Annotated in this window: 44 protein-coding genes; 17 read left to right on the plus strand and 27 right to left on the minus strand. The window is 67.1% G+C overall.

Annotation, left to right across the window (positions count from 1 at the left end; all coding sequences use genetic code 11):
- Positions 1-898: metallophosphoesterase (locus ABB28_RS11880; RefSeq protein ID WP_057508833.1), on the plus strand; the 898-nt coding region annotated here is incomplete at its 5' end.
- Here ABB28_RS11880 and ABB28_RS11885 read toward each other — a convergent pair.
- From ABB28_RS11885 to ABB28_RS11895, 3 genes are all read right to left on the minus strand, one after another.
- The gene (locus ABB28_RS11885; RefSeq protein ID WP_057508834.1) at positions 864-1,829 is read right to left on the minus strand and encodes a TIGR03571 family LLM class oxidoreductase; all 966 of its coding nucleotides are present in this window, start codon (positions 1,827-1,829) and stop codon (positions 864-866) included. The genes ABB28_RS11880 and ABB28_RS11885 overlap by 35 nt on opposite strands.
- Positions 1,830-1,884: 55 nt before the next feature.
- A complete protein-coding gene (locus ABB28_RS11890; protein ID WP_211260391.1) occupies positions 1,885-3,039 on the minus strand; it encodes a hypothetical protein in 1,155 nt (384 codons plus the stop codon).
- 134 nt (positions 3,040-3,173) lie between these two features.
- On the minus strand, positions 3,174-4,970 hold the full coding sequence (locus ABB28_RS11895) for an amino acid adenylation domain-containing protein (protein WP_211260392.1): 1,797 nt from the start codon (positions 4,968-4,970) through the stop codon (positions 3,174-3,176).
- A 191-nt stretch (positions 4,971-5,161) separates the two neighbouring features.
- Here ABB28_RS11895 and ABB28_RS11900 point away from each other — a divergent pair, with 191 nt between their 5' ends.
- Positions 5,162-6,388, plus strand: coding sequence for an MFS transporter (locus tag ABB28_RS11900; protein WP_057508837.1), 1,227 nt, complete (start codon positions 5,162-5,164; stop codon positions 6,386-6,388).
- A gap of 207 nt (positions 6,389-6,595) precedes the next feature.
- On the opposite strand, the gene ABB28_RS11905 is transcribed toward ABB28_RS11900, so the two are convergent.
- From ABB28_RS11905 to ABB28_RS11920, 4 genes are all read right to left on the minus strand, one after another.
- Complete coding sequence (locus ABB28_RS11905; protein WP_057508872.1) at positions 6,596-7,543, minus strand: nucleoside hydrolase; 948 nt, start codon at positions 7,541-7,543, stop codon at positions 6,596-6,598.
- Between the two features lie 258 nt (positions 7,544-7,801).
- Entirely contained in the window at positions 7,802-9,958 is a 2,157-nt protein-coding gene (locus ABB28_RS11910) for a TonB-dependent siderophore receptor (RefSeq protein WP_057508838.1), read from the minus strand.
- Between the two features lie 196 nt (positions 9,959-10,154).
- Positions 10,155-11,861, minus strand: coding sequence for a malate dehydrogenase (quinone) (gene mqo / locus ABB28_RS11915; protein WP_057508839.1), 1,707 nt, complete (start codon positions 11,859-11,861; stop codon positions 10,155-10,157).
- 183 nt (positions 11,862-12,044) lie between these two features.
- Positions 12,045-12,950, minus strand: a complete 906-nt coding sequence (locus ABB28_RS11920) for a LysR family transcriptional regulator ArgP (protein WP_057508840.1) — start codon at positions 12,948-12,950, stop codon at positions 12,045-12,047.
- Positions 12,951-13,086: 136 nt separating this feature from the next.
- On the opposite strand from ABB28_RS11920, the gene ABB28_RS11925 reads away from it, so the two are divergent.
- A complete protein-coding gene (locus ABB28_RS11925) occupies positions 13,087-13,722 on the plus strand; it encodes a LysE/ArgO family amino acid transporter (protein ID WP_057508841.1) in 636 nt (211 codons plus the stop codon).
- Positions 13,723-13,870: 148 nt separating this feature from the next.
- A complete protein-coding gene (locus ABB28_RS11930) occupies positions 13,871-15,850 on the plus strand; it encodes an alpha/beta hydrolase family protein (protein ID WP_057508842.1) in 1,980 nt (659 codons plus the stop codon).
- 53 nt (positions 15,851-15,903) lie between these two features.
- Here the strand turns inward: ABB28_RS11930 and ABB28_RS11935 are convergent, their stop codons facing one another.
- Together ABB28_RS11935 and ABB28_RS11940 are read right to left on the minus strand one after the other, a co-directional pair.
- Positions 15,904-17,655, minus strand: coding sequence for a peptide MFS transporter (locus tag ABB28_RS11935; protein ID WP_057508843.1), 1,752 nt, complete (start codon positions 17,653-17,655; stop codon positions 15,904-15,906).
- Between the two features lie 75 nt (positions 17,656-17,730).
- On the minus strand, positions 17,731-18,882 hold the full coding sequence (locus ABB28_RS11940) for an acetyltransferase domain-containing protein (protein ID WP_057508844.1): 1,152 nt from the start codon (positions 18,880-18,882) through the stop codon (positions 17,731-17,733).
- 142 nt (positions 18,883-19,024) lie between these two features.
- On the opposite strand from ABB28_RS11940, the gene ABB28_RS11945 reads away from it, so the two are divergent.
- The 3 genes from ABB28_RS11945 to ABB28_RS11955 all read left to right on the plus strand — a co-directional run bounded on the left by ABB28_RS11945 (position 19,025) and on the right by ABB28_RS11955 (position 24,558).
- Complete coding sequence (locus ABB28_RS11945) at positions 19,025-20,992, plus strand: OPT family oligopeptide transporter (RefSeq protein ID WP_057508845.1); 1,968 nt, start codon at positions 19,025-19,027, stop codon at positions 20,990-20,992.
- 125 nt (positions 20,993-21,117) lie between these two features.
- Positions 21,118-23,196 carry an alpha/beta hydrolase family protein gene (locus ABB28_RS11950; RefSeq protein ID WP_057508846.1) on the plus strand — a complete coding sequence of 693 codons (2,079 nt, stop codon included), beginning with the start codon at positions 21,118-21,120 and terminating at the stop codon, positions 23,194-23,196.
- A gap of 120 nt (positions 23,197-23,316) precedes the next feature.
- Complete coding sequence (locus ABB28_RS11955; protein WP_057508847.1) at positions 23,317-24,558, plus strand: DUF819 family protein; 1,242 nt, start codon at positions 23,317-23,319, stop codon at positions 24,556-24,558.
- A gap of 527 nt (positions 24,559-25,085) precedes the next feature.
- Here ABB28_RS11955 and ABB28_RS11960 read toward each other — a convergent pair.
- The 5 genes from ABB28_RS11960 to ABB28_RS11980 are packed head-to-tail and all read right to left on the minus strand — an operon-like array spanning position 25,086 to position 28,119.
- Entirely contained in the window at positions 25,086-25,565 is a 480-nt protein-coding gene (locus ABB28_RS11960) for a hypothetical protein (protein WP_057508848.1), read from the minus strand.
- Between the two features lie 49 nt (positions 25,566-25,614).
- Positions 25,615-25,875: a cell division topological specificity factor MinE gene (gene minE, locus ABB28_RS11965; RefSeq protein ID WP_042615170.1), complete on the minus strand. Its 261-nt coding sequence runs from the start codon at positions 25,873-25,875 to the stop codon at positions 25,615-25,617.
- Positions 25,876-25,877: 2 nt separating this feature from the next.
- Entirely contained in the window at positions 25,878-26,687 is an 810-nt protein-coding gene (gene minD / locus ABB28_RS11970) for a septum site-determining protein MinD (protein ID WP_042615169.1), read from the minus strand.
- A 42-nt stretch (positions 26,688-26,729) separates the two neighbouring features.
- Entirely contained in the window at positions 26,730-27,509 is a 780-nt protein-coding gene (minC, locus tag ABB28_RS11975; protein ID WP_057508849.1) for a septum site-determining protein MinC, read from the minus strand.
- Between the two features lie 13 nt (positions 27,510-27,522).
- Positions 27,523-28,119, minus strand: coding sequence for a GNAT family N-acetyltransferase (locus ABB28_RS11980; RefSeq protein ID WP_057508850.1), 597 nt, complete (start codon positions 28,117-28,119; stop codon positions 27,523-27,525).
- A gap of 140 nt (positions 28,120-28,259) precedes the next feature.
- Between ABB28_RS11980 and ABB28_RS11985 the strand changes: the two genes are divergently transcribed.
- The 4 genes from ABB28_RS11985 (at position 28,260) to ABB28_RS12000 (ending at position 31,855) form a co-directional block, all read left to right on the plus strand.
- Complete coding sequence (locus ABB28_RS11985; protein ID WP_057508851.1) at positions 28,260-29,450, plus strand: sensor histidine kinase; 1,191 nt, start codon at positions 28,260-28,262, stop codon at positions 29,448-29,450.
- Complete coding sequence (locus ABB28_RS11990) at positions 29,450-30,091, plus strand: response regulator (RefSeq protein ID WP_057508852.1); 642 nt, start codon at positions 29,450-29,452, stop codon at positions 30,089-30,091. The genes ABB28_RS11985 and ABB28_RS11990 overlap by 1 nt, the downstream gene beginning before the upstream one ends.
- Before the next feature lie 228 nt (positions 30,092-30,319).
- On the plus strand, positions 30,320-31,393 hold the full coding sequence (locus ABB28_RS11995) for a polyketide cyclase (protein ID WP_057508853.1): 1,074 nt from the start codon (positions 30,320-30,322) through the stop codon (positions 31,391-31,393).
- Positions 31,394-31,483: 90 nt separating this feature from the next.
- Positions 31,484-31,855 carry a DUF423 domain-containing protein gene (locus ABB28_RS12000; RefSeq protein ID WP_057508854.1) on the plus strand — a complete coding sequence of 124 codons (372 nt, stop codon included), beginning with the start codon at positions 31,484-31,486 and terminating at the stop codon, positions 31,853-31,855.
- Between the two features lie 198 nt (positions 31,856-32,053).
- On the opposite strand, the gene ABB28_RS12005 is transcribed toward ABB28_RS12000, so the two are convergent.
- The 5 genes from ABB28_RS12005 to ABB28_RS12025 all read right to left on the minus strand — a co-directional run bounded on the left by ABB28_RS12005 (position 32,054) and on the right by ABB28_RS12025 (position 35,883).
- Entirely contained in the window at positions 32,054-32,857 is an 804-nt protein-coding gene (locus ABB28_RS12005; protein ID WP_057508855.1) for a M15 family metallopeptidase, read from the minus strand.
- A gap of 9 nt (positions 32,858-32,866) precedes the next feature.
- Positions 32,867-33,466 carry a hypothetical protein gene (locus tag ABB28_RS12010; RefSeq protein WP_057508856.1) on the minus strand — a complete coding sequence of 200 codons (600 nt, stop codon included), beginning with the start codon at positions 33,464-33,466 and terminating at the stop codon, positions 32,867-32,869.
- Positions 33,463-34,767, minus strand: a complete 1,305-nt coding sequence (locus tag ABB28_RS12015) for an alpha/beta hydrolase family protein (protein ID WP_245625336.1) — start codon at positions 34,765-34,767, stop codon at positions 33,463-33,465. The genes ABB28_RS12010 and ABB28_RS12015 overlap by 4 nt, the downstream gene beginning before the upstream one ends.
- Positions 34,764-34,943 (minus strand): type II toxin-antitoxin system antitoxin, encoded by a 180-nt coding sequence (locus tag ABB28_RS12020; RefSeq protein ID WP_057508857.1) that lies wholly within the window; start codon positions 34,941-34,943, stop codon positions 34,764-34,766. The genes ABB28_RS12015 and ABB28_RS12020 overlap by 4 nt, the downstream gene beginning before the upstream one ends.
- Before the next feature lie 61 nt (positions 34,944-35,004).
- Positions 35,005-35,883 carry an SPFH domain-containing protein gene (locus tag ABB28_RS12025; protein ID WP_057508858.1) on the minus strand — a complete coding sequence of 293 codons (879 nt, stop codon included), beginning with the start codon at positions 35,881-35,883 and terminating at the stop codon, positions 35,005-35,007.
- A 132-nt stretch (positions 35,884-36,015) separates the two neighbouring features.
- Here ABB28_RS12025 and purT point away from each other — a divergent pair, with 132 nt between their 5' ends.
- Complete coding sequence (gene purT / locus ABB28_RS12030) at positions 36,016-37,203, plus strand: formate-dependent phosphoribosylglycinamide formyltransferase (RefSeq protein ID WP_057508859.1); 1,188 nt, start codon at positions 36,016-36,018, stop codon at positions 37,201-37,203.
- 1 nt (position 37,204) lies between these two features.
- On the opposite strand, the gene ABB28_RS12035 is transcribed toward purT, so the two are convergent.
- A complete protein-coding gene (locus ABB28_RS12035; protein WP_057508860.1) occupies positions 37,205-38,422 on the minus strand; it encodes an endonuclease/exonuclease/phosphatase family protein in 1,218 nt (405 codons plus the stop codon).
- A gap of 38 nt (positions 38,423-38,460) precedes the next feature.
- Positions 38,461-39,216, minus strand: coding sequence for an arginyltransferase (locus ABB28_RS12040; protein ID WP_057508861.1), 756 nt, complete (start codon positions 39,214-39,216; stop codon positions 38,461-38,463).
- A 152-nt stretch (positions 39,217-39,368) separates the two neighbouring features.
- Between ABB28_RS12040 and ABB28_RS12045 the strand changes: the two genes are divergently transcribed.
- Positions 39,369-39,938: an EF-hand domain-containing protein gene (locus ABB28_RS12045; RefSeq protein WP_057508862.1), complete on the plus strand. Its 570-nt coding sequence runs from the start codon at positions 39,369-39,371 to the stop codon at positions 39,936-39,938.
- 125 nt (positions 39,939-40,063) lie between these two features.
- On the opposite strand, the gene ABB28_RS12050 is transcribed toward ABB28_RS12045, so the two are convergent.
- From ABB28_RS12050 to ABB28_RS12065, 4 genes are all read right to left on the minus strand, one after another.
- Positions 40,064-41,290, minus strand: coding sequence for an RNA polymerase sigma factor (locus ABB28_RS12050; RefSeq protein ID WP_057508863.1), 1,227 nt, complete (start codon positions 41,288-41,290; stop codon positions 40,064-40,066).
- A 328-nt stretch (positions 41,291-41,618) separates the two neighbouring features.
- Positions 41,619-42,128 (minus strand): hypothetical protein, encoded by a 510-nt coding sequence (locus ABB28_RS12055; protein ID WP_057508864.1) that lies wholly within the window; start codon positions 42,126-42,128, stop codon positions 41,619-41,621.
- A gap of 10 nt (positions 42,129-42,138) precedes the next feature.
- The gene (gene tesB / locus ABB28_RS12060; RefSeq protein WP_057508865.1) at positions 42,139-43,047 is read right to left on the minus strand and encodes an acyl-CoA thioesterase II; all 909 of its coding nucleotides are present in this window, start codon (positions 43,045-43,047) and stop codon (positions 42,139-42,141) included.
- Between the two features lie 90 nt (positions 43,048-43,137).
- Complete coding sequence (locus tag ABB28_RS12065) at positions 43,138-43,917, minus strand: enoyl-CoA hydratase/isomerase family protein (RefSeq protein WP_057508866.1); 780 nt, start codon at positions 43,915-43,917, stop codon at positions 43,138-43,140.
- A gap of 34 nt (positions 43,918-43,951) precedes the next feature.
- Here ABB28_RS12065 and ABB28_RS12070 point away from each other — a divergent pair, with 34 nt between their 5' ends.
- Positions 43,952-44,404 (plus strand): copper chaperone PCu(A)C, encoded by a 453-nt coding sequence (locus ABB28_RS12070; RefSeq protein WP_057508867.1) that lies wholly within the window; start codon positions 43,952-43,954, stop codon positions 44,402-44,404.
- Between the two features lie 303 nt (positions 44,405-44,707).
- On the opposite strand, the gene ABB28_RS18490 is transcribed toward ABB28_RS12070, so the two are convergent.
- Together ABB28_RS18490 and uvrA are read right to left on the minus strand one after the other, a co-directional pair.
- A complete protein-coding gene (locus ABB28_RS18490) occupies positions 44,708-45,115 on the minus strand; it encodes an acyl-CoA thioesterase (RefSeq protein WP_057508868.1) in 408 nt (135 codons plus the stop codon).
- Positions 45,115-48,117: an excinuclease ABC subunit UvrA gene (gene uvrA / locus ABB28_RS12080; protein ID WP_057508869.1), complete on the minus strand. Its 3,003-nt coding sequence runs from the start codon at positions 48,115-48,117 to the stop codon at positions 45,115-45,117. Before uvrA ends, ABB28_RS18490 begins: the two co-directional genes overlap by 1 nt.
- A 292-nt stretch (positions 48,118-48,409) precedes the next feature.
- Between uvrA and rplU the strand changes: the two genes are divergently transcribed.
- The 3 genes from rplU to cgtA all read left to right on the plus strand — a co-directional run bounded on the left by rplU (position 48,410) and on the right by cgtA (position 50,256).
- Complete coding sequence (gene rplU / locus ABB28_RS12090) at positions 48,410-48,727, plus strand: 50S ribosomal protein L21 (RefSeq protein ID WP_042615146.1); 318 nt, start codon at positions 48,410-48,412, stop codon at positions 48,725-48,727.
- Positions 48,728-48,738: 11 nt separating this feature from the next.
- Entirely contained in the window at positions 48,739-49,002 is a 264-nt protein-coding gene (gene rpmA / locus ABB28_RS12095; RefSeq protein WP_042615145.1) for a 50S ribosomal protein L27, read from the plus strand.
- Positions 49,003-49,200: 198 nt separating this feature from the next.
- Positions 49,201-50,256 carry an Obg family GTPase CgtA gene (gene cgtA, locus ABB28_RS12100; RefSeq protein ID WP_057508871.1) on the plus strand — a complete coding sequence of 352 codons (1,056 nt, stop codon included), beginning with the start codon at positions 49,201-49,203 and terminating at the stop codon, positions 50,254-50,256.
- Positions 50,257-50,340 lie beyond the last annotated feature (84 nt).

Consider the following 50,340-nt stretch of genomic DNA (forward strand, 5'->3'; position numbering starts at 1 on the left):
GCTGGATGCCGCCCTGCTGCTTGCACGCCTGCTGCGTTCGGCCAGCGCAACCGCGGCGTTGCGCGCGCGCTGGCTGCGGCCCACGGCTGGAATCACTGCGCTGGCGCTGGGCATCTTCGGGGTCAGCCAGGGCATGGCCGTACCCAAGCCGCGCGGCATCGACGTGGAGATCGCCGGCCTGCCGCCCGCGTTCGATGGCTACCGCATGCTGCAGCTGACCGATATCCATGCCAGCCGCCTGCTGACCGGCGACTGGGTGCGCAAGGTCGTGGCCGAAAGCAACGGGCTGAAGCCGGACGTGGTGGTGATCACCGGTGACCTGATCGATGGCACGGTCACTGCCCGTGCCGATGATTTCCAGCCGCTGGGTGGCCTGCAGGCACCGGACGGGGTGATCGCCATCACCGGCAACCACGAGTATTACGCCCAGTACACGCAATGGATGCAGGCCTTCCGCGGCCTGGGCATGCAGGTGCTGGAAAACACCCATACCGAAGTGCGTCGTGGCGATGCGGCGTTGACCATCGCCGGGGTCACCGATCCGGTGGCGGCGCGCTATGACCTGCCGCAGCCGGACCTGGCCGCCGCGCTGCAGGGGGCCGATCCGCATGCGCCGGTGATCCTGCTCGACCATCGCCCGCGCGAAGCACAGGCCAATGCGGCGCGTGGGGTGAAGCTGCAGTTGTCCGGCCACACCCACGGCGGCCACATCGTCGGCATGGACCAGCTGGTGAAGCGGGCCAACGGCGGTTATGTATCCGGCCGCTACCAGGTGGGCGACATGACCCTGTACGTGAGCAACGGCGCGGGCCTGTGGCCGGGCTTTGCCGCGCGCATCGGCGTGCCTTCGGAGATCACCCTGATCACCCTGAAGGCGGCGCCGATAGCGCGGGAATGATCTCCGCGCCGATCTGTTCGATGACCTCTTCGGCGGGCCGTCCGCCACTGAGGTTGAACATCACGTGGTCCACGCCGAGAGCATGCATGCGCTGCAGGTAGTCCCGAACGGCAGCGCTGCCGCCACGCAGGCCCAGTTCCAGCGGCGTGGCCGGCGCTGCAGGATCTTCCAGCAACTGCAGCTGCGCGGACTGCACGAAGGGCTTGCGTGCACTGCCGAGCTTCTGCCGCAGGGCGTGCTGCCACAGCCCGATCCGGCCTTCCTGCGTGGCTTCTTCGCGATGGTAGGTGGCCCAGCCGTCGGCATGTTCGGCGATCCACTGCAGCGACTGCCGGGCCGAACCCACGACCAGCATCGGGATCCGTGCGGCAGGCGCGGGCAGTACCGGATAGCCGACCTGCCGCAGCATCAGCGCACGCTCCTGCGCATCCGGCGACAGCGCCGCGCGCAGCAACGGCCAGCGTTCGCGGAACACCTGCGCGCGCTGCTCAAGCACGGCCCCGAAGGCGGCGAACTCTTCAGGCCGGTCGCCCGATCCCAGCCCCAGCACGAAGCGCCCGTTCGAGACGCGCTCCAGGCTCAGGGCGGCCTTGGCGATGTGCAGCGGGTGGCGCAGTGGCAGCACCGCCGCGGCCAGTCCGATGGCGATGCGCGAGGTGGCGGCGGCGAGCAGGGTGAGCCAGACAAAGGGATCATCAACGGCGCTGGCCTGCGGCGCGGCAGTGTCCGCAGGTGAGCGCTGCGGCACCATCAACGGGACATCGCGCGCCCACAGCGCGGCAAAACCCTGTGCTTCGGCCAGGCGTGCCAGCGCGGTCGCCCGGGGGGTGTCGGGCTGCTGGCCGGCAGCAACGCCTGCAGGCGTCATCAACCCCAGTGTGAGGCGGCCGGGAGAGAAGACCATCGAGTGGCCGGCGTTGAACGGTGTCACATGGTTGCTCCTGCACAGGGCCGTGCGGCAGGTTAACCCGGCCCGCATGCAGGCGTCAGGAATCCCAGATTGCACCGTATGCGGGCAGTCCACGTGCTTCGCAGCCGTTGACTACTGCATCGGTCAGTGCACGGTTGGCGATGCAGATCACGGCTTCGGCCTTCATGTCATGCGCCGTGTCCCACGACAACTGCAGCAGGTCGGGCTTGCCGTCGCGCTGTGTATCCCAGATCAGCGCATCCGGCTGCGCAGCAAGGATTTCATCAACCAGTGCATCGCCATAGGTTGCACGAGGTGAGCGCACCGACCAGATCAGGCGCATGCGCACCCTGCCGGCAAGCAGGTGCGGCAGTACCGGTCCAATACCGCTGCCGGTCGCAACGTAAAGAACGGAGCGGAACAGCACTTCGATGTAGGCAACGCCTGCCGTGGGAAAGCCTTTCATCCAGACGTGGCGCGGTGGGTCATCGATGAACTGACCTGTCCAGTCCCCTGCACGCGAGATGATGATGCGGAAATCGGTCTGTCCCGCCGCCGGAATGTTCGCGAACGAATGCCACTGGCCCAACGGTGAGCGGCTGATGGCCATAGCCGAGCCCGGGAAGGGCGCGCGGGTGCCTGCAAGGGTGAGGATCACTGCGTGCGGCGATGGCCGTTGGACATCCAGCGCGATCCGCCGCAGGCGCAGCCAGGGCAGCAGGATGCTGGCCGTGATCATGCCGAGAAACACCAGCAGGGCAGATTCCGGCACGCCGCCACGAGCATCGTCTTGACCCGCCGATGGGCCCAGTTGCACGGCCAGGCCCCATGTCAGCAGCAGGGTCGTCCAGCCAACATAGCGGTGCACCTTCTCGAAGGCATCATGGTGCCGCGCGCGCACTGCGGGAAGGGCGGAAAGCAGCATGCCAAGCAGGTATCCCAGCAGTGCCGATGCAGTCCAGCGCAGGGCCGGCGGGTGCTGATCGCCAGGTGCGGACAGCAGGCTGCCGACCAGCAATGCCAGCCACGCAGTTCCCGCACATGCGCCGCCGGCGTGGATGCCGCCGTAATGGTAGACCTTGGCCAGGTGCCGACGGATGCCCAAAGGCCAGGTCACCGGGGCCCGGGTGGCCAACCAGAACAGCGCGGTGATGACCAGGCTCTGCCGCATCAGGATGGCCATGCCGATGTTGGCCATCGCCAGCCCGGCCAGGGCGTTTGGTGAAGCCATGAGTTCCGCCCAGCCGTGGCGGTACAGCTGGCAGGCAATCACACCGAGGTTGACCAGCATGACCAGCCCGAAGAGCGCGTGGTAGTGACTGCGGGAGCGATGTTCCGCACCCGCCGGAGGCAAGGGATGAAGGCTCATCCGATGCGCTTCAGTCGCTGCAGGAGATCGCGCTTGTCCACCTTGCCGCGCGGGGTCAGCGGCAGGCTTTCCAGCGTCAGCAGATGGGCGGGCACCGCATAGTAGGGCAGCTGCCTCTGGGCGTGTGCGCGTGCCTGCCGTACGTCGGCGCCCACCGGTGTCAGTACGCTGGCCAAGGTGCGGGAATCGAGTTTCAGGGTCACTGCCTGTTCGACGCCGGCGGCTTGTTCGAGCACGCGCGACACCGCGTCGAGTTCCACACGGAACCCACGTACCTTCACCTGGTCGTCGGTGCGTCCCAGGTGCTCCAGTTCACCGCCGGAGGTCCAGCGGCCCAGGTCGCGCGTCCGGAACATCTTCCAGCCCGCTCCCAGGAACGGGTCATCGTGATAACGCTCCGCTGTCAGCGCGGGGTTGCCTGCGTAACCGGCGGTGACGCATAGCCCGCCCGCCCACATTTCGCCTGTTTCGCCCACGGCGCAGGGCTGGCACTGTGCATCGAGCACGTAAACGGTGTTGTTCGGCGTGGGCGTGCCGATGTTGAGGTGACCGCTGCCGCGCTGGTAGCGGTGCATCGTGTTGACGATGGTGGTCTCGGTCGGGCCGCAGCCATTGAAGAAGGTGCAGCGCTCGCCCCAATGCGCGGCGAGGCTTTCCGCGCAGGGTTCGCCGGCAACCGCGACCGTCCGCGCACGCCTGCACTGGTCGCGATCGAGCTGGGCGAGAATCGACGGGGTGGCGATGATGACGTCCGCGGTGGCGGCCGCGGCCTGCATGTCATCCTCCCGGATCACCAGCGTACCGCCCTGGCAGAGCGTGCCGAGGATCTCCCAGGCGGACATGTCGAAGGCGATGTTGAGCAGTTGGCTGACCCGCATGCCGGGGCGGATGCCGAGGTTGCCGGGTGCGGTCAGCAGGATGTTGCACAGGTTGCGGTGGGTCACCTTCACGCCATTGGGCAGTCCGGTGGTACCCGATGTGTAAAGAATGAAAGCCGTGGAGTCCGGCGGGACGCACCGCGGTATCCAGTCCACGCCATCGCCACGATGCATGCTGTCCTCGATGGTGAGGATGTTGGCGTCCGCCACGCTGCGCGCGAGCGTGCGGTGTTCGCGCAGGCACAGCAGCGTGGCGCAGCCAGCGTCCTGGAACACCTGGGACAACAGAGCTGGCGGCACGAGGCGGATATCCTGCGGCACATAGGCGGCGCCGAGCTTCAGGACAGCGATGATCGCCACCAGCATCGGGATGGAGCGGGTAACGAACAACCCCACGGCATCGCCGGATCGTATGCCTGCCGCTTCCAGGCGCGAGGCGAGCCGGTCCGCGTCATGTACGAGGGCGGCATAGGTGATCGACTCTGCGCCATGCTGTGCTGCCACGGTGTCGGGTTGACGGACTGCCCAGAAGGCAACGGCCTCGTGCACGAGCGCATGTTCCGGTGCAGCGGCCGGACCGCAGCTCAATGTCCGGATGGCGACGTGGGGATGCTGCTGGATCGACATGGGTGGCCATTGGCCTGCAGCGCGGAACGGGATGTCGGAGACCATGAGTGTCCTTTGCGTGCCGGCCGCGCAGGCTCGGAATCGATAGCGGTACGGTTTAACGGCGGGCAAGTCTAAGAGCGCTTCGGCGCTGGGAAATGTGAGCTGCCGCCGGATCCCGGACGATGTCCATTGAAAATCGAGATCGAACCAACGAGCATCAAAACGCTTGCCAATCCAGGTGTCCTGCCTGACGTCGGCCGCCGCAAACGCCGTCCGCCACCGCGCACGGATTCTGCCCATCTGCATGCGCGGGTTGTCGTAATCAGCCAGCGGATACGGGCGGGCGGTGTGAAGCCGGCACGGCCGCGCGGGCGGCCGGCAGCAACGGTGTCCTGCTCTTCACTTCGCGTCAGCTAACGTCTGCCCAGTTCCTCAGGAGCGTGGTCCATGCAATTGCTGGTTGTCGGCCTTTGAGCCCCGCCGTGCATCGCCGTTCAATGTGGGTCGCGGCGCTTTCCACCGTAGTGGAGTGGTACGACTTCACCCTCTACCTGTACTTCGCCACCGTGCTGTCACGGGTGTTTTTCGGCGGCGGCGAGACCGCCCTGCTGGCCACCCTCGCCGGGTTCGCGGTGTCCTACCTGATGCGTCCCTTGGGCGCGCTGTGTTTCGGCCATCTCGGCGACCGCCTGGGGCGGCGCTGGATGCTGCTGGCCTCGATGGCGCTGATGGCGGCGGCGATGCTGGCCACGGCCTTGTTGCCCACCTATGCGCAGATCGGTGCCAGTGCCGGAGTGCTGCTGCTGGCATTGCGCTGCGTGATGGCGTTTTCGGTCGGCGGCGAATACACCGGGGTGGTGGCCTACCTGCTGGAAAGCGCGCCGCCACGACGACGCGGACTGGTGACCTCGCTGGCCTCGGCAGCCAGTGAAGTGGGCGCGCTGCTGGCGGTGGCGCTGTCCGCGCTGACCGTGGCGCTGCTGCCGGCCCCTGCGCTGGATACATGGGGCTGGCGTATCCCGTTCTTCGTCGGCGCCGGACTGGCGCTGCTCATCCTGCTGGCACGTTCGGGCATGCACGAATCGCCCGAATTCGAGCGCCAGCAGCGCGAGGGCAGCGTGCCCAGTGCGCCCATACGGCAGATCCTGCGCAGCCATCCCGGCGCGGTGGCACGCACCTTCGCGATCTCCGCACTCGGTTCGATCACCTATTACGTAGGCATCACCTACGTGCCGGCCTTCCTGCACGCCAATGGCCGCGGGGAGGGCGAAGCGTTGTGGCTGTCGACCATCGCCGCGGTGGCGGTGATCCTGGCCACGCCGCTGTTCGGGCTGCTGTCGGACCGGTTTGGTCGGCGCCCCCTGTTGCTGGGGCTGACCCTGCTGTCAGCGCTGCTGCCGCTGTCGATGTTCGGGTGGATGGCGCAGGCATCGACGATGGGCGTTATCGGTGCTGCGGTAGTGCTGGCTTGCGTGGCTGGCGGCATCAGTGCGGTAGCGGCTTCGGCCACGGCCGAACAGTTCCCCGGCGAGGGCCGGCTGAGCGGGCTGGCGCTGGGGGTGACCATGGCCACGGCGATATTCGGCGGTGCCACGCCGTGGTTGGCCCAATGGTGGGTCGAGCGCAGCGGGTGGAATGCCGCGCCCGGGGCGATGATCGCCATCGTCGCGGTGCTGGTGCTGCCGGTGTTGTGGCGCCTGCCGGAAACCCGCCCGCTCCGGTAGCGCAGCGGCCCGCCGTGACGACCAACGGTCGTCACCCACCAGCAGAGGACGGCCAGCGGCCGTCCCTACCATGACAGCGACAGGCGTCGCTCCGGTAGCGCCGAGCCATGCTCGGCGAGCGAAGCGGCCGGCCGTGACGACCAACGGTCGTCACCCACCAGCAGAGGACGGCCGGCGGCCGTCCCTGCGGTTACAGCGTCGCTGCCGTTACAGCGACAGGGTCTTTTCGATGTCGGCCAGCACGGCGCTGGCATCCACGCCGATCGCGATCGACTGCATCGCCTGGCCGTCCCATACGCTGGGGCCGAAGGCCATGCCGGCCGGCTTGGGGATGGTCATCCCGCGTGCCACGCCATCGGTGGCCACGCGCACGCTGGCATGCTCGAACTCGAACAGTTCCGGACGGGTCAGCGCGATGCAGGCACAGCAGTCGTGCACCACCATGCCCTTGTGGCCGGCCTGCAGGTAGAAGTCCACGTAGTCCTGCGACAGCGCACGCACCAGGTCCGCATCGGCGCCGCCAGCGTGGGCCAGTGCATCCAGGCCGTGGCGATCCATCTCCACCTGGGTGGTGACATCCAGGCCGATGGCGATCACCGGCCAGCTGGCGGTGAACACGATGTCGGCGGCTTCGGCGTCGCCCCAGATGTTGGCCTCGGCGGCCGGTGTGATGTTGCCGTTGACATGGAACGCGCCGCCCATGATCACTACCCCACGTACCAGCGAGGCGATATCCGGTGCTTCGCGCAGGGCCAGTGCCAGGTTGGTCATGCGGCCCACCGCGACCAGGGTGACCTGGCCCGGCTGCGCACGGACCAGGTCGATGATCAGCTGGTGTGCGCTGCGCGGATCGGCGGCCACGTCCAGCTGTGCCGGCACCGGGTGGTTGCCCAGGCCGTTGTCACCGTGGATGTGCACCGGCCAGGCTTCGGGCTGTGCATCGGGCTGCAGCGGGCCGGCGGCGCCGCGCGCCACGGGTGCGTCCAGGCCCCAGGCCTGCTTCAGGAACAGCGCGTTGTGGGTGGTCGATTCGACGGCGGCATTGCCGAACACGGTGGTGACGGCCAGCAGGTTCACCTGCGGGTGCTTGTGCAGGTACAGCAGCGCCAGGGCGTCGTCGACGCCCGGGTCGGTATCGAAAATTACGTTGTGCATCATGTTGTTGTTCTTCTTCTGTCCGTGGTGGTGCGGGGCGCGCCCAGCGGGGCTGCCCGTAGCGTAGTGTCTCAAGTGTCCGGACATGATGACAGGCGCGCCCGGCGGGCGCAGCGCCAGGGCGCTGACGACCAGCGGTGGTCACTACCGGGGCAGGGTCGGCGGTCGGTAGCGCCGAGCCATGCTCGGCGAGCGCAGCGGTGAAGCGCGTGACGACCAACGGTCGTCACTACCGGGGCAGAAGGTCGTGCCTTGCCCTCAGTACTTCCAGCGCAGGCTGAAGGCGACGAAGCGCGGTTCGCCGTAGTTGTTGTAGTCCAGGTTGGCCCAGTAGGTCTTGTCCAGCGCGTTGCGCACGCTCAGCGTGGCCGTCCAGCTGTCGCTGATGCGGTAGCTGGCGTTGAACTGCACCAGCGAATACGCCGGCTGGTTGACCGTCACCGTGCCACCGGGCGGGTAGGGCACGTTGAAGCCCTGCACCTTGCTCTGCCACTGCACGCCACCGCCCAGGGTCAGCCGCTCCCAGGCACCGCGCAGGCGCACGCTGGTGTTCAGCTGCAGGAAGTCTTCGGGCAGGTTCGCGTACAGCAGGTCGGTGGCCGCGCGGGTCACCTTGACGTGGGTGAAGCCGGCATTGACCGTCCAGCCCGGCAGGATCTCGCCATTGAGGTCCATTTCCCAACCGCGCGCCTTGGTGCCGTTGATGCCGATATAGGCCGAAGTGCCGTCGCTCAGCGAACCGTCCGGCACGCTGGCATCGCGCACGGCGTAGTTGTCCTGCTTCGCTTCGAACACCGCCGCATTGGCAGTGAAGCGGCCGTCCAGCCACTGCGACTTGATGCCTGCCTCGACATTGGACCCTTCCACCGGCGCCAGCAGGTTTTCGTTGCGGTCCTTGAAGTTCTGCGGGTTGAAGATCTCGGTGTAGCTGGCATACCCGGAAACGTTCGGGGTGATGTCATACACAAGGCCCACGTACGGGGTGACCTCGTCGTCCACCTTGTAGGCGCCGCTGGTGGCGGTATAGGTGTTGGCGGTGTTGTAGGCGCGGGTGCGGGTTTCCCACGAACTCAGGCGCGCGCCGGCGATCAGCGAAAGCGGCTCGGCCAGGCGCAGGCGGGTGGAGGCATACACGCCGCGCTGGGTGGTGCGCGCATCGCGGTGGGCGCCGGTGCGGTTGACCACCAGTTCCGGCGCATCGCCATTCCAGGCGTGGATGTCCGGGATGTCGTAGCGCCAGCTGCCGGTGGGCGTCATCGTCCAGGCGGTGGACTGCAGGTCGGAGAAGCTGCCGCCGAACACCACGTCGTGCTCGCGGCCGAACAGGCCGAAGGTGCCCGACAGGTAGACGTCCACGCCCTTGCGGGTGTCATCGGTCTCGCCGGCCGCACCCAGCAGGTAGATGCCCGCGCCGGTGGTCGCATCCGGATAACCGCTGCCGTACACGCGCACGTTCTGCACGTTGCCGCGGGTGTAGGCGGTGTTGACCTTCAGCAGCCAGTTCTCGCCGAAGCGCTGTTCCAGGTTGGCGAACGCGGTGCTGGTCTGGCGCTGCCACTTGGCCCAGTCCGGGGCCAGGTTGGTGCTGCGCGGCAGGTGCGCGAAGCTGCCGTCGCTGTTGAAGAACGGCACCGTGCCCCAGGTGGTGGCGGTGGGGTTGTTGTCCTGGGTCTGGAAGCCGACGGTGACGGTGGTGGAGTCGGTCAGGTCACCTTCCAGTACCGCCATGCCGGACATCTTGTCCTCGCTGTAGCGGTCGTAGTAGTAGTCCTTGTCCTGCCAGGCAGCGACCACGCGGCTGCGGAAGCGGCCATCGGCGGTCAGCGGTGCGTTGACGTCGGCCTGCATGCGGCGGAAGTCCCAGCTGCCGGCACTGACCGCGAAGGAGGCATCGAAGTCCTTGCCCGGCCGCTTGCGCAGCAGGTTGACCGTGGCCGACGGCACGCCGGCACCGCTGAGCAGGCCGTTGGCACCGCGGATCACTTCGATGCGGTCATAGAAAGCGGTGTCGTATTCCTGGTTGGTCGAACCGCTGTAGGTCGGCAGGCCGTCCACCTGGAAATCGGTGATGGCAAAGCCGCGCGCGTAGTACAGCGGGCGCTGCGTATCGTAGAAGGAGACGTTGACGCCGGTGACGTTGCGCATCACGTCGTTGATGCTGAACAGCGATTCGTCCTGCAGGCGCTCCAGGCCGATCACGGTGCTGGACTGCGGCGTCTCCTGCAGGGTGATCGGCAGGCGCGTGGTGCTGGACGGGACGGCGCGGCTGCCGCGCACGTTGACCTCGTCGAGGGTCTTGGCGTCGGCGGCAGCGCTGGCATCGGCGAGGGTATCGGCCAGGGCGGGCGCGGTGGAGAGCGCGGCCAGCAGGGCAACGGCCAACGGGGCGTGGTGGAACGAAGCAATGGCGGTCATGAGGGATTCGCTGGAAGGGCCTGGAAGGCGGGCAGGGCAAGGCCGGCGGGGATGCCGCCAGCGGATGGATCAGGGTGCGCAAATGTAAATGATTATCGAAAACTTTACAATTCGCATCTGTTGACCCTGGCGGCCAGATACAGAAACGGCCACCCGAAGGTGGCCGTTGGTGTTGTGCCGGAAGCGCGGGGCAGGCTTACAGTGCCTGCAGTTCCTCGTTCTTGTTGCGCTTTTCCTGCGGCGGCAGCGGCGCTTCGGCCGGGCGCGCCACGGTCGCCGGAATGGCGGCCGGCTGGGCCACGTCGGCCGGCACGTCCAGGAACGGCAGCTTCAGCGTCTGGCTGGTCAGCGTGCGGATCTCGTTGGTCAGCGCCGGGCTCTCGTTGAGCTTGCGGCCGTAGGACGGCACGATCTCGCGCAGGCGTGCTTCCCAGCCGGCCTTCATCTCTTCCGGGAAGGCCTTGGCCATCAGGTCAAGCATGATCGGCGGGGAGGTCGAGGCACCCGGGGACGCACCCAGCAGGGCGGCCAGGGTGTGGTCCTTGTCGGTCACGATCTCGGTACCGAACTGCAGCAGCGGCCCCTTCTGCGGATCATTCTTGATGATCTGCACGCGCTGGCCGGCGGTGACCAGCGTCCAGTCTTCGCGCTTGGCGTTGGGGTAGTACTTGACCAGTTCCGCCTGGCGGTCGTCGTCGTTCAACTGGGCCTGGCTCATCAGGTACTTCACCAGGTCCAGGTTGTCCGCGCCCACGTTCAACATCGGCGCCACGTTGTTGTGGGTCACCGACGAATACAGGTCGAACCACGAACCGTGCTTGAGGAACTTGGTGCTGTACAACGCGAACGGTCCGAACAGCACCACCGGCTTGCCATCCAGCTTGCGCGAATCCAGGTGCGGCACCGACATCGGCGGCGAACCGGTTTCGGCCATGCCGTAGGCCTTCACGCTGTGGCGCGAGGCGACGTCGGCGCCCTTGAAGGCGAGGAACTGGCCGCCGACCGGGAAGCCGCCGTAGTTCTTCGATTCCGGGATGCCCGACAGCTGCAGCAGCTTCAGTGCGGCACCACCGGCACCGATGAAGACGAAGCGCGCGTGGGTGGTGCTCTCGTTGCCGGACTTGAGGTCCTTGACGGTCACGTTCCAGGTCTTGTCGTCGTTCTGGCGCAGCGCGCTCACTTCATGGCCCAGGTGCAGGCCGAAGTTCGGGCTGCGCTTGAGGCCATCGGTCAGCTGGCGGGTGATGACGCCGAAGTTCACGTCGGTGCCGAGCGGCATCCAGGTCGCGGCGACCTTCTGGGCCGGGTCGCGGCCTTCCATCAGCAGCGGTGCCCACGCCTTGATCTGCGCGGGATCTTCGGAGTACTGCATGCCGTAGAACAGCGGGTTCTTGACCAGCGCCTGCTGGCGCTTGCGCAGGAAGTTGATGTTCTCATCGCCCCACACGAAGCTCATGTGCGGGGTGGGGTTGATGAAGTCGCTCGGCTGGCTCAGGCGGCCTTCGCGCACCTGGTGCGACCAGAACTGGCGCGAGATCTCGAACTGCTCGGCGATGCCGACCGCGCGCTTGGTTTCGATGCTGCCATCGGGAAGCTCGGGGGTGTAGTTCAGTTCGGCGAACGCGGAGTGGCCGGTGCCGGCGTTGTTCCAGCCATCCGAGCTTTCTTCGGCCACGCCATCGCGGCGTTCGTAGATCTGGATGTTCCAGTCCGGCTGCAGTTCCTGCAGGTACGTCGCCAGGGTGACGCTCATGATGCCAGCGCCCACCAGGACCACATCAACGGGTTTTTCGTTGCTTGCCGCCGGCACCGAGCGCGTGGTGAGCGGCCAGTACAGGAACAGTACCGACGCCACCAACAGCAGCACGAGCAGGGCGACTAAAGCCTTGCCAAATTTCTTCATGGGAACGATTCGTTTGGGGAGGGAATCAGGATGCGTGCCGGACAGGTACGGCGCGTGAAAAACGCGTCAGGATAGAGCCGCCCACGGCAACCAGTGTCTGATTTTACCCCTTTCCGGTACGGATTTGGTGCGACGCAGCATCCTGCGGGACGTCGCGCGCGACCGGCCCGACCCGGCAAAGCCTCAGCGCTTGCGGCGGATCAGCGCGGTCGAAGCGCCCAGCACGGCGCGGGTCAGCAGGGCCATGGTCTGCACATCGCCCTTCCAGTGCTGCCAGTACAGCGGCACGTCCTCCCAGGCGCGCTGGCGCACGTAGACCAGCCGCCCAGCATCCAGGTGGCGCTTGACCAGCGGCAACGGGTTCATGGTCCAGCCCAGCCCGCCCAGATTGGCCTGCACGAAGGCGCGGGTGGACGGAATCCACCAGGTGGGGGCGGTGTTGGGGACCTCCACCCCGGCCATGCGGCGGGCAAAACGGGCCTGCATGTCGTCCTTGCGGTTGAACACCAGCACCGGGGCCTGGGCCAGCGCCTGCGCACTGACCCCCTTGCCGAAGTGGCGGTCGCGGAATTCCGGGGTGCAAGTGGCCGCGTAGCGGATGCTGCCCAGCGCGTGGATCTGGCAGCCCTGCACCGGCTCATCCAGCGTCGTCACCGCGCCCAGCACGGTACCCTGGCGCAGCAGTTCCACGGTGTGGTCCTGGTCTTCAACGCGCAGGTCCAGGGTGGTGCCGGTGACCTGGGCGAACTGCTGGGCGGCCTGCGGGAACCAGGTCTCCAGGCTGTCATGGTTGACCGCCACCGGGATGCTGGCCTGCGGCAGGTCTTCGTCGGCCAGGCCCATGCGGTGCAGCGCATCGTGTTCCAGCAGCGCGGTCTGCTCGGCCAGCTGTACCAGCACCTGGCCTTCGGCGGTGGCGGTGGCCGGTGCGCCGCGCTTGACCAGCAGCCGGCCGACCCGCCCTTCCAGCGCCTTGACCCGCTGCGACACGGCCGACGCGGTGACGTTGAGCGCCTGCGCGGCGCGGTCGAAGCTGCCTTCGCGGATGACCGCGGCGAGGGCGCGGAGCTGGGCATGGTCGACGCGCATGGCGATTAAGTTCTGCTAAAGAGGCTTAAGTAAGTTTAGCTTTTCTTGGGATTGGTGCAACGCGACAATACGCCCCGTACCCGGTGCTGTCCGCCTTCGCGAGGCACCGCCCCCCTGCACGACAAGGTTGTCTCCCATGTTCTCGATCATTTCCGCCAGCACCGGCCTTGCGGCCTGGTTCAGTGGTGCCGCCACCGGCATCGGCCTGTTCGCCGTGGTCGGCGCGCAGAGCGCCTTCATCCTGCGCCAGGGCATCCTGCGCAAGCACATCGTGCCGGTCGTGGCGACCTGCGCGGCGATCGATGCGGTGTTCATCTTCGCCAGCGTGGCCGGCCTGCGTACCCTCATCCAGGCCGCGCCGTGGCTGACCAGCGCGGTGCTGTGGACCGGCGTGGCGTTCCTCGCCTGGTATGCCCTGAAGTCGGCACGGCGTGCGATCGCCGGCGGCGGCGGCATGGGCGAAGCCGAAAGCGATGACGGCAGCCGCCGCGCGGTGCTGATGGCCGCGGTCGGCTTTTCGCTGATCAACCCGCACTTCTGGCTGGACATGATGGTGATCGGCTCGATCGCCGAAAACTTCGGCAACGACCGCATGGCCTACGCGGCCGGCGTGGTCACCGCCAGCTGCATGTGGCTGACCGCACAAGGCCTGGGCGCGCGCCTGCTGGCGCCGCTGTTCAACAAGCCCGGCACTTGGCGGGTGCTGGACGGCACCATCGCGGTGATCCTGAGCATCCTCGCCCTGACCCTGGCGGTCCGTGGCGTGCACTGATTCCACTCTCTCCAAGGTGTGGTGTGCAGGGCGGCATCGGAAACGGTGCCGCCCTTTTTGTTTCAGGTTTTCCTGATTCCCAATCCGTTCACGTCCTGTTTACAATCGCCCGGTCGCGGACATGGTGTCCGCAAGGGGCGGGATAAGGATGCGCAAGACGATACTGGCGGCGATGATGGCCGCGATGGCCCTGCCGCTGATGGCAACGGCCGCCGACGTGGACCTGGATACGTTCCTCAAGCGCGACAGCTTCACCGATCTCAAGCTGTCGCCGAATGGCGAGTACTACGCAGCGACCATTCCGCTGGAGAAGTCGACCGCCGTCGCGATCCTGCGCGTGGCCAACGGCCAGATCGTGGGTCGCTTCGTGCCGCCGGAAAACAACCACGCGCGGCGTTTCGACTGGGTCAGCGATGACCGCGTGCTGATCGAACTGGGACAGAAATTCGGTTCGCTCGACGAGCCACAGCCGACCGGCGAGCTGTACTCGCTGCGCGCCAACACCACCAGCGGCGAGCTGCTGGTCGGCTACCGGGTGACCGGCGGCAACACCGGCACGCGCATTTCCGGCAAGAAGGCCGAAGCCGTCGCCGCGTTCCTGAGCGATGACCTGCCCAGCGATGACAAGCACGTGCTGATCGCGGTGTCCTCGTTCAACGGCGACCCGTATACGCGGCTGGAGCGGATGGACGTGACCAGTGGGCGCCGCATCCCGGTGACCCGCTCGCCGGTGCAGCGCGCCTCCTTCACCACCGATGCGGAAGGCAACGCGCGTTTCGCGCTGGGCGCCGGTTCGGACAACGTCAACAAGCTGTTCTACCGCGATCGCAACAACGAGAACTGGAAGCTGGTCAACGACGAGGCGGTGTCCAAGCGGATCGAGCGTGCGATCGGTTTTTCCGCCGACGGCGCGCTGGCCTACCTCAACGTGGAACAGCCTTCGGGACCCAACAAGATCGTCAGCTGGAATCCGGCCAGCGGCGAGCGCAAGGACGTGCTGCGCGATCCGATGGTCGACCCGGCGCGGCTGATCCATCGCCCCGGCACGGCGGTGCCGGTGGGCGCGCTGTTCCTCGGCGATACGCCGCGTACCCGTTTCTTCGACGAGACCTCGGCCGACGCCAAGCTGTACCGCAGCCTGGAATCGGCATTCGGTGGGGACGCCGTTTTCATTACCTCCAGTACGCGCGACAGCAACAAGGTGCTGGTGGAGACGTTCTCCGGCCGCAATCCGGGTGATTTCTTCATCTATGACCAGAAAGCGAAGGCGGCCCAGCACGTGGTCAGCCGCAGCACCTGGATCGACCCGGCACAGACCGCGCCGGTGCGCGCGATCACCGTCAAGGCGCGTGACGGCCTGCCGCTGCATGGCTTCCTGACCACCCCGCACGGGCGTGAGGCGAAGAACCTGCCGATGGTGGTGCTGCCCCACGGTGGGCCGTTCGGCATCTTCGAAGATGGCACCTACGACACCCAGGCGCAGATGCTGGCCAGTGCCGGCTACGCCGTGCTGCAGATGAACTTCCGCGGCTCCGGCAACTACGGCCGTGCCTTCGAACAGGCCGGTGCCCAGCAGTGGGGCATGGCGATGCAGGACGACCTGACCGATGCCACCCGCTGGGCGATCAGCGAAGGCGTCGCCAACAAGACGAAAATCTGCGTGTACGGTGCCAGCTACGGCGCCTATGCGGCGCTGATGGGCGCGGCGAAGGAACCAGACCTGTACCGATGCGCCGCCGGCTACGTGGGCGTCTACGACCTGCCGATGATGCACAGCCGCGGCGACATCCAGCAGTGGATGTCCGGGGAAACCTACCTGCGCGAGTGGATCGGCCCGGCCGACAAGGTGCGCGACGTCTCGCCGGTCAACCTGGCCGCGCAGATCAAGGTGCCGGTGTTCCTGGCAGCCGGTCGCGAAGACCAGCGCGCGCCGGTGCAGCACACCGAACGCATGGAAGCGGCACTGAAGAAGGCCGGCGTGCCGGTGGAGAGCCTGTACTACCCGCGCGAAGGGCATGGCTTCTACGTCGATGCCAACCGCCGCGAGTACTACGGCAAGCTGCTGGCGTTCCTGTCGCAGAACCTGGGGGGCGACAAGGCCGCCGCGCCGAAGCCGGCGGCGCCGTGAAAAAGGGGACGGAGGGAATTAATCGAGATTAATTCCCTCCGTCCCCCTTTTTCCTACTTCACCCCGTGCATCATGCGCCGCAGCAGCGGGGCGGTGGCGAAGGCGAGCACGGCGCAGCCCAGGCCGATCCACATCAGCAGCCAGAACAGGTGGGCGTAGCTGGCCGAGGCGCTGACGATGTCCAGCGTTTCGCCTTCGGGTACTTCGATGGCGGCCAGCTTGCCGAACAACGCGGCCAGCGTTTCGGAGAACGCAGTGGCCAGGAACCAGGTGCCCATCATCAGGCTGACCACCCGCGGCACCGCGAGCTGGGTCACCGCCGACAGGCCCACCGGGGACAGGCACATTTCACCGCTGGCGAGCAGGAAATAGGCCAGCACCAGCCACCAGACACTGGCCATCTGCCCGGTCGCGCCGACCTGCTGCGCAGCCAGCGCCAGTGGCACGAAGGACAGCGCGCCCAGCACCAGGCCGATGGACGATTTCATCGCCTTGCCCGGTTCGGCACGGCGGCGATCCAGCCAGGCCCACAACAACGCGAACAACGGCGCCAGCACCACCAGGAACAACCCGCCGAGGTAGGTGAGCGAGCCGGCGGTCTGCGGGATGACGAGGCAATCGCGGACCAGCAGCACCAGCATCACCAGCACGATGGCGATGAACATGCGGCGCGGCCACGGCGAACCGGGCGAACGGTCGGACAGCCGCGCGCTGACCACGAAGCCCAGCGGCGCCAGCAGCAGCGACACGATCGACCACGGCAGCGGCGTGCCGTCGCGGATCACCAGCGCAGGCACGATGTCCTTGGTCAACAGGCGATCGGTGAAGGTGACCCACGACCCATAGCTCTGCTCGTACAGGGTGAAGAACACCAGCGCTATCAGGATCAGCGCCATCAGCGCGATCATCTGCTGGCGCTGCACCGGCGTGCAGCGGGTGCCGGTGAACCAGGCGAACCACAGCAGCACGCCACCGAGCACCACCAGCATCAGCATCAGCGCCAGGCTGATCTCACCGCCCAAGGCGAAGGCGCCGTTGCCGGCGGCCCACATCAGCCACGCCACCGGCAGCACCGCCAGCACCGCACCGGCGTAGATCAGCCACTCGCGCGGCAGCCCCAGCACGCGTTCGCGCAGCGAAGCGGGATCGCGCGGTTCGGCGTGGCCGTGCAGGTATTTCTGCCCCCACAGGAACATGCCGAGGCCGACCAGCATGCCGATGCCGGCCGCGCCGAAGCCGTACTTCCAGCCGTACGCTTCACCCAGGAAGCCGCACACCAGCGAAGCGAACAGGGCGCCCAGGTTGATGCCGGCGTAGAACAGCGAGAAGCCCGAATCGCGGCGCGGATCGTCTTCGGCGTACAGCTTGCCGACGATGGTGGAGATGTTCGGCTTCAGGAAGCCCACCCCCATGATGATCAGCGCCAGCGACAGGTAGGTGATGGTCAGCGCACCGGTATCGCGCACCACCTGGCCGTTTTCCAGATAGGCCGCGTGCCCTTCGAAGGCCATGCCCAGGTGGCCGAGCACCAGCAGCACGCCGCCGAACAGCACCGCCCGGCGCATGCCCAGCCAGCGGTCGGCCAGCATGCCGCCAAACACCGGGATGCAGTACACCAGCCCGCCGTAGGCGCCGAGCAGGTCCAGCCCGGCCTTGTCGCCGAACAGGTGGTACTTGGTGAGGTACAGCAGCAGCAGCGCCTTCATGCCGTAGAAGGAGAAGCGCTCCCACATCTCGGTGAAGAAGCAGACGTACACGCCCTTGGGATGGCCCAGGAAGTCGTCGTTGGCAGCGATGGCGGTCATCGGTCGGGGGCAGACAATGAGGCCCGGGATTATGCGGTCAGAACCCCTTCGATGCGCGGAACGTGCGAGCGGTCCTCACAGATAGCGCAGCCACGCCAGGTCCCTGCGGCGTGCCTTCAGCGCGGCGAAGGCCTTGGTCGGCAGGTAGAGCAGCAGCGCCAGCGCGGTGCTGATCAGCAGCAGCGCGGCCACCGATTCCACCGCGAACAGCGCGCCGTTGGTCGGCCCCCACAGCGCCAGCGCGGCCAGGTACATCAGCTTCAGCACATACAGGTGCAGCAGATAGAAGAACATCGGCGCGGCGCCGATCCGGGCCAACGGCTGCAGCGCGTCGGCCACCCCGGGCACTTCGTACAGGCGCAGCAGCAGCAGGCCCACGCCCAGGGTGGCCAGCAGGAACAGCAGCGAGGGCGGGTACTTGGTGACGTTGAAGATGCCCATCAGCGTCTGCAGCGGGGTGGGCTGCAACTGCCACGGCGCATCGCCGTAGACATTCAGCGCGCGCAGCAGCATGAAGGCCGCCAGCGCGCCCCAGCCGGCCCACAGCAGCCAGCGTTGGCGCTGTGCCGGCGGGCGGGTGGCCGCGAACCACGGTCCCATCAGGTAGCCCAGCACGATCACCCCGATCCACGGCAGCAGCGGGTAGGACGTGCGCAGGCGCAGCGCATCGCCGAGCACGATCCAGTCGCGCTGGTGCAGCACTTTCCACAGCGTGGCCAGCACGCCGTTGCCTTGCACGTGCACGCCATCGAGCAGGTTGTGCCCGGCCAACAGCAGCAGGGCCAGTGGCAGCAGCACGCTGCGCGGCAGCCAGACCAGTCCGGCCAGCGCGATCATGCTCAGGCCGATCACCCAGATCACCTGCAGGTAGATCGTGTCCGGCGGCCACTGGAAGGTCCACGCGAAGTTGACCAGGGTCAGTTCCAGCACCACCACGAACAGCCCGCGCTTGAACAGGAAGCCGGCGATGGCGCGGCGCGGATCGGCCTGGCGCTGGCCGTACAGCCAGGCCGAAAGGCCGGTGAGCAGCACGAATACCGGTGCACACAGGTGGGCCAGCAGGCGGCAGGCGAACAGCGCAGGGGACACGCTGGTCACGTCCATCGGATCGCTGACCTGATGCTGCAGGAAGAAGGTTTCGCGGACGTGGTCGAGCAGCATCAGCAGCATCACGGTGCCGCGCAGCTGATCGATGGAGGCCAGCCGGCTGGAGACGGAAGGGGGCATGCGGTTGCGCTGGAAGGGGGGTGGAAAGGATATAACATATCATTTGCGGGAGAGCCCCTGCCAGGCCGTGCGCTGTGGCGCGCTGGACTTGCAGGCACCCGGACGCTAGCGTTGCAGGGATTTTTTCGTATCAGGGGCTTCAATGAACAACGTCGCTGCGCCCAAGCAGCTCACGTTCCGCGCGGTGGTGCTTGCCATCGTGTTGGCCGTGGTGCTGTCGGCCGCCAACGCCTACCTGGGCCTGTTCGCAGGCCTGACCATCGCCACCGCGATTCCCGCCGCCGTCATCTCCATGGGCGTGCTGCGCCTGCTGGGCGGTGGCACCATCCTGGAAAACAACATCGTCCAGACCGGTGCCTCGGCCGGCTCGTCGATCGCCGCCGGTGTGATCTTCACCATCCCCGCGCTGGTGATCATGGGCTACTGGCCGGACTTCAAGTATTGGTGGGTGCTGGGTATCGCCGGCCTCGGTGGCCTGCTCGGCGTGCTGTTCTCGGTGCCGCTGCGGCGCTCGATGATCGTTGAAGATCCGCTCCCGTTCCCGGAAGGCAAGGCGGCGGCCGAAGTGCTCAAGGCCGGCGAGAACCCCGGTCCGGGCCTGAAGATCCTCGGCCTGTCCGCCGTTATCGGCGCGGTGGTCAAGGTTGCCGCGGCCAGCGGCATGCGCCTGATCCCCGATGCCTGGGCCACCTCGGCCTACGTGGGCAGCTCGAAGATCACCGCCTTCATCGGCACCAACCTGTCGCCGGCCCTGCTCGGCGTGGGCTACATCGTCGGCCTGAATGTCGGCATCGTGGTGGTGTCCGGCTCGATCCTCACCTGGCACATCGCCATCCCGGTCTACCAGGCGTTCTTCCTGCAGACCGACCCGGCGCTCGCCGCGTCCATCGCCACCGCCTCGTCCACCGATGCAGCGTTCGCCATCTGGGGCGCGAAGATGCGCTACCTGGGCGTGGGCGCGATGCTGATCGGCGGCATCTGGACCCTGTTCTCGCTGCGCAGATCGCTGCTGAGCGGGGTCAAGAGTGGCTTCGCCGCGGCGCGCAAGAGCACCGGTCCGGCGCTGGCCGAAACCGAGCGCGACCTGCCGATGAAGTGGATGCTGGTGGCGCTGGTCGCCTTCACCCTGCCGCTGCTGGCGCTGTACCAGGCCATCGTCGGCCAGTGGCACGTGTCGATCCCGATGACCCTCATCATGATCGTCGCCGGCTTCCTGTTCGTCTCGGTGTCGGCCTACCTGGCCGGCCTGATCGGTTCATCCAACAACCCGGTTTCGGGCATCACCATCTCCACCATCCTGTTTGCTTCGGCGGTGCTGGTGCTGCTGCTGGGCAAGGACGGCCTGACCCCGGTGGGTGCCTTCGGTGCGCCGCTGGGCGCGGTGGCGGCGATCATGATCGGTGCGGTGGTGTGCTGCGCGGCCGCGGTCGGCGGTGACAACCTGCAGGACCTGAAAGCCGGTTACATCGTCGGCGCGACGCCGTGGAAGCAGCAGCTGATGCTGGGCATCGGCGCGTTCTCCTGCGCGCTGATCATGGCCCCGGTGCTGAACCTGCTGGCGACCGCCTACGGCATTGGCGCGCCCACCCCGGAGCACCCGAACGCGCTGGCGGCCCCGCAGGCCAACCTGATGGCGTCGGTGGCGCGCGGGCTGTTCGGCGGCGAACTGCCGTGGAACTTCATCATGATGGGGGCCGTGGTCGGTGCCGCCATCATCGCCCTGGACGAGTGGCTGAAGAAGACCGGCAGGCGCTTCCGCGTGCCGGTGCTGGCCGCCGCCATCGGTATCTACCTGCCGCTGGAACTGATGGTGCCGATCTTCCTCGGTGGCCTGATTTCCTACCTGGTGGAGCGCTTCCACAAGGTGCGTGCCGATGACGAAGAAGGCCGCGACCGCGTGCACAAGCCGGGCGTGCTGTTCGCCGCCGGCCTGATCACCGGCGAAGCCCTGATGGGTATCGCCATCGCCGTGCCGATCGTGGTCAGTGGCCGTGCCGACGTGCTGGCGGTGCCGTTCGCGCTGCCGGCCGCGCAGTGGATCGGCCTGGCCGTGCTGTTCCTGGTCGGCTGGCTGATCTACCGCACCGGCAAGAAGGCCAACGCCGGCTGATCGGCGGGGTCGGGTAGCGCCGGGCCATGCCCGGCGTCGTCCGGCCCGCGGGCATGACCGATGGCCTTGGCACGCTGCCGTGCCGGGGCCTACCATCGACGTTTTGCCGTCCCGCGGAGAACCCGATGAAACTGCGTCATGCCTTGTTGCCGTTGAGCCTGCTCGCGGCGCTGCCGTCCGTGGCTGCTGCCCGCGGCCTCGATGTCCGCGACCTGATCGCATTGGACCGTGTTTCCTCGCCCGTGCTCACCGCCGATGGCGGCAGCGTGGTGTTCGCCAAGCGCAGCGTGGACAACGAACAGAAGGCCAGCAATGCGCTGTTCGTGCGCAACCTGCGCACCCGCGATGCCGCGCCGCCGAAGCAGCTGACCCCGAACGGCTGGAACGTCAACTCGGCCTCGTTGTCGGCCGATGGCCGCACCGTGTACTTCCTCAGCGCCAGGAACGGGAGCCAGCAGCTGTACGCGCAGGGGCTGGACGGCACCACGCCGCGCCAGCTGACCGATTTCCCGGTGGACGTGGACAGCTACCACGTGTCCCCACAGGATGACCGTGTGCTGTTCAGTGCCGGCGTCTTCCAGGACTGTGGTTCGGACCTGGCCTGCACCGAAAAGAAGCTGGCTGCGATCAAGGGCACCAAGGCCAGCGGCAAGGTGTTCGATTCGATGTTCGTGCGCCACTGGGACACCTGGAACGATGGCCGCCGCAACACCCTGTTCGTGGCGCCACTGCCGACCGGCAAGGCCGCCGGGGTGAAGGGCGCTTCTGCGCTCAGCGCGACCCTGGCTGGCGATGCGCCGTCCAAGCCGTTCGGTGGCAATGATGATTTCGCATGGTCGCCGGATGGCAGCAGCGTGGTCGCCAGCATCCGCGTGGCCGGCCGCGAAGAACCGTGGTCGACCAACTTCGACCTGTACCGCTTCGACGCCGCAGGCAAGCAGGCGCCTGTTAACCTGACCGCCGCCAACCCGGCCTGGGATGCCGGTCCGGTGTTCAGCGCCGACGGCAAGACCCTGTTCTACCGCGCGATGAAGCGCCCGGGCTTCGAAGCCGACCGCTTCGGCCTGATGGCGATGGACCTGGCCAGCGGCAGCACCCGCGAAATCGCCGCGGACTGGGATCGTTCGGCCGGTGGCATCGTGCTGTCCGCCGATGGCAGCACGATCTACACCACCGCCGATGAGCTGGGCGAGCACCCGCTGTTCGCCGTGGACGTGGCCAGTGGCAAGGTCGACAAGCTGATCGGCGATGGCAGCGTGACCGCCGTGGACGTGGCCGGCAACAGCGTGGCGATCACCCGCAACAGCCTGAAGAGCAACGACCAGGTGCTGGTCGGCCTGCTGCCGGCCGCCGGCCAGCCGATCGGCGAGCTGCGCGCGCTGACCCCCGCAGCCGGTGACGTGCTGAAGGACGTGTCCTTCGGTGACTTCGAACAGTTCGAGTTCAAGGGCTGGAACAACGACACCGTGCACGGTTACGTGGTCAAGCCGCACGACTACCAGGAAGGCAAGCAGTACCCGGTGGCGTTCCTGATCCACGGCGGCCCGCAGGGCAGCTTCGGCAATGGCTGGAGCTACCGCTGGAATCCGCAGACCTATACCGGCCAGGGCTACGCGGTGGTGATGATCGACTTCCACGGCTCCACCGGCTACGGCCAGGCCTTCACCGATGCGATCAGCCAGCACTGGGGCGACCGTCCGCTGGAAGACCTGCAGAAGGGCTGGGACGCGGCGTTGAAGCAGTATGCGTTCCTGGATGGCGACAAGGCCTGCGCGCTGGGCGCCAGCTACGGCGGCTTCATGGTCAACTGGATCGCCGGCAACTGGAACAGCCCGTTCAAGTGCCTGGTCAACCACGATGGTGTGTTCGACCAGCGCATGATGGGCTATGCCACCGAAGAACTGTGGTTCACCGAGTGGGAGCAGGGCGGTACCCCGTTCGCCAAGCCGGCCAACTACGAGAAGTTCAATCCGGTCAACCATGTCGCGGACTGGAAGAAGCCGATCCTGATCATCCACGGCCAGTTGGATTACCGCATCCCGGTCGAGCAGGGCCTGGCGGCCTTCACCGCTGCGCAGCGCCAGGGCGTCGAGTCGAAGTTCCTGTACTTCCCGGATGAGAACCACTGGGTGCTGAAGCCGGCCAACAGCGTGTTGTGGCATGACACGGTGAACGCCTGGTTGAAGCAGCACATCGGCCAGTAAGCCGCGTTGAAGCGTCGCCCCCGGGCGGCGCTTTTTGTTTCCGTAACGCCGAGCCATGCTCGGCGGCATTTTTCCCCGCTGCGCTCGCCGGGCATGGCTCGGCGCTACCCCTGGATTTGCATGCCGTCGACTCCCTTGATCCAGAACGACATCGTCGTCTTCGGCCTGATCGCCGCCACCCTCGGTGCGGTGTTCTGGACCGCCTCGCGCCCGCACGGCCCGTGGAAGCGCTTCTATGCCTTCGTGCCGGCGCTGCTGCTGTGTTACCTGCTGCCCGGCATCTACAACACCGTGGGCCTGATCGACGGCCAGAACACCCGGCTGTACAACCCGATCGCGCGCGACGTGCTGCTGCCGGCGGCGCTGGTCCTGCTCACCCTGGCGGTGGACATCAAGGCGATCCTGCGGCTGGGGCCGAAGCTGGTGCTGATGTACCTGGGCGCATCGGCCAGCATCATGATCGGTGCGGTGGTGGCGTTCCTGCTGATGCGCGCGCTGCATCCGGAAACCGTGGCCGGCGATACCTGGGCCGGCATGGCGGCGCTGGCCGGCAGCTGGATCGGCGGCGGTGCCAACATGCTGGCGATGCGCGAAGTGTTCGATGTAGACGCCACCACTTTCGGCCAGTTCGCGGTGGTGGACGTGGGCGTGGGCTATGTGTGGATGGCGGTGCTGATTTTCCTGGCCGGGCGCTCAGCGAAGATCGACGCGCGTAGTGGCGCCGATACGTCCGCGATCGATGAACTGAAGGAGCGGATCACCCGCTTCCAGGCCGAGCACGAACGCATTCCCACCCTGACCGACCTGATGTTGATCGTGGCAGTGGCCTTCGGCGGTGTCGGCCTGGCCCACGCCATCGGCGCCCCGCTGGCGGCCTGGTTCAAGCTGCATGTCGGCTGGGCCTCGCAGTTCAGCCTGGACGCGCCGTTCGTGTGGGTGGTGGTGCTGTCGACCACGCTGGGCCTGGGCCTGAGCTTCACCCGCGCGCGCACGCTGGAAGGCGTCGGCGCCTCGCGGGTGGGGTCGCTGCTGTTGTACTTCCTGATTGCCTGCATCGGCATGCAGATGGACCTGGTGGCATTGCTGGATCGTCCGTGGCTGTTCGCGCTGGGATTGATCTGGATCGCGGTGCACATCGTGCTGCTGTGGCTGCTGGCCAAGCTGCTGCACGTGCCGTTCTTCTATTTCGCCATCGGTTCGCAGAGCAACATCGGCGGGCCGGCGTCGGCCCCGGTGGTGGCGGCGGCGTTCCATCCCGCGCTGGCGCCGGTGGGCGTGCTGTTGGGCACGATGGGGTATGCGACCGGCACGTACCTGGCGTACGTAGTGGGGATTACGCTGCGGGCGCTGGCGGGGCAGTAGTTTTTTTATTGCTGATGCGTGGTGCGGGGTGGCGAGGACAAGCGGGACACGCGTGAATCCATCCATGGAGCTCTTCGCCGCTCCTGCGGCTCAAGGTCCCGCCTGCCCTCGCCACCCCGCGCCAGACAGTCCGCGCCGGGGGAGGGGAAAAGAAAAAAGCAGAAGCACTTAGCGCCGAGCCGTGCTCGGCGGAATCCGTCCGCGATCGTCAACAAAGAGCCGCCGAGCATGGCTATGCCGGTCTTCCTGACCGGCCCCCTACGGGCCGTCGCAAGCGACGTTGGCAGCGGCTCCTGCCGCTACCTTCGGCGCTACCGGTGGTCTTCGCGGCCCATCGGGTGGAGGGAGCCCCTGAGTCAGGGGCGGCCGCGAAGCGGCGGGGTGTGGGTGATGGTGAGAAGGGGCCCACGGTTTGCACAGCAAAGCGTGGGGCGACAGCGCGAATGCGATGACGCGCACCCGTGTCCCGTGCAGCCTGCCTCGCCCGCGCCCGCGCCCTCGCAGCCCACTGATCCCCTCAAAACAGCTCAGCCGACCAACAAACCCCGTTCGACCAACCACGCCCGTGCGTCTTCCGCGTCGCGTTCGAACCACGCCCGCGTGGAGCCCAGGCGGTAGGTGTACCCCCACGCATCCATGTCCGCCATCAGCTGCGCGCTGCCCACCCCCGGCAGCTGCCCGGCCAGCACGATCTGCAGGTAGCAGGTCGCGTCTTCTTCGGGCACCGAATCGGTGGCATCGGTATGCACCAGCGCACGCCGCTCCGGCGGCAGCACGATCAGGTGGCAGGCTTCGTGCAGCATCGAATGCACCGGCGTGTCATCGCGGACGTAGACATCGCTGGCGATGATCCCGGCTTCGGGCTCGCCCCAGTAACTGCCGGGAATCGGCGCGCCGGCCGCCACGTGATGCAGCTGCAGGCCATGCGCGGACAGCAGGCGCACGGCATCGTCGAAGGCGATGTCGCCGACGCGGGTGACCGACGGTTCGGGAGCGGGTTCGTTCATGGCATCAAGCAGATGCCCCGCCCGCGGCTGGCGCGGGCAGGGCAGGGAGTCAGGGCTTTTCAGGCCCTTCCGGCAAGGCAACGGAGATATCCAGCACGTCGTGCTGTCCGTCCTTGACCAGGTCGACCTTGACCGCATCGACATCGATGTTGACGTACTTGCGGATCACTTCCAGCAGCTCGCGCTGCATCAGCGGCAGGTAATCGGGACCGCCGCGGTGGCTGCGTTCCTGCGCGATGATGATCTGCAGGCGGTTCTTCGCTGTCTCGGCGGTGGTCTTCTTGGCTTTCAGGAAATCGAACAGGCCCATGCTTACCCTCCGAACAGCTTGCTGAAGAAGCCCTTCTTCTCCACGGCGGTGAAGCGCATCGGGCGGTCTTCGCCCATGATGCGCGCGACGGCATCGTCATAGGCCTGGCCGGCCGGTGATTCGCCGTCCAGGATCACCGGCTCGCCCTTGTTGGAGGCATTGAGCACATCACCGGATTCGGGGATCACGCCGATGGCCTTCAGGCCCAGCACTTCTTCCACGTCGGTGATGCTCAGCATCTCGCCGGCTTCCACGCGCACCGGGGTGTAGCGGGTCAGCAGCAGGAAGGCCGGCACGTCATGGCCGTTCTCGGCCTTGTGGGTCTTGGAGTCCAGCAGGCCGATGATGCGGTCGGAGTCGCGCACCGAGGACACTTCCGGGTTCACCACCACCACCGCGCGGTCGGCGAAGTACATGGCCAGGAACGCGCCCTTTTCAATGCCGGCCGGCGAATCGCAGATGACATATTCAAAGCCATCGGCGGCCAGGTCCTTGAGCACCTTGCCCACGCCTTCCTGGGTCAGCGCATCCTTGTCGCGGGTCTGCGAGGCAGCCAGCACGTACAGGTTGTCAAAGCGCTTGTCCTTGATCAGGGCCTGCTTGAGGGTGGCTTCGCCGTGCACGACGTTGACGAAGTCGTACACCACGCGGCGCTCGCAGCCCATGATGAGGTCGAGGTTGCGCAGGCCGACGTCGAAGTCGATCACCGCCACCTTCTTGCCACGACGTGCCAGGCCGCAGGCAAGGCTTGCGCTGGTGGTGGTCTTGCCGACGCCGCCCTTGCCGGAGGTGACTACGATGATTTCAGCCAAAGGACTTCTCCTGCTCTTGTTCTGGTTGGGGCTGCGACAAAGTCAATCCAGCGCAGCGATCTTGATCTGGTCCTGTTCCAGCCAGACCTGCACGGCCTTGCCGCGCAGGTTGTCCGGTACATCGTCCAATACCTTGTAGTGGCCGGCAATGGCCACCAGTTCGGCATGGAAATCACGGCAGAAAATACGCGCCGCGGTATTGCCCTGGGCACCGGCCAGCGCGCGTCCGCGCAGGGTGCCGTAAATGTGGATGCTGCCATCGGCGATCACTTCGGCGCCAGCGCCGACCGTGCCCATCACCGTGAGGTCGCAGTTTTCAGCGTACAGCTGCTGGCCCGAACGCACGTTGGCCAACTGCATGCGGCCCGGCTTGGGGGCTTCACCCGGCGCCGGCGCGGCGGCCAGTGCGGCGGCAGCCGGCGCGGCGCGGCGCGGTTCACGCGCAGGGGCCGCAGCGGGCGCGGCACGGGGCGGGGCCGGCTCGGCATCGGCACGTTCGTACTGCGCGCGGAACTTGGCCAGCAGCGGCAGGCCCAGCTGCTGGGACAGCAGTTCGATCTCCGACGTGCCGTAGGCCAGTGCCACCGGCAGCACGCCGGCGCCACGCAGCCCGTCCAGCAGCGCCTTGGCGCTGGCCACGTCCGGGGTGCGGCTCAGCCCGCCGAAATCCAGAATCACCGCAGCGCGTCCGAACAGCTTGGGCGCGCGGTTGACCCGCTCGTTCATTTCCTGCACCAGGCGCTCCACATCCATCGTGCGGATGCGCAGGTTCGCGATGCCCACCTGGCCGATCTTCAGTTCACCGGCCTGTTCGTAATCCATGTTCACTGCCACCTCAAGTTCCCGCCGGCTGCAGGGCGGGGGCTGGCCGTTGCCGGCCACGTGCCCACGCCACGTCCGGCAGCTTGCCACCGTAGGTATCGCTCACCCAGGCATAGCTGCACAGTTCCTTGGCCAGCATGCTGGCGCGGACATCCACGTGCGGCATGGTGTTCTGGCCCAGTTCGCGGAAGCCGAAGCTGCCGTGGAAGAGCAGCGCCGCATCGGCGCCATGGTCCTGGAAAACTTCGCAGGTCATCTGCGGGTAGCGCAGTTCGGCGTAGCTCTGGGCATCGGCGTAGAACGCACGGCCCACGCCACCGCCACGGCGGCGGCTGGCCACCACGATGCGGTCGATATAGAAGAAGCTGCTGGCGAGCTGCTGCTTGAACCAGGCGAAGTTGCTGCTGTCGTGCTGGCTTTCACTGCCGAACCCGATCAGGAACCCGGCCAGGTTGCCGTCGCGCTCGGCGACGCGGAAATACTCGGCGGTTTCATAGAACAGGTGCAGCCGGTGCGCGTCCAATGGCAGGATCGCCAGACCGGCGTTGTTGTTCAAGGCCAGGACGGAATCGAGCTCATGCTCGCGCACGTCGCGGATGACAATCGACATTGTGACTCCGTGGGGTGGTGCGTGTTGCCCGTTGCCGGGCCCTTCGCACTGATTATTGCATGGGGGGGACGCTGCCGGGGGAAACCGGGGCATGACTTCCGTGGGAGTGACGCAGGGCAGGTTCAGCCTAAGATGCAGGGATGTTGGGAGCCCTCAGTCATACCCGTGTCCTCCGCCTGGCCGGCCTGTTTACCTGGGTCATGGTCGGTCTTCCCCTGGTTTACTCGCAGATCGAGAACCTGCGTCGGCCGGCCGGTGACAACGGCGGTGCGGTGCTGCTGTTTGCCGCCTACCTGGTATTCGGCGGCGCCTACTTCCGGCTGACCCGCGACCTGCGCAGCGGCGGCCATGCCAGCTGGCTCGATCGCTGCATGCTGGTGCTGCTGACCATTTCCGCGCTGGGGGTGAGCTTCCTCAGCGGTTCCGGGCTGGGCAGCATCCTGATGATGGTGGCGGCCGGGGTGATTCCGTGGATGCTGCCGGCCCGCTATGGGGTGCTGTGGCTGCTGGTCAGCCAGTTGGCGGTTGCCCCGGTCTATTACGTGCTGCTGCGGTTCCCGCTGTTCGAGGCGGTCATGCAGTCGCTGCTGTACGGCGGCTTCTCCATGTTCATCTTCGTGACCAGCCTGGTCGCGCGGCAGCAGACCGACGCCCGCGAGGAGCAGCGCCAGCTCAATACCGAACTGCGCGCCACCCGCGTGCTGCTGGCTGAAAGTGCGCGGGTCAACGAGCGCACGCGCATTTCCCGCGAACTGCACGACCTGCTGGGCCACCACCTGACCGCGCTCAGCCTGAACCTGGAAGTGGCCGGCCACATCACCGAGGGCCGGGCACAGGAACACGTGCACCAGGCGCATACCCTGGCCAAGCTGCTGCTCACCGACGTGCGCGAGGCGGTCAGCCAGCTGCGCGACAGCGGGGCCATCGACCTGGCCGCGGCGCTGCGTCCGCTGACCCAGCGGGTGCCCTCGCTGGACATCCACCTGGACGTGCCCAGTCCGCTGAACGTGGAAGACCCCGAGCGGGCCCACGTACTGCTGCGCTGCACCCAGGAAATCATCACCAACGCGGTGCGCCACGCCGGCGCGCGCAACCTGTGGATCACCGTCCGGCGCGAGGCCGGCGGGGTCAGCCTGGAGGCGCGTGACGATGGGGACGGCGCTGATGGCATCATGGTGGGCAACGGCCTGCGCGGAATGCGCGAGCGCCTGCAACAATGTGGTGGAGAACTGCAGATTGAAACCCACCGGGGACAAGGCTTCCGCCTGCGTGCCTCGGTTCCCGGTGTACCAGCCCTGGCGCTGAGCACCGCACCTGAAGGAGTTCGTTGATGATTCGCGTCTGCCTGGTCGACGACCAAACCCTGGTGCGGCAGGGGATCCGCTCACTGCTGGCGCTGGACGATGGCATCGAAGTCATCGCCGAGGCGTCCGATGGGCGCCAGGCCGTGGAGATCATTCCGCAGGTCAAGCCGGACGTGGTGCTGATGGACATGCGGATGCCCGCCATGTCCGGGCTGGAGGCCCTGCAGATGCTGTCCAAGCTGGAGCAGCTGCCACCGACCATCATCCTGACCACCTTCGACGACGACCAGCTGGTGCTGGCCGGGCTGAAGGCCGGCGCCAAGGGCTACCTGCTCAAGGACGTGACCCTGGACCAGCTGGTGGGGGCCATCCGCACCGTGTCCGAAGGCGGATCGCTGGTGCAGCCGGCGGTGACCCAGCGCCTGCTGTCCGGACTGGAGCACATGCGCAACGAGTTCGTCAGCCTGGACCGCCCGGATCCGCTGACCGACCGCGAAACCGAGATCCTGCGGCTGATGGCAAGTGGTTTCTCCAACAAGGAAATCGCCAATTCGCTGGGGGTGGCCGAGGGCACGATCAAGAACCACGTGTCCAATATCCTGTCCAAGCTGGGCGTGCGCGACCGGACCCGTGCCGTGCTCAAGGCATTCGAGCTGCAATTGGTCTGAAAACCGTTGAATGACGGGGGTTTGCCGATAATATGAACCGGTAAGCTCGGTCGCCCCCCTACTGGTGGGTGGCCCATGTGCGCTACCCTTCGGCCCCTTGTCTGTACAAATCGGTTGTCGACACGGAAACCGGTGGTCCAAACCAGATCAACAAAGCCAACGAAGCTGCTAGGATTGGCGCTTCGCTTCAATCAACCCGGCCGTGGGATCGGCCCCGGAGACTTCTGAATGACCCGTATTATCGAGTTCCTGATCGCCTTGGGGATCGTGGCTGGCCTGTTCGTCATCATTGGCGTGGTCCTCCCGGGCGAGCGCCACATTTCGGAAAGCATCGAGACCAACCGCAAGATGACGATCGTGTACGACACGGTCAACAGCCTGCGTCGCTTCAAGGATTGGAACCCACTCCTGCTGCGTGATCCCGCTACCGACCTGAAGTTCTCCGGCCCGGCCGCTGGCGTCGGCGCCACCCTGGACTACACGTCCAAGGACCTGGGCAACGGCACCTGGAAGATCACCGAGAGCGAGCAGAACAAGCGCGTCGCCATCGCCATCGAAGACGCCACCAAGGGCCACGACAAGACGACCGCCTTCCTGCTGGAGCCGACCGGCAAGGATGGTCGCAACGTCAAGATCACCCAGGAATACAGCGTCAAGTACGGCTTCGACCTGTTCGGTCGCTACGCCGGCCTGTACGTCAGCCGCCACATCGGTGACGACCTGAAGCTGGGTCTGTCGCGCATGGCGAACATGCTGGCCACCGTGCCGAACGTGGACTACCGCACCGCCGAAGCACCGCTGAACGACCTGGCCATCGTCGATGTCCCGGCCGAAGACCTGCTGGTGGTCACCGCGGGCAACGTGGATCGTGGCGAAGCCACCATCACCAAGTCCATCGCTGACAACCAGGAATGGATCAAGCGCGTGATGGAGGCCAACAACCTCGAAGCCGTCGGTCCGTTCCGCATCATCACCACCGATTTCGGTGCCGAGAAGTACGCCTTCGACGTCGCCCAGCCGGTGAAGAAGAAGGGTACCGAAGGCGTGCCGGCTGAAGAGCTGGCGGTCAAGATCGATGGCGGCGCCCCGGTGAAGTACGTCCGTGTTGCTCCGCACCGTTCGGCCCATGCGACCTACACCGGTCACGTAGCTGGCCTGGACATTGCCCGCAATGCACTGCGCGCCTGGTCGGTGACCGGCGGCAACGAAGTGATCGACCGTCCGTACGAAACCTGGAATGGTGGCGTGCAGAAGTCCTTCACTCCGGAAGGCACGTATGACATCTACTGGGCCGTCAAGTAAGCCTGGACGCCTGATGTAACGTAGAAAACAAAGACGCGCCGCATATTGCGGCGCGTTTTTTTTGGGCGCGACTGCAAAGGGAGTGGAGCTATGTTTGCGATCGATCGACGTGCGCGCAGGCCTTCATTGCTGGCCTGCCTCGGTGCGCTGCTGGCGGCGGCCTCCATCGGCCTGTCTGCGTATGCCTCGCACGGGGTCAGCGAACCGCTGGCCCAGCAGCACCTCAACATGGCAGCGCTGTATGCCTTCGCCCACGGCGCGGTGCTGGCGGCGTTGGGGCCGCGTGCCACGGCAACGTTCGGCCGGCTGGCGCTGTATGTGATCCTGCTCGGCACGCTGTTGTTCGCCGGCAGCCTGGCAGGCAATGCACTGTGGCAGTGGCCCACGCGGCTGGCGCCGATCGGCGGCAGCACGCTGATGCTGGGCTGGGTGCTGGTGGCCATCGATGCGCTGAAGCGCTGAGCGGCCCGCTTCCGGTAGTGACGACCGCTGGTCGTCAGCGCTCTGCCGCTGCGCTCGCCGATCCTGCCTTCGCTGGGTGACGACCGTTGGTCGTCAGCGCTCTGCCGCTGCGCTCGCCGATCCTGCCTTTCGGTGGGTGACGACCGTTGGTCGTCACGCTCTGTGCCCGGTAGTGACGACCGCTGGTCGTCAGCCCCTTCAGCGCCCGCTCCAGCGCCAATGCCAGGGCTCATGCACGATCCCATGCGGATTGCCGCGCGGATAACTCATCCCGAACCCATGCTCCGCCGCGTGGTCCTGCAGCCACGCGAACGCCGCCGTCTCTTCGAACGATGCTTCGGCCGGCGGCTCCCCCGGCGTGCCGATATCCAGCGCCATCCCGCTGTGGTGTTCGCTGAACCCCGGCGCGGCATTGACCTTCAGGATCTCCGCCACGCGCTGCCCGCGGGCCAGCTTGCGCTCGAAAATCCCCAGCTGGTAAGCGTGGCTGCGGTAACCGGAAATCGCGTCCAGCGCGATGCCTTCGCGCGCCGCCTGCAGGCGCATCCGTCGCCAGGCCTGTGCAGCCCCGCGTCGCAGCCACAGCGGCCGGCCGAAGCGGTCGCGCCCGGCGGAATGCAGCAGCACCGGCTCGGCTTCCAGTGCCAGCCCGGTGTCGGCGGCGTAGGCATCGGCATCCAGCCCCAGTTGCTGCAGGCGTTCGTGCAGGCCGTGGGGTGAAAGCAGCCGCTGTTCCAGCGGCCCGCTGCCGCGCTGCGGATTCAGCCAGGACAGCGCGTCCAGGGCCTCGGCGGCACCGGGTTCCTGCGGCAGGTGCGGGATCAGCGAGTGCACGCCGTGGTCGAAGATGGCGGCCAGGTAACGGCCATCCCGCTTGCGCCGCAGCACCCAGCGGGCACGGGCCAGCAGGCGCGCATCGGCGTTGCCATGGGCGCGCAGCAGCGCGGCGGGCCAGGCTTCGATGGCATCGGTATTGAGCAGCAGGGGCGGGGATCTGGACATGCGCCCAGCTTAGCGCGGACGGCGCGCAGGCGTGGCGGCGCGGCGCAGGGCATCCAGCAGTGACTGGGGTTCGGCCATGCTCAGCAACAGCGTGGGGCCGTCGCGCACCGGAATCACCAGTACGCGGTGCACATCGGTCACCAGCGCAAAGCCTTTGCCGCCATCCTGCAGGCGATAGTGGCCGGAGTGGAAGCCCGGCATGCTGTAGGCGTTGGTCTTGTGCCGCAGGCCGTGTCGCCGATCCTGTTTCAGGTCAACCACGGCCGCGTTCGGCAGGTCCATCTGCTCCACCGGGGTGTGCTTCCGATAGAACGTTGAATGGACGCTCAGCACGTTGCCATCCAGCTGCACCCGGCGCCGGAAGAACAGCCCGCACAGCAGCACGGTCAGCAGCGCGGCGATGGCCAGGCTCCACGCCGCGCTGCCGTGCAGGGTGAAGTAGGGCGGGGTCAGGGTGATCGCGAACGGCATCGCGCCGGCTTCGGCGGGCTGGCGCAGGTGATACAGGCTAAGGCCGACGAACAGCAGCAGCGGCGAGATGATCCACAGCAGGCGCAGTGGCGAGCCATCACTCACCGCGAAGCGGCGCGGATCACTGCCGCCGCTCATCGCTGCGCCTCGATCCAGCGTGCGGTATCGTCGATCAGCTGCGGATCGACATGCCCGGGCTGGGTGTACTCCTTCAACGAGCCTGGGCCGCTGCCGGCGATGCCGAGATGGTTCAACGACGGGTAGCGTTTCCACTGCACATCGCTGCGCCCTTGCAGCGCCGCCTGCCAGAGCGTCCAGTCGGTGTCGGGCACCTGGAAATCGCGGCCGCCGTGCAGCATCAGCAGCGGCTTGCGCAGGGCCTTGGCGTCGGCGCGCGCGTCCACTGCTTCGATGCTCTTCCAGAACGCCTGCGGTACGCCCAGCGGCAGCGCGCTGGCGGCGGCCGGCGTGGCGCTGCGCGCCGCCGCGATCTGCGTATCGAGTGTGTCCAGGAAGGCTTGTTCCGCCTCGCTGATGCTGCCATCCAGGTTCAACAGGTAACGGTTCTGCTCGGGCAGCAGGTCCAGCAGGGTGCGCGCGGGTGCGGCCCACAGGATCGCCCCGCGTGCCTGCGGCCAGCGCGTGGCGATGCGGGGAGCGAGCATGCCGCCCTGGCTGTGGCCGAGCACGAACACGCGCTGGCCATCGATGCGCGGGTCCGCAGCCAGGGCAGTCAACGCAGCGATTGCATCGTCGGTGGTTTCGTCGTCGACATCGAACGGCTGCTGGAAATCCTGCGGCCGCGCCTTGCTGCGCTTGTCATAACGCAGCACGGCAATGCCATGCGCGGCCAGGCCGCGCGCGACGTCCAGGAAGGGCCGGTTCGCGGCGATGGTTTCATCGCGATCCTGCGGGCCGGATCCGTGCACCAGCACCACGGCCGGGAACGGTCCCTTGCCGCTGGGCAGGGCCAGCGTGCCCGGCAGCGCACCGCGCGCCTGCGGCACGCTGAAATCCAGCTCGCGGTAGGTCGCATCGGCCGGTGGCGGAGCGGCCTTTTCGGCCGCTGCCTGGCGCAGCAGCAGGCCGGCGATCCGGTCCTGCGGATCCACCGCGACCTGCGCGTTGACCGCCGCACCGGCGAAGCGCAACGGCACTTCCACCAGATGCATGCCCTGCTGCTCGCTCACCGTCGGCTGCCCCCGCTGCTGCAGTTCGCCCAGCGAATTCCACAGCACCTGCAGGCGATCAGCCGGGGCGGCAGCGGCCATCGCCGGGGTCAGCATGGCGGCGGTGTCCTGCACGCGGCCGGCCTGCAGGTGGTCCAGCAACTGCGTGGCCACCTGCGCCGGTTCAGCGGCGCTGGCGATCCCGGCCAGCAGCGAAAGCGTGGTGGCGACCATCATGCGCGGCGCGCGCCTGCCAAGGTTCCTGCTCATTCCTTGCTCTCCTGCGAAGGGGTGGGTTTCGGCAGCCGTCCGGCCTTGCGCAATGCATCGCGCAGCATGTATTCGATCTGGGCGTTGAGGCTGCGCAGCTCGTCGTCGGCCCAGCGCTGCGTCGCCGCCAGGACATCGGCGTTGATGCGCAGTGGATAGGCTTTCTTCTCGCTCATGGATACTCCTAGCTCAACGATGGATGCCGGCCAATGGCCCGCAGGGCACCGTCAACACGGCTCAGTACAACGAACCGGCATTGACCACCGGCTGCGTGCCGCGATCGGAACACAGCACGGTCAGCAGGTTGCTCACCATGTGCGCCTTGCGCTCTTCGTCCAGCTGCACCACGCCGTTCTTCTGCAGTTCGGCCAGCGCCATTTCCACCATGCCGACCGCACCGGCCACGATGCGCGTGCGGGCGGCGATCACCGCGTTGGCCTGCTGGCGCTGCAGCATGGCCTGGGCGATTTCCGCGGCATAGGCCAGGTGGCTGATGCGCGCATCGATGATCTGCACGCCGGCATCGGCCAGGCGCTCGGCCAGTTCGTTCTTCAGGTGCAGCGAGATCTCGCTGGCGTGGCTGCGCAGGGCCAGCTGGCCTTCCTCGTGCTGGTCATACGGGTAGCTGGTGGCCATCGCCCGCAGCGCCGACTCGGACTGGATATGCACGAAGCTTTCGTAGTCGTCGACGTTGTAGACCGCCTCGGACGCATCCACCACCTGCCAGACGATCACCGCGGCGATCTCGATCGGGCTGCCGTCCAGCTCGTTGACCTTCAGCTTGCCGCTTTCGAAATTGCGCACGCGCTGGCTGACCCGGCGCTTGGCGAAGAACGGGTTGTTCCAGCGCAGGCCGTTGTCCTTGACCGTGCCGACGTACTTGCCGAACAGGCTCAGTACCGCCGCCTGGTTGGGCTGCACGGTGTACAGGCCGGCCAAGGACAGCAGGGCCAGGAGCATCACCAGAACGCTGCCCAACAGCAGCATCGGGGCAGGGCGCATCCCGTTCGCGCCCGCGGCGCCGAGCAGGAACACCAGGCCGGCAAGGCCGGCGATGAGCACAACGGCGGCCAGCACGGCCAAGCCGTTGAGGGAGCGGATCGGCTTCTCTTTCATGACGGGACTTCCTTGAGGGTCTGGGTCGAAAGATATCAAATTGATATCAGTCTGCAAGTGCCGTCCGTCGGCAGGCAGGGGGCGACCGGCTAGAATGCCCACCCGCCTACACCTGCACGCTGGAACGCCGCCATGTCCGCATTCGGAACCCCGTTGTCCCCCTCCGCCACCCGCGTCCTGCTGTTGGGATCGGGCGAACTTGGCAAGGAAGTGGCCATCGAGCTGCAGCGCCTGGGCGTGGAAGTGATCGCTGCCGACCGTTACGCCGATGCCCCGGCGATGCAGGTCGCGCACCGCGCGCATGTGATCGACATGCTGGATGCGATGGCGCTGCGCGAGCTGATCGCGCTGGAAAAGCCGCACCTGGTGGTGCCGGAAATCGAGGCCATCCACACCGAGACGCTGGTCCAGCTGGAGCAGGAACAGGGCCTGCGCGTGGTACCGACCGCGCGCGCGGCGCGACTGACCATGGACCGCGAAGGCATCCGCCGGCTGGCGGCGGAAACGCTGGGCCTGCCGACCTCGCCGTATCGTTTCGTGGACACCGAAGCGGAGTACATCGCCGCCGTGCAGGCGATCGGCCTGCCGTGCGTGGTCAAGCCGGTGATGTCCTCTTCGGGCAAGGGCCAGAGCACGCTGCGCAGCGAAGCAGACATCGCCCCGGCCTGGGCCTATGCACAGACCGGCGGCCGCGCCGGTGCGGGCCGCTGCATCGTCGAGGGCTTCATCGATTTTGATTACGAAATCACCCTGCTGACCGTGCGGCATGCCGGCGGTACCTCGTTCTGCGCGCCGATCGGCCACCTGCAGAAGGACGGCGACTACCGCGAAAGCTGGCAGCCACAGGCCATGTCCGCCGCCGCGCTGGCGCGCGCCGAGGAGATCTCCCGGGCGATCACCGATGACCTCGGCGGCTGGGGACTGTTCGGCGTGGAGCTGTTCGTGAAGGGCGACGAGGTGTGGTTCAGCGAAGTGTCGCCGCGCCCGCATGACACCGGCCTGGTCACCCTGGTCTCGCAGGAGCTGAGCGAGTTCGCCCTGCACGCGCGCGCGATCCTCGGCCTGCCGATCCCGGTGATCCGCCAGGGCGGACCGAGCGCATCCTGCGCGCTGCTCGCCCATGGCGAAGGCGTGCCGTACTTCACCGATGTCGCCGCCGCGCTGCAGGTGCCGGACACCGCGGTGCGCCTGTTCGGCAAGCCGAGCGTGCACGGCCACCGCCGCGTCGGGGTGACCCTGGCGCGCGCCGACAGCACCGACGCGGCCCGCGCGATCGCCCGCGAGGCCGCCGCCGCCATCGGCGTCACCCTGAAGCCCTGACTTACTTCACGTCGGCCCAGACGAGGTGGTGGTCGCTGCCGTCGGCGATCTTCGCTTCGTCGGTGCCTTCGGCTGGCCAGAACACGCCGCCACCGGCATAGGCGAAGCCCACCGAGGGCAGCACGTAGTCCAGCCGCATCGTGCCGGACTTCGGGCCGAAATCGCCGGTGGCGTGCTGTGGGGCGCCGCGACGCGCGATGCCCTTGGCGGCGTAGGCCAGGCTGGTCTGCTCGCCGCCGATGCTGGACGGCGTGGCATGGCGCAGCACGCGCGGATGCTCGATGAGTTCCAGGATGCCTTCGTGGCGGCCATCGCCGTCCACCGGGTCATTGTTGAGGTCGCCCAGGATCACGAAGCGCGCGTCCTGCGCCAGCCCGCCACAGCGCTGCTGGTCGTCGCACAGCCACGGCTTGTCACCGGCGGACAGGTATTCCTGCCACAGCTTCAGCTCGTCATGGTTGCGCGCGGCGTTGCGCTTTTCCGGGCCATCGAACACCGGCGGGGTAGGGTGGGAGACCAGCGCGTGCACGACGCCCGACGGCGTGCGCACCGGCACGTCCCAGTGCGATTTGGACGACAGCCGCAACTGCGACCACACCGCATCGGAATAGAAGCTCTTGCCGGTGCGCGGGTCGACCGGGCGGATCGCGCCGGGCAGGGTATTCCACTTCAGCAGCTGGAAGCTGCGCACCTTGGTTTCGTCGATCGGATAGCGCGACAGCACCAGCATGCCGTACTGGCCCGGGTGCAGGCCGTAGCCCCACGCGTCGTTGCCACGGGCACGGCCTTCGCCGCCCACTTCGCCGTTGTTGTCCAGGTCCAGCCCGCTCTGCACGCCGGTGTTGACCGGGGCCAGATAGCGGTAAGCAAAGTTCAGCGGCTCACCGCCACCGGGCTGGGCCACGGCCAGGTAACGCTGCTGGAACAGATCGGCGGCGCGGTGCGCATCGTCGTAGTCGAATTCGTTGAGCAGCACCAGGTCCGGGCGCACCTGCTGCAGCACCGCGGCGATCTTGCGCGCGTGCGCACTGTCGCCTTCCAGTTCGGCGATCAGCCCGCCGGTCTGGTCGGAGTACAGCGAGGTGTTGTAGGTGGCCAGGCGCAACGGAGTGGAGGCATCAGGCATCGCGGCGGCACGCTCGGGGGTCTGGGCGCAGGCGCTGCACAGCAGGGCCACGGCGACGGTCAGGGCGGGGAGGCTGAAGGCAGGAATTTTCATGGGCGGTATTGTGCACCGGCGCCTGTGTCAGCGGCTTGTCAGCGTCCGGCCAGTTCGCCATCGAATTCGTTCCAGCGCCGGCCGTCGTAGGCTTCCAGTGGGCGGAACCGGCGCTTGTAATCCATCTTCATGTGGTCGCGGATCCAATACCCCAGGTACAGGTGGGGCAGCGATTCGCGTTGTGCCCAGGCCACCTGCTGCAGGATGGCGAAGGTGCCCAGCCCGCGCTGCGCATGGTCCGGGTCGAAGAAGGTGTAGACCGCCGACAGGCCCTGATCGGTGACGTCGGTGACGGCCACGCCGATCAGTTCGCCCGGCCCGCCCTGCGGCGGTGGCAGGCGGATTTCCAGGAAGCGCGTACGCGACCAGCTGCCGATCAGGAACTGTTCGAATTCGTGTGGGCCGTGGGTATCCATGCCGCCGTTGGCATGCCGATGGGCCAGGTAACGGTGGTACAGCGCGAACAGTTCCTCGCGGGGGGCGGCAGCGGTGATGCGCACTTCCAGGTCGGCATTGCGCGCCACGCAGCGGCGCTGGCTGCGATCCGGGGCGAAGCGCTGCACGGGAATGCGCACCGCCACGCAGGCATGGCACTGGGCGCAGTGCGGGCGATAGACCAGGTCGCCGCTGCGGCGGAAGCCCCAGCTGAGCGCCATCGGGTACAGGCCGCCCAGGCGCCGGTCATGCGGGTCCAGCACCAGGTCGCGCGCGGTCCGCTCCGGCCAGTAGCCACAGGGGTGCTCGCCGGTCTGGAACAGCCTCAGTTCGTCGTCTCGGTCGCCGTGTATCGCCATGCCCACAGCATACCGTCCGGCTGTCGCAGTGGCCGCGACTGTCTGCCAAATGAACGCGTCCGGGGCCGACGTCAACCGCGGCTGCGTCCAGGCGTTGTTGTCCTTCGAGGGTGATTGAAAAGCACCCCGTCCCCTTCTACTGGAGTGACCCCATGACCCTGCGTACCCCCCTGCTGCTGGCCCTGCTGCTGAGCACCTCCGCCACCGGTATCGCCCTGGCCGCCGATGCGCCGCCGGCGCCGCAGCGCCCGGTCAAGCTGGACACCAACAACGACGGTTTCATCGATCGCAGCGAAGCTGCTGCTGCGCCGCACCTGGCCGAACGTTTCGACCAGCTCGACACCAACAAGGACGGCAAGCTGTCCCGCGAAGAGCGGCCGCGCGGCAAGCACGGGCATCGCGGCCCGGGGCGTGGCCATGCCGAGCAGCTGGCCCGTCTGGATACCAACAAGGATGGCCGCATCAGCCGCCAGGAGGCGGCCGCTGATCCGCGCCTGGCCGGGCGCTTCGACCAGATGGACATCAACAAGGATGGCTTCCTGGACAAGGCGGATCGCGAGCTGCGCATGAAGCAACATCGTGATGCCTGGTTCACCGCGGCTGACACCAACAAGGACGGCCAGCTGAGCAAGGCCGAGTTCGATGCGGCCAAGGGCCCGATGCGTGGCCCGCGCCACGAGGGCCAGGGGCCGAAGGGTCCGGCGCGTCCAGCGGCACGCTGAGGCGTGGCTGACGGCCAGCGGCCCAAGGAAAATTGACTGTTAGCGGCCCTTGGAAAATTGACGGCCAGCGGCCGTCACTACCGGTGTGAAGTGCGGTGACGGCCTGTGGTCGTCACCGCTTTGGCTTACAGCGCGCCGTTTCTCCACAGCAATGCGCCGACCACGATCAATGCGCCGATGCCTGCGCCGATCATGCCGTGCTTGCCGTACAGCGCTTCGTAGGTCCAGTTCTTCTGGCCCTGCAGTCCCCGCCGTTCGGCATCGCGGTCGATCAACGGCTGCATGATCCGCCGCAGCGGCACCAGGCATTGCCAGCAGACCAGCGACAGGCCCGCGACCAGCGCGGACAGGTCCACCCATACCGGCAGTGCCAGCAGTGACAACACCAGTACCGTCACGCAGACCACCATCGCGGTGAAGGTGTTGAGGTGCACGAAGCGCCGGATCTGCGTGCGTTCCGGCGGTGATTCGGCGAACGACATCAGGTAGCGGCCACCCAGGTAACTGAAGGCGGTGCCGCCGACCGCTGCGCCGATCATCGCGCCTACGCTGAGGTGATCGCTGAAAACTGGAAACTGCCCGGCCGCCGCGGTCAACGAACCGAGCGCGGTACCGGCCGATGCACTGGCACCGCCCAGGCCGAGCTTGCTGCCGCCCACGCCTACGCCGGTACCCAGCGCAACGATGGCTGCGCTGGCGGTGCCCGGCGCGGCCACCATCAGCATCGACACCACCGTGGTGGCGAACGCAGCGCCGGGCGCACTGCTGCGCGCGAACTCACCGAAGCGCTGCAGCAGGCCCTCGCGCACCATGCCGCGGGCACGCGACAGGCGCTTGCGCACGGCTGCGTCGCTGAGCCCGAGCAGGCTGGCGACGTGTTGCGAGCGCTGGCCTTCGCGGTAATACAGCAACAGTACTTCGCGGCTTTCTTCCGGCAGCGAGGAAATGATGTCCTCGGCGGCAACTTCTTCTTCGATGCGCAGCAGGCGGTCGGCCGCGCCGGGGGCGGGATCGGCGGCCATGCTGATCGCCAGCTCCGCTGCTTCGCCCGACAGCGGGCGGCCGCGCTGGCTGCGCAGCCAGTCACGGGCCAGGTTGCGGGTGATCTGGCGCAGCCATGGCATGAAGCTGGACGGGTTGCGCAGCTGGCGAAGCTGCTGCCAGCCGCGCACGAACGCTTCCTGGGCGATGTCTTCGCTGGCGTGGCGGTCGCGGGTGATGGCCAGCGCGATGGCGGTCACCGTGTTCTGGCAGGCCAGCACGATGCGCCCGTAGGCATGCTGGCAGCCATCGGCCGCGGCAGGCAGCTCGCGGTGCAGGGTGTCATCGATGCTTGCGGCTACTGCGGTCATGGGCGGCGCTCCTGCGGGGATTGTGTCCCAAGACGGAGCACCGCGCAGGATGTGACCGCGGTCGCCACGGCGGAATGCGGGCGACGGTAGTGACGGCCGCTGGCCGTCAGCCCGGAATGCGCGGAGCCTTTGGTGGGGATGACCTCTGGTGGAAGATGGCCCTGGTGGGTGACGACCGTTGGTCGTCACGGCTCTGGAGGCAACTGCAACAGCGTGACGACCAACGGTCGTCACCCACCGCCATGACGGCGAGCGGTCGTCACCCACCGCCATGACGGCGAGCGGTCGTCACCCACCGCCATGACGGCCAGCGGCCGTCACTACCGCCTCAGGGTTGCGACGTGGACGGCTGGATGCGCACCCGGACTTCTTCTTCCTCGGCCGGGGCGGCCGGCGCAGCGGGCTGCTGCTGCGGGGCAGGGGCGGGCGCCGGGGCAGCCGGCTGCTCTGCGCCGCGATGGCCCATGGCGATGAACAAGGCCACGCCGGCGATCACCACCAACAGAGCGATGCGGATGCGCCAGGCCCAGCCGCGTCCGCTCGACGGCGCTTCGGTTTCGCGGAAAGCGAACTCGGCGGTCGGGTGGTCACGGCGGGTGGTGTCGAGCAGGCGCGCGTCGCGCAGGATCTCGCGCGCACGCGGCTGGTCGTCCGCACGCACCACCCATACCGTGGGGTGGCGGATGTTCTTGCTCTGGTCGAGATAGCTGAACTGGCCGCGGCGTTTGCTGTGGTACGTGCGCCCATCGGTCACGCGCACTTCGATGTCGTGGCTGCGCAGCAGTTCGGCCACGCCCTCCACGGTTTCCACGCGCTGGCTGCTGAAAATCTGTCTCATCGCGCGTTCCTCAGTCCTTGGCCGGCACGGCAGCGGCGGCAGCGCTGTCAGGCACCACGCGGATCAGGCCTTCCTGCGCGGTGCTCGCCACCAGGCGACCGTGGCGGTCGAAGAACTGCCCGCGCGCCAGCCCGCGCGAATCCTGTGCGCTCGGGCTGTCCAGCGAATACAGCAGCCAGTCGTCGGCGCGGAACGGGCGGTGGAACCAGATAGCGTGGTCCAGCGATGCCATCTGCACGTGCGGCTGGTAGTAGCTGATGCCGTGCGGGAAGGTCGCCGTGCCCAGCAGGTGGAAATCCGAGGCGTAGGCCAACAGCGCCTGGTGCAGTTCCGGTGCATCGCCAACCGGTTCGGTCAGGCGGAACCAGACCTGGTGGTAGGGCGGGCGCTTGGGCGGGTTGAGCTCATCGCGCGGGTAGACGTGGCGGAATTCGAACGGGCCACCCCGCGACAGCCAGCGCTGCACCTTGATCGGCAGCCGCTCGAGCACCTCCGGCGGCAGCGGGCGGTTGGGTTCGATGTCTTCCGGCTGCGGCACCTCGGGCATCTTGTGCTGGTGTTCGGCACCGCTTTCTTCCTGCTGGAAAGAGGCCGCGCAGAAGAAGATCACCTTGCCGTGCTGGATCGCGGTCACCCGGCGTACCGAGAAGCTGCCGCCATCGCGGGTGCGGTCAACGTCGTACACGATCGGGTGGTCGATATTGCCCGCACGCAGGAAGTACGCGTGCAGCGAATGCACGTGGCGCCCGTTGTCCACCGTGGCCTGGGCAGCGGCCAGCGCCTGGCCGAGCACCTGCCCGCCGAACACGTACTTGGTGCCGATGTCGCGGCTCTGGCCACGGAACAGGTTGTCTTCCAGCCGCTCCAGAGTGAGCAGGTCGATCAACTCGGAGACGACGGGTTCGTGCGTGTCGTTCAAGGGGGACAGCCGGTGTCGGAACAGGCCGTGATTATAGCCGGGCGGCCGTGCAGCAGCCCCCGGCCGGCGCTGCCCGCGGTTGCCCGGTGATCAGCCCTTGCCGAGCCGGGCCGCCAGCGCCTGCAGTGCCTGCTGCGCATCCGGCGCATACCAGGCTTCGACGAAGCGATCCAGGCGGATCAGGTCCGGGTGCAGGGCGTCATGCAGGTCCTGGCGGGCAATCGCGCGGGTGAGCAGCATCGGCTGGCGCGGCATCGTCAGCAGCCGCTGCAGCCAGGCCACGGCGCGCGCCACGACCAGGTCGCCGTCGGCCAGCTCGTCCACCAGGCCGATCTGCAGGGCCTGCTCGGCCGGCACCATGGCGGCGGTGGTCAGCAGGATCCCGGCCCGGTGCACGCCCACGGCGCGGCGCAGCAGGCGCTGGATGCCTTCCGGTGCCACCAGGCCCACCTGTACTTCATTCAAGCCGATGGCGAACGGTTGCGCGGGGTCGGTGCTGCGCGCCATCACCCGGTAGTCGCAGCACAAGGCCAGCACGCAGCCACCGGCCGGGGCGTGCCCGGTCAGCGCCGCCACGACCGGGATACGGCTTTCGGCCAGCGTGCGCACCGCGCCGAAGAACGCGTTCCAGCTGTCCAGCAGGGCGTGCTGGTCGTCGCCATGCGACAGCAGGTGGGGCACGTCCATGCCGCCGGTGAATACCCGTTCGTTGCCCGACAGCACCAGTCCATGCACGTCTTCGGCCATGGCCTGTTCTACGGCGTGGATCAACTGCCGGCAGAGGTCGGTGTCCAGTGCATTGACCGGCGGCCGCGCCAGGCGCAGTTCGCGGATCGGTCCATGGTTGTACACCTCGATGAGCGTGGTCATGCTGCGATCTCTTGCCGGGAGGGAACGTGGTCCGATGATAACCAAACCATGCGTTGGCGTATTGTTCGCGTTGTGTGCATTCGCAGCATCGGGAGCGGCGGCGGCCGCGCCGGTGGCGTGCCTGCAGTTGAAAGACGGATGGGCGCGGTTGCCGCCTGGCGCGGCGATGGCGATGACGGCCGGCTACGGCACGATCCACAACCGCTGCGGCAGCGCGGTGACGATCATCGGCGCACGCAGTGCGGCCTTCAGCGAGGTGTCGTTGCATGAAACCACGCTGCAGGGCGACGTCAGCCGCATGCAGCACCTGCACCATCTGGTGCTGCCGGCCGGTGCGATGGTTGAACTCAAGCCGGGGGGCAAGCACCTGATGCTGATGCAGGCCAAGGCCTCGCTGAAGGACGGGCAGGCGCTGCCGCTGGTGCTGCAGCTGGAAGGTGGCGGCGAAGCGGCGGCGACGCTTCAAGTGCGCGCGGCCGGCCGCTGACCGGTAGCGCCGAAGGCAGCGGCAGGAGCCGCTGCCAACGTCGCCTGCGACGACCCGGAGGGTGCCGGCCAGGACGGCCGGCATAGCCACGCTCGGCGAGCGCAGCGGCAAGCGGTGGGGCAGAAGCATGACGGCCAGCGGCCGTCACTACCTCAGGTGAGCGCGGCGGGCGGTCGCATCACCGCGCGTGACGACCAACGGTCGTCACCCACCAAGGGAACTGCCGTCGCTGCCTCAGGTGTGCGCGGTTACGCGCGTGACGACCAACGGTCGTCACCCACCAAGGCGACGGCCGTCACTACCTCAGGTGGAAGCGTTGCGCACGGCGTCGGGCAGCGGGGCGCTCTTGCCGGTCTGGGTGTCCATCCAGACCACCACCACGTTGCCGTCCGAATACAGGCGTGATTCGTCCTGCTGGTCGACGATGCGGTGGCCGATGGTCACGCTGCTGTTGCCCAGCCGCTCCACGAAAAGTTCCACCACGATGTCGTTGGGCCACACGATCGGCAGCCGGTAGTTGACGTTGGTGGCGGCCACCACCGGCGCGATGCGGTCGGTCATCGCCACGCCTTCCACGCCCAGCATCCAGCGCACGCGCGCCTCTTCCAGGTAGGAGATGTACTTGGCGTTGTTGACGTGGCCCATGCTGTCCATGTCGCGCCAGCGCACGCTGATCGGGATGCGAGCGAGGATCTTGTGCTCGGTGCTCATCAGGCGTCCTTCTTCTTGCGCGTAGCGGTGGTCTTGGTCGTCGCGGACTTGCTGGGGGTGCCGGTGCTCTTGGCCGCGGCGGCCTTCTTCTTCGGCTCCGGCTTCACCTTGCGCGGCGGGCGCGCATCGGGCTTGTTGGCCACCGCCGCCGGCTTGTCCGGGCGCGCGCTGACCGAGGGCAGCATCTTGGCAAGGAACTGGCCGGTGTACGAGGTCGGGCAGGCCGCCACGTCTTCCGGGGTGCCGGTGACCAGGATGGTGCCACCGCGATGGCCGCCTTCCGGACCCAGGTCGACGATCCAGTCGGCGGTCTTGATGACGTCCAGGTTGTGCTCGATCACCACCACCGTGTTGCCTTCGTCGCGCAGCTTGTGCAGCACGCCCAGCAGCGCTTCGATGTCATGGAAATGCAGGCCGGTGGTCGGCTCGTCCAGGATGTACAGCGTGCGCCCGGTATCGCGGCGCGACAGTTCCTTGGACAGCTTCACGCGCTGCGCTTCACCGCCGGACAGCGTGGTCGCGCTCTGGCCCAGCTTGATGTAGCTCAGGCCCACGTCGACCAGCGTTTCCAGCTTGCGCGCGATGCTCGGCACCGGCTCGAACAGCTTCAGCGCATCTTCAACGGTCATCTGCAGCACGTCGTTGATGTTGTAGCCCTTGTACAGGATCTCCAGCGTTTCGCGGTTGTAACGCTTGCCGTGGCAGACATCGCAGGGCACGTACACGTCCGGCAGGAAGTGCATCTCCACCTTGATCAGGCCATCGCCCTGGCAGGCTTCGCAGCGGCCGCCGCGCACGTTGAAGCTGAAGCGGCCCGGCGAGTAGCCGCGCGCACGGGCTTCGGGCACCTGGGCGTACAGCTCGCGCAGGGGCGTGAACAGGCCGGTGTAGGTCGCCGGGTTCGAGCGCGGGGTGCGACCGATCGGCGACTGGTCGATGTCCACCACCTTGTCGAACAGGTCCAGCCCGTCGATTTCCTTGTACGGGGCGATATCGTGCGACGCGCCGTTGATCTCGTTGGCGGCCAGCGAGAACAGCGTGTCGTTGATCAGCGTCGACTTGCCCGAGCCGGACACACCGGTGATGCAGGTCATCAGGCCCGACGGAATGGCCAGGTCGACGTTCTTGAGGTTGTTGCCGCTGGCCCCGCGCAGGTGCAGGGTCATCTTCGGGTTCGGCTTGTGCCGGCGCGCCGGGATTTCGATCGCACGCTTGCCCGACAGGTACTGGCCGGTCAGCGAACGCGGTGCGTCTAGGATGTCCTGCAGACTGCCCTGGCCGACGATCTCGCCGCCATGCACGCCCGCGCCCGGACCGATGTCCAGCACGTAGTCGGCCAGGCGGATCGCATCTTCGTCATGCTCGACCACGATCACCGTATTGCCGAGGTCGCGCAGGCGGGTGAGGGTGCCGAGCAGGCGTTCGTTGTCGCGCTGGTGCAGGCCGATCGACGGCTCATCCAGCACGTACATCACGCCGACCAGGCCGGCGCCGATCTGCGAGGCCAGGCGGATGCGCTGGGCTTCGCCGCCGGACAGCGTGTCGGCCTTGCGCTCCAGGCTGAGGTAATCCAGGCCCACGTCGACCAGGAACCCCAGGCGCTCGCCGATCTCCTTGACGATCTTGCTGGCGATCTCGCCACGCCAGCCGGGCAGGCTCAGCGTGCTGAAGAACTTCAGCGCATCGTCGATCGGCATCACCACCAGGTCCGGCAGCGGACGGTCGGCCACGAACACGTTGCGCGCGGCCCGGTTCAGGCGCGCGCCCTTGCACTCCGGGCAACTCTGTTCGCTGATGTACTTGCCCAGTTCTTCCTGCACCGCCGCCGATTCGGTTTCCTTGTAGCGGCGTTCCAGGTTGGGAATGATGCCTTCGAAGCGGTGCTTGCGCTGGGTGCGCCCACCGGCTTCGGTGAAGTAGGTGAAGCTGATGGTTTCATCACCGCTGCCGTACAGCACCGCCTTCTGTACGTTGGCCGGCAGGGTGTTCCAGGCCGCGTCCACGTCGAACTTGTAGTGCTTGGCCAGCGAGGCGATCAGCTGGAAATAATAGGCATTGCGACGGTCCCAGCCGCGCACCGCGCCGGCCGACAGCGGCAGCTCGGGGTGCACGACCACGCGCGAGGGATCGAAGAACTCGGCCATGCCCAGGCCATCGCAGCCGGGGCAGGCGCCCATCGGTGCGTTGAACGAGAACAGGCGCGGTTCCAGCTCCGGCAGCGAGTAATCGCAGACCGGGCAGGAATACTTCGAGGAGAACAGTGCAGGGGCGGTTTCGGGGCTGTCCAGCGACTGCACCGAGACCATGCCGTCGCCCAGCTTCAGCGCGGTTTCGAAACTTTCGGCCAGGCGCTGCTTGATGTCCTCGCGCGGGCGGAAGCGGTCGATGACCGCCTCGATGGTGTGCTTCTGGCGCAGCGCCAGCGGCGGCACCTCGTCGATTTCATACAGCACTCCATCCACGCGCACGCGCACATAGCCCTGCGCGCGCATCTGGTCGAACACCTGGGCATGTTCGCCCTTGCGGTCGCGGATCACAGGGGCCAGCAGCATGTAGCGCTGTTCCGGGTCCAGGGTCAGCACGTGGTCGACCATCTGGCTGACCGTCTGCGCTTCCAGCGGATAGCCGTGGTCGGGGCAGCGCGGGGTGCCCACGCGTGCATACAGCAGGCGCAGGTAGTCGTAGATTTCGGTGATGGTGCCGACGGTCGACCGCGGGTTGTGCGAGGTCGATTTCTGTTCGATCGAAATGGCCGGGGACAGGCCTTCGATGTGGTCCAGGTCCGGCTTTTCCATCACGCTGAGGAACTGGCGGGCGTAGGCCGACAGCGATTCCACGTAACGGCGCTGGCCCTCGGCGTAGATCGTGTCGAACGCCAGCGAGGACTTGCCCGAGCCGGACAGGCCGGTGATCACGATCAGCTTGTCACGCGGCAGATCGAGATCGATGTTCTTGAGGTTGTGCGTCCGCGCGCCGCGGATGCGGATGAAATCCATCGCCATGGGGGATCCGGTGTTGGGGGCTTGGGCTGGGGCCCGGCCAGCAGGAAGGGCGTCGGGGACGGCAATCAAGCAGCCTACCGAGCAGACCAGATGGGGGCAATGGGCGACAATGCCAGCCGCCAGTCGCAGCACATGAGATTGGCGTACAGGGTGATGAAGGCCTTGTCGCGCCTGGGTTTGCGGGGTGTGGGGGAGGGTTGACCCAGGCCGGGCGTGCCGGTACAATTCCGCTCCTGTCTGCCCTCGATGGCGGCAGTTAATAGACCACAATAACTACAAAGGAAGTCTGGTCATGTACGCAGTACTGGTCACCGGCGGTAAGCAATACCGCGTCGCGCAGGGCGAAAAGCTCCGCGTGGAAAAGCTCGAAGTCGAAGTCGGCAGCGAGATCAAGTTCGACAACATCCTGCTGCTCGGCGACAGCGATGGCATCAAGATCGGCGACGCCCTGAGCGGCGCTGCGGTCACTGCCACCGTCCTGTCCCAGGGTCGTGCCGACAAGGTCCGGATCATCAAGTTCCGTCGCCGTAAGCACCACATGAAGCGCCAGGGTCACCGTCAGTACTACACCGAAATCGAGATCACCGGCATTGCCGGTGGCAGCAAGTAAGGAGATAGGTCATGGCACATAAAAAAGGCGTAGGCTCTTCGCGCAACGGTCGCGACTCCAACCCGAAGTACCTCGGCGTGAAGATCTTCGGTGGCCAGGCCATCGACGCCGGCAACATCATCGTGCGTCAGCGCGGCACCCAGTTCCACCCGGGTACCGGCGTTGGCCTCGGCCGTGACCACACCCTGTTCGCCCTCGTGGACGGCAAGGTGGAGTTCTCGGTGAAGGGTGCGAAGAAGCGTCGCACCGTCAGCGTGGTTTCGGCCGAAGCCTGATCCAGGCGCGGCTGGCGCCCATGCCAGTCATGGGTGCGCTGCAGAAGAGCCCCGCTTCGGCGGGGTTTTTCGTTGGATGCAGCAGGTAGTTTCGACGTACATCCGGTCCACCGCGCAGGTGGCCGAGCCCTGGCGACGCCGGGGCAGTAGAATCCCAAGGCGACGGCAGGCTGCCGCGCCCATCGCAGGCATCGAAAAATGAAACTGGTAGACGAAGCAGAAATTGAAGTGTTCGCCGGCAACGGCGGCAATGGCTGTATCGGCTTCCGTCGCGAGAAGTTCATCCCGCTCGGTGGCCCCGATGGTGGCGATGGCGGCGGCGGTGGCAGCGTGTGGATCCGCGCCGACGAAAACCTCAACACCTTGGTCGACTTCCGCCATGACCGCATCTTCAAGGCGCAGCGCGGCGAGAACGGCATGGGCCGCCAGGCCTATGGCAAGGGTGGCGAAGACCTGGTCATCACCGTGCCGGTCGGCACCACGGTGACCAACGTGGCCACCGATGAAGTGATCGGTGACATGACCCAGCACGGCGATCGCCTGCTGGTGGCCAAGGGCGGCCGCGGCGGCCTGGGCAACATGCATTTCAAGAGCTCGACCAACCGCTCGCCGCGCCAGGCGCTGCCGGGCGAGCCAGGCGAAGAGCGCTCGCTGAAGCTGGAGTTGAAGCTGCTGGCCGACGTCGGCCTGCTGGGCTTCCCGAATGCCGGCAAGAGCACGCTGATCCGCGCGGTCTCGGCGGCGACGCCGAAGGTGGCCGATTACCCGTTCACTACGCTGTACCCGAACCTGGGTGTGGTGAAGGTGGAAAACTACCGCAGCTTCGTGATCGCCGATATTCCCGGCCTGATCGAAGGTGCTGCCGACGGCGCTGGCCTGGGCGCGCAGTTCCTGCGCCACCTGCAGCGCACCCGTCTGCTGCTGCACCTGGTGGACATCTCGCCGATGGAAGGCGGGGTGGAAATTTCGCCGGTGGAGCAGGTGCGTGCGATCGAGCGCGAGCTGGAGCGGCATGATCCGGAGCTGCTGCAGAAGCCGCGCTGGCTGGTGCTGAACAAGGCCGACCTGATGTTCGAGGACGAGGCCAAGGCGGCGGCCGAGCAGATCATTGCGGATCTGGGCTGGAAGGAGCCGTGGTTCCTGGTGTCGGCGCTGGGTCGCGACGGGACGTTCCCGATCATGAGCAAGATCATGGCTTTCTTCGATCGCCAGAAGGAAGACGAGCTGCAGGCGCGTCACGCGGCTGGCGAGTAATCGGTTCTTCCCTTTGTGTGCGAAAAGCCCGGCTTCGGCCGGGTTTTTTGTTGCCTGCGAGTTGGCAGCGAACGGCGGAGCCCC

Source organism: Stenotrophomonas chelatiphaga (assembly GCF_001431535.1).
In the GTDB taxonomy this organism is placed as follows: Bacteria; Pseudomonadota; Gammaproteobacteria; order Xanthomonadales; family Xanthomonadaceae; genus Stenotrophomonas; species Stenotrophomonas chelatiphaga.

Coding starts and splice junctions, on each gene's coding strand:
- ABB28_RS11925 (WP_057508841.1), top strand. CDS start 13,087: ATGTTCTCGATCATTTCCGCCAGCACCGGCCTTGCGGCCTGGTTCAGT.
- ABB28_RS11985 (WP_057508851.1), top strand. CDS start 28,260: ATGTTGGGAGCCCTCAGTCATACCCGTGTCCTCCGCCTGGCCGGCCTG.
- ABB28_RS11960 (WP_057508848.1), bottom strand. CDS start 25,565: ATGAACGAACCCGCTCCCGAACCGTCGGTCACCCGCGTCGGCGACATC.
- ABB28_RS12005 (WP_057508855.1), bottom strand. CDS start 32,857: ATGTCCAGATCCCCGCCCCTGCTGCTCAATACCGATGCCATCGAAGCC.
- mqo (WP_057508839.1), bottom strand. CDS start 11,861: ATGAAGAAATTTGGCAAGGCTTTAGTCGCCCTGCTCGTGCTGCTGTTG.
- ABB28_RS11895 (WP_211260392.1), bottom strand. CDS start 4,970: ATGCAGATGGGCAGAATCCGTGCGCGGTGGCGGACGGCGTTTGCGGCG.
- ABB28_RS11950 (WP_057508846.1), top strand. CDS start 21,118: ATGAAACTGCGTCATGCCTTGTTGCCGTTGAGCCTGCTCGCGGCGCTG.
- ABB28_RS12035 (WP_057508860.1), bottom strand. CDS start 38,422: ATGAAAATTCCTGCCTTCAGCCTCCCCGCCCTGACCGTCGCCGTGGCC.
- ABB28_RS12070 (WP_057508867.1), top strand. CDS start 43,952: ATGATAACCAAACCATGCGTTGGCGTATTGTTCGCGTTGTGTGCATTC.
- ABB28_RS11920 (WP_057508840.1), bottom strand. CDS start 12,950: ATGCGCGTCGACCATGCCCAGCTCCGCGCCCTCGCCGCGGTCATCCGC.
- rplU (WP_042615146.1), top strand. CDS start 48,410: ATGTACGCAGTACTGGTCACCGGCGGTAAGCAATACCGCGTCGCGCAG.
- ABB28_RS11940 (WP_057508844.1), bottom strand. CDS start 18,882: ATGCCCCCTTCCGTCTCCAGCCGGCTGGCCTCCATCGATCAGCTGCGC.
- uvrA (WP_057508869.1), bottom strand. CDS start 48,117: ATGGCGATGGATTTCATCCGCATCCGCGGCGCGCGGACGCACAACCTC.
- ABB28_RS11935 (WP_057508843.1), bottom strand. CDS start 17,655: ATGACCGCCATCGCTGCCAACGACGACTTCCTGGGCCATCCCAAGGGC.
- ABB28_RS12025 (WP_057508858.1), bottom strand. CDS start 35,883: ATGAAAGAGAAGCCGATCCGCTCCCTCAACGGCTTGGCCGTGCTGGCC.
- ABB28_RS11980 (WP_057508850.1), bottom strand. CDS start 28,119: ATGTCGATTGTCATCCGCGACGTGCGCGAGCATGAGCTCGATTCCGTC.
- ABB28_RS18490 (WP_057508868.1), bottom strand. CDS start 45,115: ATGAGCACCGAGCACAAGATCCTCGCTCGCATCCCGATCAGCGTGCGC.
- ABB28_RS11995 (WP_057508853.1), top strand. CDS start 30,320: ATGACCCGTATTATCGAGTTCCTGATCGCCTTGGGGATCGTGGCTGGC.
- ABB28_RS11945 (WP_057508845.1), top strand. CDS start 19,025: ATGAACAACGTCGCTGCGCCCAAGCAGCTCACGTTCCGCGCGGTGGTG.
- ABB28_RS12050 (WP_057508863.1), bottom strand. CDS start 41,290: ATGACCGCAGTAGCCGCAAGCATCGATGACACCCTGCACCGCGAGCTG.
- minE (WP_042615170.1), bottom strand. CDS start 25,875: ATGGGCCTGTTCGATTTCCTGAAAGCCAAGAAGACCACCGCCGAGACA.
- ABB28_RS11910 (WP_057508838.1), bottom strand. CDS start 9,958: ATGACCGCCATTGCTTCGTTCCACCACGCCCCGTTGGCCGTTGCCCTG.
- ABB28_RS11890 (WP_211260391.1), bottom strand. CDS start 3,039: ATGGCTTCACCAAACGCCCTGGCCGGGCTGGCGATGGCCAACATCGGC.
- ABB28_RS12065 (WP_057508866.1), bottom strand. CDS start 43,917: ATGACCACGCTCATCGAGGTGTACAACCATGGACCGATCCGCGAACTG.
- cgtA (WP_057508871.1), top strand. CDS start 49,201: ATGAAACTGGTAGACGAAGCAGAAATTGAAGTGTTCGCCGGCAACGGC.
- ABB28_RS12055 (WP_057508864.1), bottom strand. CDS start 42,128: ATGAGACAGATTTTCAGCAGCCAGCGCGTGGAAACCGTGGAGGGCGTG.
- minC (WP_057508849.1), bottom strand. CDS start 27,509: ATGGATTACGAACAGGCCGGTGAACTGAAGATCGGCCAGGTGGGCATC.
- ABB28_RS12040 (WP_057508861.1), bottom strand. CDS start 39,216: ATGGCGATACACGGCGACCGAGACGACGAACTGAGGCTGTTCCAGACC.
- ABB28_RS12000 (WP_057508854.1), top strand. CDS start 31,484: ATGTTTGCGATCGATCGACGTGCGCGCAGGCCTTCATTGCTGGCCTGC.
- ABB28_RS12010 (WP_057508856.1), bottom strand. CDS start 33,466: ATGAGCGGCGGCAGTGATCCGCGCCGCTTCGCGGTGAGTGATGGCTCG.
- ABB28_RS11900 (WP_057508837.1), top strand. CDS start 5,162: ATGTGGGTCGCGGCGCTTTCCACCGTAGTGGAGTGGTACGACTTCACC.
- ABB28_RS11990 (WP_057508852.1), top strand. CDS start 29,450: ATGATTCGCGTCTGCCTGGTCGACGACCAAACCCTGGTGCGGCAGGGG.
- ABB28_RS12045 (WP_057508862.1), top strand. CDS start 39,369: ATGACCCTGCGTACCCCCCTGCTGCTGGCCCTGCTGCTGAGCACCTCC.
- ABB28_RS11930 (WP_057508842.1), top strand. CDS start 13,871: ATGCGCAAGACGATACTGGCGGCGATGATGGCCGCGATGGCCCTGCCG.
- ABB28_RS11905 (WP_057508872.1), bottom strand. CDS start 7,543: ATGCACAACGTAATTTTCGATACCGACCCGGGCGTCGACGACGCCCTG.
- ABB28_RS12015 (WP_245625336.1), bottom strand. CDS start 34,767: ATGAGCAGGAACCTTGGCAGGCGCGCGCCGCGCATGATGGTCGCCACC.
- ABB28_RS12020 (WP_057508857.1), bottom strand. CDS start 34,943: ATGAGCGAGAAGAAAGCCTATCCACTGCGCATCAACGCCGATGTCCTG.
- purT (WP_057508859.1), top strand. CDS start 36,016: ATGTCCGCATTCGGAACCCCGTTGTCCCCCTCCGCCACCCGCGTCCTG.
- ABB28_RS11955 (WP_057508847.1), top strand. CDS start 23,317: ATGCCGTCGACTCCCTTGATCCAGAACGACATCGTCGTCTTCGGCCTG.
- rpmA (WP_042615145.1), top strand. CDS start 48,739: ATGGCACATAAAAAAGGCGTAGGCTCTTCGCGCAACGGTCGCGACTCC.